The following is a 57,671-nucleotide window of genomic DNA, read 5'->3' on the forward strand; positions in this document are numbered from 1 at the left end:
ATAGAAATAAGACTCGTTTTGCCGGAACCAGACCTGCCAACTACCGCGTATGTTTCACCTTGATTAAGTAACATAGAGGCAGAGTTAACAGTGGTAAGCCATTCGCCATTGCCTAGTTTTACACGCGCTGACACGTCTTGTAGTTCAACTAGTGGAACAGGATTGTTCTCCATAATCATTGCACTCCTGGAATGAGATCAGGAGAAACACCTGCTACGACATCACCCTCATGCAAGCCAGACGTAATTTCAATATTAGCGCCGTCACTGATTCCAAGACCAACTTCTTTACTCTCCCAATTATCACCTTTTTTGTATGAGACTAAGCCTTTTTGAACTCTTCCAGCAACCGCACTAACGGGCAGTGTTAGAACCGATCGTTTATGCTTGCCATTAAAAACAAGCGTCGCATTTTGACCTGATTCTACTTCTGCGCTTTTATCTATTAAACACGTTAAAACTTTTGACGATACACTAGGTGCACTTTGCGCGCTCGACTCATCTGTTTGAGTCGAATCAGCATTATCATTCTTGCTACTATCCGAAGCTGCAACATCGGTAGAAGTTCCACCGCTTTGTACTATTTGCAAACAATTGGTTGGTCCAACACCGTCTTCAACTTGGAAGCGACCTTTAACATCTGTAATATCCGCAGAACGAAGTAAAGCTTTTGCGTTAAGGCTTATTGAAAAACCTTCATATTTAAGAGTGAATAGCGGGAAAGATTTAGGCACGTCCGCAGATGATTCAGCTACTGACACAACTTTAGCGTCTACGGGAGCAATAATTTTGTTACCAGCATTGTAGCCTAGAACACTTCCAGCTTTTACAACACTTCCTGCTTTTACCGATGGAGAAAAATTCCCTCTACTTACAGCAGTGATAACAAAGGTAGACGATTGTTCTATTGTTGCTTTACCCGACACAACTTGTGTTAAAGGCTGTTTTTTGACTGAAACAAGTGGAACTGAATCATGTGATGCCTGCTGCTGACTATTATCAACTGCTCTACCAGAGCACGCAGTAAGCAAACACACTGGCAGAGCAGCGAACAAGAATACTTTCGTAAACTTACGCATAACACAAAGCTCCTTACTCTCCAAACTCGTAAACTCATAGGATGCGTCGAAACAAGCCTCTCAAACTGATCCAAAATAAATAAAGGGCTCGGTAATGCTGCAATTAACGCTTTTATGATTACCACTTTATTTAGAATTTCAGCTTTTGGCTAATAGCTTATAATCGCCGTAAAGAGTTTGCATCACACTAAATGATGATTTTATTTATGATTTTTGGAGCTTGCATAATACCAGAGAATGATTTATTTTGCATAGAGTTTATACACTACCGAGCGACTTACTTGCGCATAGCCTCAACCATATTGCATTAAGTTACTAAGCTTTAAGCGAACTTATTCGCTGCGGAGTAACCCCCGTAAGCTCCAATCAACTACCTTTATACAATCTGCTTTGTAAAGGTTTTCCTAGACAAGATATTCATCATACAAATTCAAGTATTATTATTACTTAAATAATGCTTTTCTAAAGGAGCAGTATGATAGCAAAGCGTATTACTGTTGGCATTGTTGATGATGATTGTTTTTGTCTACACGGCCTAAAAACATATATTGAACAGGTTGTTCCGTCCTGCAATATTTGCTGGTTATCCGCGCACGCCGATCAAGCAATTCAATTTTGTCAAAATCAATGCCCAGACGTGCTGCTAATTGACATGTATATGTCTGGGGTTTCGGGAATTAAAATATTATACGAATTGCGAAGAAGATACTCACTCCCAATAATAATTGCTATAACTTCATTCCCTATCAACGATTATGCTTTAAAAGCATCAACAGCAGGCGCGCAAGGCATTGTTGGAAAGAACCACCCAGAAACTATTTGCGCCATGCTTAGCAGTATTGCCCATGGCACGTTCAAGCCACAAATAATAGGCGATTTTCATTTTGACGACACGACGACAGCATTTCAACGTTTGCAAAATAAGCCAAAAAATGGACGCCTTGCTTTAACGGATCATGAGACTGAAATTGTAAAGTTGTGCAGTAAAGGAATGACTAATGCGCAAATCGCTAAACGTTTATTTGTTGAAACTTGTACTGTGGAAACTATCCTTCGTCGCGTGTTCAAAAAATTGAATGTGACAAATCGTTCACAACTTATTACCACATGGCTGCATGATGAATATTTAGGAAATGATACACAATGATTATTTTCTTAATGCGTCGTTTGCGAGAAAAGATTATTGACAATAAAATATTTTTACTATTGGGATGTTTGTCGAGCGCAATGGATGCATATATTTACTCAAATAGCGACAATAGCACAATACAACTTGTCATAGTTTACATGATTCTTGCTGCTATAAATTTGTTTCTTTGCTTGCTCCCGCATTTTATGAGCATGTGCTATATTTTTGTACACCTCAGCATTCTTGTTATTCCTAGTCTGAATCTTCCACCAGTAACTTTCGGGCTCATCATATCATTTGTTTTTATTTCGTATTTATATCCGATTCAATTTACACTACCTTTATTCTTAGTAATAGATGCATTACACTACGTTGCATACCGATACTTATCAACTTTGTCTTTCAAGTATCTTATTGCTTACCTTTTAATAAATATATTTTGCGTTTGCACTGGTATTATTTTGCGCATTTCTCACCAAAAAATGGTTCTTTATGAAAAAGATAAGCAAACAATTAATAATCTTCATCTGGCTGTGCGAATGCACGATAGATTAACTAATAAGATTGCAGATATTGCACTACAAAGTAAAATAGCATTACTTGACAAGTCTATTTCTAAAAAACAGCGAAGTGCTATTGAGGCAATAAATGATTTGGCAGATCAGGCTTTTGAAGAAGGTCATAATATTATCGACATTCTACGTGGAAATACTGCTAAGCAAGATGCTCGAAGCGAGTTTATTCAGCACATTGAAGATACACTACAAATGAACGACTCAATCAATACATCTTGTGGATTAAAAGGAAGATCCATATGCAATATATCTAGTAACGATATTCCTGAAAATATTAACGATGAAATCATCTGTGAAGTTATTGAATTAATCGAAGAACTATATTTGAACATGCGAAAATATGCTTCTTTAGTTTATTACATCAGAATTTCGATACGTAAAAAACAAATTGTTATAAAACAGTTCAATGTTCGATTTTTGGACAGGAAAAGTAAAGATGCAATTCGTTCAGTATCTCAAAAAGGACTTCTGCTTCATCGCGATACCATAAAGCATTTAGGCGGTTCACTCTATTTTCGAGCCTTTGGTAAGTATTGGGAATGTAATGCAGTTATACCTTTAAAAAATAAACATAACTATATAGATAGTATGCCTTACTGATTAAGTTTAAAAGATTAATGAATCTTAAGCAGTTTTAGATAGTAATTATTTGTAAAGGTTTTCATATACAAGATATTGTTTACCTTTTAGCACGCCATTAATTTATAAATTGTCAAGGTTTGATATACGCAATTATTTTCTTGTATTAGAAGGAGAAGAATATGAGTAATTTAGAAGATACAAAAGCACAAATTCCGTCCGTATTTTGGACAATAGCCAATGGCGTATTTCTTGCTAGCGGAATTGCGCTGATTGTAATGCGTAATGATTATCTATGGGGAGTGCCTCAAATTATCGCTGGATTATTTGGACTTGCAACCATGTTTCTCATTAAAAAACCGTGGTGCGCGCAGCTATATTTTATCGTATCTTCACTAGCTGTAATAGCAAATGGGCTTATGGAAATATTCGGCATAATCCACGGATCTGGATACGGTTATGTTCCGCTGATTATTGGCATAATTGTGCTTCTATTTATAGGCCTTGACAAGGATGAAAGTTCAAAAGCTCTTGGCATAGCCAAAAATAAGTAAAAGCATTAGACTGCGAATTTTAATATAAAAACATATCACAGTTTTCAAAGGCCAAGCTGTAGCCATGCATCCTACGACTTGGCCTTTGATTATTTATCTGTTAATGGTTTATTTTACATAGAGTTTATACGTTACTGAACAATTTATTTGCTTATAGCCTCAACCACATTGCGATTAAATCACTAAGCTTTAAGCGAACTTATTCGCTGCGGAGTAACCCCCGTAAGCTCTGCAACATCACGAACCGTCAAGCCCTGATTCCTTAGTATGCGAACCGTTTCCCGCATAAGCATAGATGCCTTTTGCTGAGTTTTTATAGCTGCAGATTTTGCATCTAACATACGTTGAAGCATAAGCTCATCTTGCTCACTAAGTTTCGGAGTTACTTTCACGCCATTGACTTTAACATTTAAAGTTGCAGCAGCATCTTTTACCATTGCTGCAACCTGATCAAGCCTACGTACTTGAGTAAATAATCCTGGTATTTCCGGCACTTCTATAGCCCACCAGTCATCACATCTGCGAGCTATAGCGGTCACCATTTGCAAACAATTTGTTGCATTATCATGCTCAGTAACACTCATTGGTTAAGTTTTTTCTCCAACTCTTTTCGCTTCACGCATATAAGTATGTGCCTATTTAACAATTAAGTAAATAGGCATTGCATAAAAAATCATCTCAGTGAGGTTATAAAGCGCACATGGCACTTCTTAACTCAATCATCTCCAAACCTCGATCAAATTGCATTAAATCACCGCTTAAGGCTATCCTCATTAAGCAAAAAATCAAATAGGTCCATGGTGACTACCCCACGATTATCTCTTGTAGCATGCAATCCATTTTTCGTAACTACTATCTTTTTGAAAGAATTATCAATATAGTAAAGCGAGCGCTTTTCTTGCAATGATTTTTCTTCTGTTGGCATAGCGAGCGCAGATTGTATATAATATTTTTCGCTTCCCAAAGTAGCAATAAAATCTATTTCCAAAGATTTTTGCGCATAAATATCATGGTTATTTTTATCTTTTCGACCAGTATTTTCAGCAATATTCATTTCGCCAATATCCACGTTATAACCGCGATATCTTAACTCGTTGTATATAGCATTTTCCATAATATGCGACTCTTCGATTTGCCTAAAATTAAGCAAAGCGTTGCGCACCCCAATGTCTTCAAAGTAAATCTTAAACAAGGAATCAATGTATTTTTTGCCCCTAATATTATACTTTTGAGCTTTACTTACAAGAAAAGCATCACTGTAGTAGTCTATGAAACGACTAACAGTTGCTGAAGTAATTTCCCCATATCCGTGGCTAATAAACGTGTTAGAAAGTTTCCTTGGATTAACAGGAGCGCCTATTGATGAAGCTATTACTTGCAACGTTTCAAAAAGAGCCTGCTCTTTTCGCACACTGTTCCTCTGAATCACATCTTTCAAATAAGTTTCTTTAATAAGATTTTCAAGGTAGTTTATTTGTTCCTCAACATTTTGCATTCTAGCTACAAGCGGTATTCCACCAGTAACAATGTAATCTGCCCAAGATTCTGAAACCGTTTTGCTAGAACTTTCCACGTATTCGGCAAAAGTAAGAGGTTGAACGTGGACTTCTGTGCTCCTCCCCTTAAATTCAGTAACAATGTCTGATGAAAGAAAACGGGAGTTAGATCCAGTAACATATATGTCTAAATTTGCATGCCTTAAGTAACTGTTAAGTGTGCCAACAAAATTATCAAGCAATTGCACTTCGTCGAGGAAAATGTAAAACTTGTCGCTATCATTTATCTGCGATGCAATATAGCGACGAAACACTTTAGCGTTGATAATAATCCCAAGTTTTTTATCTGCGATTTTTACTGGCTCACCATTTGCAAATGGCTCAAGACGATCAATATCTTCGTCTGAATCAAAAGCAAACCGAATGATATTATTCTGCAAAACACCTTGAGAAATAAGAGAATTATAAAGCAGCTCGTTAAGAATGAACGATTTCCCCGCGCGGCGCACACCAGTAATAATTTTAACCAAACCATTCCAACTAAGTTTGTTAAGTTTCTTTATATACCTTTGACGATTGAAAATCATTCGCATTCCTTTTCTTTACGCTTCTATCTTCAATTTAGCAAAGTACTTTGGGCTTTGCAAGATAGAATCAGTAAAAATAGCGCATATTTGGCATTTCTATCTGTTATTTAGCAAAGTACTTTGTGTTTTGCAAGATAGGTTGGTTTATGCGAAGTTACTTTTCCTGCGCAAGTTCGATTGGCGGATGCTCTGCGCGAAAAGCATTTACGTGCGCCTCAGACGCATACCCTAGCGCAAAACCAGTAATAAGCGCATACTCCGGCGGAATATCAAACACTTCGTCAAGCGGTGAACGCCACGTGGCAAGAACGCCAAGCGGGCATGAGTCTACGCCTTGATCTTTAGCTGCCAACAGTAACGTTTGCAGCATAATTCCAGCATCCATCGCAGCAAACGGCAGAAAATCACGGCGCACAAGCACAAATCCCATAACTGGCGCACCGAACGCCTGGAAGTTGCGCAAAGTGTGAGCATTTCGAGCAGGAAAATCTTTGCGATCAATATTTAACTGTTTATACAACGCCAATCCTAAACGAGCGCTACGCTCTTTAAGTGATTGTGGATACGGAGCCATTACAGGAAAATCTCCATCCGGCTGGCTCATTTTCTGGGCTATAAGGCGCTCTTCTTCGCTAAGATTTGCGTCTTTAGTTTGAAACATTGCTTTGCATTTTTGCGTATATGCGTCAATCAGCTGCTGTTTTAGTTCCCCTTGAGCAATAGCGAGCATGTAGCCACGAGTGTTGGACCAGCTCGGCGATTGTGCAGCTGTTTGCAAAATAGTTTCAAGTATTTTAGAATCGACTGGTTTGTTTAGAAAATCACGTGCAGAAAATCGCGACTTTGCGAGTACTTCAAAAGTTTGTGTAGTCATGCTTTTAGTATATCGCACCAAATACGCACGCAGTATTTTCTCGAGTTTGCGCTACGGCCTGCCGAAGCGCTGCGATTTAGCGCGCGCTGGCCATTCTTCGGACACTGGTGCAGTACGGTTTCTGTGATATGTACCCCTTTTTCTGGACACATATCCCTTTTTACTTAATCATATTGCCTGAGTAGATGCTTTCCTGTATTCAACAGGAGGCACCCACCCAGTCTTCTTCTGTATTCTCTCGTTATTGTAGTAATAAATATATTCTTTCACTGCTAGAGCAAACTGCTTAAACGAAGCATACTCATGCTCGTGCCCGTAATACAACTCGTTTTTAAGCCTACCAAAAAACGATTCCATAATACCATTGTCATAACAGTTCGCTTTACGGCTCATAGACTGAATAATCCCGTGTTTTTTCAAAACACTCCTAAAATAATCCTGCCTATACTGCCAACCCTGATCAGAATGGAATATAAGCCCTTCAACCATTCGGAAACGTTTAAAAGCCTTATCTAACATGCGTTTTACCTGCTTTAAATCAGGGTGTAATGATAAATCGTAAGCAATAATCTCATTCGTATGCATATCAAGTATTGGTGAAAAATAACACTTACCCCACGAGAAATTAAACTGTGAAACATCAGTAGTCCACTTCTGTAAAGGAGCAGTAGTAGTAAAATCACGGTTAATAACATTATCCGCGACTTTACCAACCGCACCCACGTACGAGTTGTACTTCTCTTTTGGGCGTTTCCCAACTAACTGCATGACATGCATTAAACGTTGAACCCGCTTGTGATTAACCTTAAACCCACGGTTTAATAGCTCGTTATAGACTCTTCTAACACCATACCTGCCTTTATGGTGAGTAAATATTTCTTGAATAATACTCATTAACGTTTTATTCCGTAGTTCTACTACGTTTATTTTGCTTAACTCAAAATAGTAAGTAGACTTCGACATTCGTATAGCGTGAAGAAGATGTTTCAGCTTATATCCTTGCTCAACGAGTTGTTTTACTGATTCTGCTTTTTCGCCTTGAGTAGAGCAACTTTCTTCGCTTTGCTCAAGGCATCCAGTTTTTTTAGTATTGCATTTTCCGCTTTAAGATACTCGATTTCTTCACGAAGAAACTTAAGTTCTTCACGCTCGCTCAACGTTAAAGGATCAACATTTTTCATGTTTTTACGGTTCATACAAGGCTCTTCTACTGGTTTTTTACGAGTATGTTTTACTAAACCACTATAACCTTCCGTTTTATATGTTTGCACCCAGTCTGCTACTTGACCTTTCAGTAAACCATTCTCAACTGCTGCCTGGTTAATAGTTTTCCCAGCAAGAATTTTGTTAACAATACGAAGTTTTCCCACTGGATCCCAATGTTTATAGCCGGTGCGTGGTTTAAGCACATCGAACCCGTTAGCGTTTACTAAACGCGTCCAGTACGCGACAGTATTACGAAAATTATTCCTACTAATAGTGTTATGCGTCGGTAATTCCAGGTTTTGACGATATAGTTCAACACACTTCTTTTTAAACTCGTAACTATATTTACATTTTGACATGCTCTACTCCTTTTACTAGCAGTCCAGAAAAAGGGGTACATATCACAGTACGGTTTCTGCGCGCGTGTCTCTGTTGTCTGTTTTGACGTTATTTTGGAACATTCTCCGTAGTTTTTCTCCGGAGTTTGTTGTCGTTTTGGCGTTACATGGAAACATTTGCCGTAAGTTTTCCTCATGTTTGGAGGGTTTAATATCAGTATTCGCTCCAAATGTGAGATGATTCTCTCGCGTTTGGAGTGCTACACAGCCTCAAACCCTCCAAATGTGAGGATACTAGCGCGTGTTTGGAGGATTACAAAAAACAGTAGTATGGGAATAAAAAAGCGGGGAACAATCAAGTTCCCCGCTAGAAGATTAATGCGGCAGCGTGCTAGTCTCCCACACCCTATCGAGTGCAGTACCCTCGCCGTGTCAGGCCTTAGCTTCCGGGTTCGGAATGGGACCGGGCGTCTCACCTGAGCCATGACCACCGCAAAACTATATTATACACTCACCAACAGTGAGTGGCAACGTGGCGGTTTGGGAACCGGACATGAACGCGAGCAATAAAAGCTTTTACTAACCAATCGTTAAGCGAATCGTTTAATACTCCATGATGCTAGAAAATAATACTCAAGTTTCAAACTAGCCCCTCCCAAAAAAGCAGAAGGGAAGAATGTCACCATCGCCCGTTAGTACTGGTCAGCTCCACCCCTTACAGGGCTTCCACGTCCAGCCTATCAACCACGTGTTCTACATGGGGGCTCACACACTAAAGTGCAAGGAATGCTTATCTTGGAGCAGGCTTCCCGCTTAGATGCTTTCAGCGGTTATCCCTTCCGAACGTAGCTAACCGGCAGCGCCACTGGCGTGACGACCGGCATACCAGAGGTTCGTCCACCCAGGTCCTCTCGTACTATGGGCAGGTCTCCTCAACATTCCAACGAGCGCAGAGGATAGAGACCAAACTGTCTCACGACGTTCTGAACCCAGCTCGCGTGCCGCTTTAATCGGCGAACAGCCGAACCCTTGGGACCTGCTCCAGCCCCAGGATGCGACGAGCCGACATCGAGGTGCCAAACCATCCCGTCGATATGGACTCTTGGGAATGATCAGCCTGTTATCCCCGGGGTACCTTTTATCCGTTGAGCGATGCCACGTCCGTACGCCGGCACCGGATCACTATCTCCGACTTTCGTCCCTGCTCGACCCGTCAGTCTCACAGTCAAGCCCGCTTGTGCGATTACACTCAACACCCGATTGCCAACCGGGCTGAGCGGACCATTGAGCGCCTCCGTTACTCTTTAGGAGGCAACCGCCCCAGTTAAACTACCCGCCAGGCACTGTCCCTAACACGGATAACGTGCTGAGGTTAGACGCCAGATATGGAAAGAGCGGTATTTCACCTGTCGACTCCACGCAAGCTAGCGCCCACGCTTCACAGCCTCCCGCCTATGCTACACGATCCACACCTAACGACAATACCAAGGTATAGTAAAGGTCCCGGGGTCTTTTCGTCCTTCTGCGCTTAACGAGCATCTTTACTCGTACTGCAATTTCGCCGGGCTCCTGGCCGAGACAGTGGGGAAGTCGTTACGCCATTCGTGCAGGTCGGAACTTACCCGACAAGGAATTTCGCTACCTTAGGATGGTTATAGTTACCACCGCCGTTTACCGGGGCTTAAATTCACCGCTTCACCGAAGTTAACGGATCCTCTTAACCTTCCGGCACCGGGCAGGCGTCAGAGCGTATACAGCGGCTTACGCCTTCGCACGCTCCTGTGTTTTTGGTAAACAGTCGCTACCCCCTAGCTTGTGCCACCCCCAACAGCTCAACAGTGTGAAACCATATCACCATCAGGGGTCTCCCTTATGCCGAAGGCACGGGAGTAATTTGCCGAGTTCCTTGGCCAGGATTCGCCCGATCGCTTCGGTATACTCTACCAGACCACCAGTGTCGGTTTAGGGTACGAGCGGAATCACACCTCACGTTGAAGCTTTTCTTGGCAAGCAGGATCACCGGAATCAGCCTTACAGCCTACCCATCACGCCTCAGCTTTAACATCCCCCGGATTTACCTAGAGGACAGCCCACACGCTTAGCCACGGAAAACCACCTCCGCAGCCGGCTACCTACCCGCGTCACTCCCACGCTAACCTACTACCGATACGCTCCCAACACAAACAAGCCAACAACCCCGAAAGGAAGCCAGCTTGCAAATGAAGGTTAGTACTCTCAGATTCAGTTCGAACGGTGTAACACCGGTACGGGAATATCAACCCGTTCATCCATTCGACTACGCCTGTCGGCCTCGCCTTAGGACTCGACTCACCCGGGGACGACGAACGTGGCCCCGGAACCCTTAGTCATCCAGCGGACGGGATTCACACCCGTCTCTCGCTACTCATGTCTGCATTCTCACTCCTGTAAAGTCCACGACACGTTCACACGGCCGCTTCACCCCTTACAGGACGCTCTCCTACCCCGCATGAAATAAATCATGCAGCCGCGTCTTCGGTGGCGTGCTTAAGCCCCGCTACATTGTCGGCGCGGAACCACTAGACCAGTGAGCTGTTACGCACTCTTTCAAGGATGGCTGCTTCTGAGCCAACCTCCTGGCTGTCTATGCGACTCCACATCCTTTCCCACTTAGCACGCGCTTCGGGACCTTAGACGACGATCAGGGCTGTTTCCCTTTTGACGACGGAGCTTATCCCCCGCCGACTCACTGCCGTGATAAACCTAACAGGTATTCGGAGTTTGGCTGCTATTGGTACCCGGTATGGGCCCGCAAGCATCCAGTAGCTCTACCCCCTGTAAGCAATAACACGACGCTGCACCTAAATGCATTTCGGAGAGAACCAGCTATCACGGAATTTGATTGGCCTTTCACCCCTAACCCCAAGTCATCCCCCCAGTTTTCAACCTAGGTGGGTTCGGTCCTCCACACGGTCTTACCCGCGCTTCAACCTGCTCAGGGCTAGATCATCCCGCTTCGGGTCCAGGACATGCGACTAAAACGCCTTTTAAAACTCGCTTTCGCTACGGCTCCCCCACCCGGGTTAGCCTCGCCACATACCACTGACTCGCAGACTCATTTTTCGATAGGCACGCCGTCACCCCACAAGAAGGCTCCGACGGATTGTAAGCGCACGGTTTCAGGAACTATTTCACTCCCCTCCCGGGGTGCTTTTCACCTTTCCCTCACGGTACTAGTACACTATCGGTCAGACAGGAATACTTAGGCTTACCCAACGGTCTGGGCAGATTCACGCGGGATTCCACGAGGCCCGCGCTACTTGGGAATAAGCATAAAGAGACATCGCACGACAAGCTACGGGGCCATCACCCTCTACGGCTGGGAATTCAATCCCATTCACCTAGCACGACATTTTATCACTCTTCTCAACCCCGTCAGAGGCTGAACAACCAATCCCACGACCCCGAATGCGCAACACCTGACGGTTATCACACGCACCCGGTTTAGCCTGATCCGCTTTCGCTCGCCACTACTCACGGAGTATCCTTTCCTGCAGGTACTGAGATGTTTCACTTCCCTGCGTACCCCCCACAAAAACTGTGGTGACCACCCATAACAGTGGCCGGGTCTCCCCATTCGGAAATCCTCGGATCAAAGCCCACTCGGCAGCTCCCCGAGGCATATCGCAGCCCGTCACGTCCTTCATCGGTCCTGTCTACCAAGGCATCCACCATACGCCCTTACCAGTGACACACACCAGTAAGAAACCTAACAGCAAAATTCTCTAGACAACAAATCATCACACTAAACGATCACAAAACGATCAAGACGACTCCACCAAAATGGAGCCGGTCGAAAATCAGTAAAAGCAAAAACATGAAACCCTAAAAAGAATCTCACATAATCACTCGCGTCCACTATCCAGTTCTCAAACCACCACAACACCAAGAACCCAAGCCAAACACTCAAAAAGCATCAACCTGAAATCCAAGGATCGCAAAGGACCGCAACCCCAAAACAAGGGGGGTGGCAATCCGGGAACCCAAAAGCATGCCCAAACATACTCATTCAAAAAACGTTAACTATTGTTTTCCACACCAGTAACCACACTCAATCCGAGCGTGCACAAAAACTCCGTAGAAAGGAGGTGATCCAGCCGCACCTTCCGGTACGGCTACCTTGTTACGACTTAGTCCCAATCACGAGCCTCACCTTAGACGGCTCCATCCCAAAAGGGTTAGGCCACCGGCTTCGGGTGCTGCCCACTTTCATGACTTGACGGGCGGTGTGTACAAGGCCCGGGAACGCATTCACCGCGACGTTGCTGATTCGCGATTACTAGCGACTCCGCCTTCACGTAGTCGAGTTGCAGACTACGATCCGAACTGAGACCGGTTTTAAGGGATCCGCTCCATGTCACCATGTCGCATCCCGTTGTACCGGCCATTGTAGCATGCGTGAAGCCCTGGACGTAAGGGGCATGATGATCTGACGTCATCCCCACCTTCCTCCGAGTTAACCCCGGCGGTCCCCCGTGAGTTCCCGGCATAACCCGCTGGCAACACAGGGCGAGGGTTGCGCTCGTTGCGGGACTTAACCCAACATCTCACGACACGAGCTGACGACGACCATGCACCACCTGTGAACCTGCCCCGAAGGGAAACCACATCTCTGCAGCTGTCAGGCACATGTCAAGCCCAGGTAAGGTTCTTCGCGTTGCATCGAATTAATCCGCATGCTCCGCCGCTTGTGCGGGCCCCCGTCAATTTCTTTGAGTTTTAGCCTTGCGGCCGTACTCCCCAGGCGGGACGCTTAACGCGTTAGCTCCGACACGGAACCCGTGGAATGGGCCCCACATCCAGCGTCCACCGTTTACGGCGTGGACTACCAGGGTATCTAATCCTGTTCGCTCCCCACGCTTTCGCTTCTCAGCGTCAGTAACAGCCCAGAGACCTGCCTTCGCCATTGGTGTTCTTCCCGATATCTACACATTCCACCGTTACACCGGGAATTCCAGTCTCCCCTACTGCACTCTAGCCCGCCCGTACCCGGCGCAGACCCACCGTTAAGCGATGGGCTTTCACACCAGACGCGACGAACCGCCTACAAGCTCTTTACGCCCAATAATTCCGGATAACGCTTGCGCCCTACGTATTACCGCGGCTGCTGGCACGTAGTTAGCCGGCGCTTATTCGAAAGGTACACTCACCCGAAGGCTTGCTCCCAATCAAAAGCGGTTTACAACCCGAAGGCCTTCATCCCGCACGCGGCGTCGCTGCGTCAGGGTTTCCCCCATTGCGCAATATTCCCCACTGCTGCCTCCCGTAGGAGTCTGGGCCGTATCTCAGTCCCAATGTGGCCGTCCGCCCTCTCAGGCCGGCTACCCGTCGAAGCCTAGGTGGGCCATTACCCCGCCTACAAGCTGATAGGACGCGACCCCATCCCATGCCACTAAACACTTTCCCAACAAGACATGCGTCAAGTTGGAGCATCCAGCATTACCACCCGTTTCCAAGAGCTATTCTGGAGCATGGGGCAGGTTGGTCACGCATTACTCACCCGTTCGCCACTCTCACCAACCAGCAAGCTGGTCAGATCCCGTTCGACTTGCATGTGTTAAGCACGCCGCCAGCGTTCATCCTGAGCCAGAATCGAACCCTCCACGAAAAAATTCAATGAAGAGCCAACAAAAGGCTCCAATATAAAAGAAAAAGACGAGACATTCTTTAAGGAAAGAACATCCCAACAAAAACCTCACCACCATTTAACCATCTCTCAGGCACCCCACAATCTGTGAGGCAGGCAATGAACTGGCAATAATTAACTAATAAGTAGTACAGACACGCTCTTGAGTTCTCAAACCACCACCACACCAGCCGGCTCAATCAACCCCAAAGAGAAGAACCAGCCGCGCTGAGCAGCAAGAGATAAACTTACACCAAACCCAGCCAAAACGCAAACCCACCCCACAAACCAACCACAAAAACACTGAAAACACTAGCATCCACCGGAGTGTCGAAAACAACGAAAAAGAACCCAAGAACCAACACAAAACCAGAAACAATAATCAAAACCAACAAAAAATAACCAAAAATAACCCCAAAAACCTCAAAACCGGGAGTGTCGCAACCCCCAGCTTTAAACAAAACAACGACAAAAACACAATCAATACAAAATCAACGCCCAAAATACACAAAAAGCAGAAAAGTATGAGATATACGATTAAACATAAACAAAAAGATATATGAATGCGATATATGGAATAAGAAATACATATATAAATGGATACTTATTAAATAAACATTTATTAAAGAATATGAAGCACATAAAAACATAAAAGCGTAAAGAGCATAAAGAAGAAGAAAAATAAGAATAGGATATTAACAGATATTAATAAAAGGAGAAGAAGAATGAACAACAAGCAATCAAACAGCAAAAGACATATCGTTGTGCTAACAGGCGCGGGAATATCTACGAGCGCGGGCATTCCAGATTTTCGCGGACCAGACGGCGTATGGACCAAGCACCCAGAACAAATGAGTGTTTACGATATAGACGCATTTTTAAGCAGTAAAGAGGAACGCATATATTCTTGGCGATGGCAAAAAGAGTCGCCAGTTTGGAACGCACAGCCTGGAACAGCTCACAAGGCACTTGTAAAACTCGAGCAGGCAGGAATGCTCGACCTTATAGCCACACAAAACTTTGACGCACTTCACGAAAAAGCTGGCAATGACCCAGACATCATAGTGAATTTGCACGGAAGTATTGGAACATCGCACTGCATGAGCTGCCACGCGAGCTATAAAACTGCCGATATTATGGCAGATTTAGACGAGCATCCAGATCCGCATTGCAGGCGCGCCCTGCCATACCGCGGAAATATGCCTTGCAATGGTCTGATTAAAACAGACGTTGTATATTTTGGAGAAGCACTTCCCGAAGGCGCTATGGAAAGAAGCGCGCAAGCAATAGTTAAAGCGGACGAGCTGTGGGTTATTGGCTCCACGCTAGAAGTATTTCCAGCTGCAAGCCTTGTGCCGTTAGCTGCTCGCGCAGGAGTGCCAATTACGATAATGAACCTGGGAGCTACGCAATACGATTATTTGGCAGAGCGTATTATTCGCGAAGATATTGCGAAAGCTCTGCCAAAATTAGTAGACGAAACTATTGCAAAGTAGTTATTGCGAAACAATTATCACAAATTAACTATTGCAAAGTAACAGCTATACCTTCCCAAGGCGAAAGCGTACCATTTTTAAGCGATGTAAGCGCATGATTTACGTCGTAGGTTGTAACCATTACGTTATGCTCCGTAAAGCTGCTAGAAAGGCGATTTTGCAGCGTTTTCGCACTTTCTGCAGGAATAGGAACAGTTGATTCTGTCATATTAACCATTACGAGCATGCGTTCTGTAGATTCTGCATTAGATTCCGCAGAATCTTCCTTAGTTCCGCAATCGGATTTAAGCTCACGCACAAAAGCGTACACACACTCGTCGTCTGCATCAACCAAATTCCAAGAGCCTGTGGAAACAATCGGCTCAGAATGGCGCAAAGCAATCAAATACTTGTAAAAAGCATAAACAGAATCCGAATCTTCCATCTGCTCAGCTGCATTAATGTCTACGTAGTTAGGATTCACACTAATCCACGGCTCCGCATTGTTTAGCGACGGAACATTAAAAGGCATGAATCCCGCGTATTTAGAAGCATTCCACTGCATTGGAGTTCGAGAATTATCGCGACCGCGCTTTGCGAGCGCATCCATCATAGACTCCGCCGACTGAATATGCGCTTCTTCTACGCGCTGCTTAAACATGTTCAACGCTTCCAAATCACGATACTGCTCAAGACGAGTAAAGTGCGCGTTAGTCATACCAATTTCTTCACCTTGATACACGTACGGAGTGCCGCGATGCATGTGAAGAAGCATTGCAATTGCCTTAGCGGATCGCACGCGCATCTCATCGCTAGATTCACTTCCCCAGCGAGAAAGCGCACGCGGCTGATCGTGATTATTAAAGAACAGGCTCGCCCAACCAGCATCCGCTACAGCTTGCTGCTGCTCAGCCATTACGCGCTTTAAATCAGTCAACTTTAGCGGCACAGGATTCCACTTCGTGCCGTTTTCGCAATCAATATCTACGTGATTGAACAGGAACAACATGTCGAGTTCGCTGTGAGCAGGATCCGTAATATATGTGTTGCGGTGCGGAGAAATTCCTGGAGCCTCACCAACAGTAAGATAACCTTCGCGCCCTTCGAAAACTTCTGCACGCATCTCGCGCAAGAACTCGTCTAAACGAGGTCCGTCCGAGCAGAATGGGAATGGCGATGAATAGCCGTCGGCTCCAGCCGGAAAATCTTCAATTTGGCAGCCATCTTCACCAGGCAAGCGATCTTCAGAATCAACATGCTTTGAAATCTGCGTAATAACGTCCATGCGGAAGCCGTCAATTCCGCGATCCATCCACCAATTCATCATCTTGTACACTGCAGCGCGAACCGCAGGATTTTCCCAATTTAAATCTGGCTGCTTTGGAGAATACTGGTGAAGATAGTATTCACCTCGCTTTGGATCGTAAGTCCACGCAGAACCGCCGAAATACGAGCCCCACTTATTTGGCTCCGCGCCAGGCTCTCCTGGCACATGGCCTTCACGAGCCGGCCTCCACCAATACCAATCCGCGTAGTCGCTAGAAGCATCTCTTGAAGCTTGGAACCAGGCGTGCTCGTCGGAAGTATGATTTACTACTAAATCCATCACAACTTTAAGCCCACGCTCGTGAGCTCCAGCCAAAAGTTCGTCCATATCTTCCAAAGTTCCAAAAAGTGGATCAATATCTTGATAGTCGGAAATATCGTAACCATTATCGTCTTGCGGAGACTTGTATACAGGGCTGAGCCAGAGCACGTCAACGCCTAAATCAGCCAAATAATCAAGGCGCGAAGTTATTCCCTTCAAATCACCAATACCGTCGCCGTTGGTATCTTGGAAGCTTCGCGGATAAATCTGATACACAACTGCATTCGCCCACCAAGGGTTTGGCGTAGCGCCGTTTGTGCGCACGGATTCTGGTAAGTTTACTCGGTCAAAAGTAGTCATACATTCCCCACTAATTTACGTAAGTAAGTATTTTATTGCGTATTTTCTATTACGAATAATTTTATGTTTAATAGTATTTATAATTTTAGACTCTAAATTCTAGCAGAATACTATATATTTGCGCATATAATAAAAGCGGCCCGCAGTAAAAACCGTGAGCCGCACCTCCTTCTCATTCGTGGCACGAATTAGAATGCTCTCCAAATCACTGCTGATGATGCAGTTTGAACGCAAGCTCCGCCAAGTGCACGCCGTGAGTTAAGAATTCGTGCGTGCGGCAAACGTAATCGTTTTCGCGACCAAGTTTCGCAATATAACCGTTGATATAGTCGACTTCCGTTTCGCGACCGCGGCTCATATCTTGGTACATAGAAGGATAGTGCAAAGGATTTGCCACGCGACTTACGTAATCGATAGCTTCCATCTCCTTCTGGCGCGTATTTACCATACGAATTCCGGCGCGATCGCACGCGTCGTAAGCTTCGTTAATAAGTTGACGAGCCATATCCATAGCACCTGGGTACGAAATAAACTGGCCCATTTGAATCTGGTACATAGTGCACAAAGTGTTGATTACGGAATTAAAAATCACCTTCGCCATGCAAGTACCCTTGAAATCTTCCGTAATAGTAGGGTTCAAACCTGCAGCTTTAAAGTCGTCTCGCATAGCAAGCTCAACATCACTCACCTGCTCGTTCAACGCGCACATATTCATTGTGCCAACGCCAACTTTACCAATAAAATCAACGTCACCCGGACCATTCAAAACGGTTGCAATCATTGCCGTACCGCCGTAAATACGATCATCTGAGAAATACTGCTGAAGCTTTTCAAAATGACCCCAACCGTTCATTGCAGCAAACACAACCTGATGCTCTTTGAACAAATGCTTGCAACGCTCCAACATTTGAGCAAGCTGCATTTGCTTCATAAACACAATCCACACGTCTGGATCACCGTCGTAATCTTCAGGCGTATACATATTAATAGGCACCAAATGACGGTTTTCATGGTCTCGGCTAACCATTACTCCGCCTTGCGCGCGAACCTTATTCACATTTTCATCCCAGGCATCAATGAAATCAACATGAATACCGGCCGTTTCCTGCAACAAAACGCCATAGCGATATCCCATAGCTCCCGAACCGATCATTGCATATTTCATGCCACTCATAGTGACACCTCCTTTTAGGTAAAAATGTGCTTAGGCGAGATTCATGCGTTTTACAGGAATTACGTCGAAGCGACTACAAATATTGCAAAAGCAAAAGTAAAAACGATTTGCTTTTTGTTTTTATAGCATATTACTCAATTCGCGGAGATTGTCAAAAATTTTTCTAATTGCGTTTCTTATGGCGTTTCTAATTAAAAAATTATTCAGTTTTAACGGTGATTTTCAAAAAAGTTTCGCAAAACTTGTGCACACTCAGATTCACAAACCGAACCAATAACTTCCGGATAAGATCCCACGTGTGGGTCTCGCAAAATATCCCATACAGATCCGCACGCGCCCAACTTTGCATCCCAAGCACCAAAAATTACGCGGCGAAGTCTAGTTTGTAAGATTGCTCCAGCGCACATAGGGCAAGGTTCAAGAGTTACTACCAAAGTGCAGTCAGATAAATTCCAAGATTTTCGCGAAGAAGCAGCAGATTTCATAGCAAGAACTTCCGCATGGGCTAAAGGATCGTGCATTCCCTCACGTAAATTTGCTCCGCGGCCAATAATATTTCCGTCACCATCAAGCACAACTGCACCAACTGGAACTTCTCCAGCCTTAGCCGCTTCGACCGCCAACCGCAACGCTTCATTCATTGCGTAAGTAACGGAATCATCATTTTTATTCATAAAATCGGCTCACACAATCAACTGCACAATCAACTCACACAATCAACTCACAAATCGCAACTGCTACAGAAGTCCCGACGTAATATCGTGCAACATGAACCACTTTCGAATATCACCAAGTTCTTCCATATGCACAGCATGATCAAGACCTTTGTACCGCTTTTCCTCAAGCCACGTGTGCTCCTCAAGCCAAGCGGCCGCTGCAGAAAATTCGTAAGGCGGAATCACATCATCTTCTAAACCGTATCCGAAAAATACAGGCGTATTGTGCTCAGCTAAATCGTCATCTTTTAAAGCAATTTCGTCTGCAGAGGCAGGAACGCTAGGAGCTATAAATCCGGAAAGCGCAACGGATGCGCGATAACGAGCAGGATTTAATCGCAACACATGAACGGCTAAAGCAGCGCCTTGCGAAAATCCGAACGGCACAATATCACGATTTTCTGGAATATTTTCACGCACCCACTCGTCTATTGCGGCTGCAGCAGCATACATGTCGTAATCTAAATCTTCTCGCTGCGGCACAGCATCATGAAACCAACTGTACGCACCTTGCGCAAGTTTAAGCGGAGCACGTAATGAAATCGCATCATTATACGGAGCTACTATTCGCAATAAATCTAGTAAATCTTCTTCGTTAGAACCCCATCCGTGCAAGAACAGCAGCAACGGATGCGTTGGGTGCGCAACAGCATTACCTTGTGAATATTGTGAGTGCGTTACTTTCAGCGGCTCTCCAAAACGACCCGGCACTACGTGAGATTCGCGGCCAATATGCGGTTCGTAAGAATTGATTTGCGCATTATTGCGATTTGGTTCATCGTTAGTAGACATAGTAGTCATTGCCTCACCGCCGTTTGTATAAATTGTTACGTTACAAATCTTTATTTTAATAAATATTTTGTATCAAATCATTATGATTTTCTCATTTACAGCATACACATATAAAAAATTAATTAATAAAAATTAATTAATAGAAATTTAAAGAATGAATATTTTGATTTTAGTAACTTTCGAATTAAAAAGCAGAGTATCGCAAATTCAGTACGATTTGATAATTTATCAGACGTCTGACGAATTGTAACGTGCTTACTGTAACATACAAAGAAAGCCAATTCAGCCGCGATTTCAAGGAGGATATCATGCTGAAAACTGAATTCGTTGTAGGCGCGTACGCGTCACTGCCAAAATCACGCGAAGAACAACAACAATACTACGATTTACTCGGAAGTCAAAACTGGGTTGCCGGAACAGAAATCCCATACCCGGGCGATTTAGCAGATTCGCAAACCCGAGAATGGCTAGCAAACGCAATACCATCAAACTGGCACAAAAACACAATAACCGCAATTCCCGGAACAATGCGGCATATAAATTTTGATCCCGATCCAGAATTTGGCTTAGCAAGCCCGAGCGAAGAAGGGCGACTTCGCGCAATCGACTTCTTCAAAAATATTCGTAACGCAATAGCTGATTTTGCAAACCTTCGAAACAGCTGCGATATTTCGCATATTGAAATACACACGGCACCAACTCGAATAGCGCGCGCGGACGCAATGAAAAAGTCACTAGACGAGCTCGCGCAATTAGATTGGCTTGGAACAAAGCTCGTAATGGAACATTGCGACAGGTATATTGAAGGGCAAAATCCAGAAAAAGGCTTCCTTCCGCTCGAAGACGAAATTCAAATTGCAAAAGATGCAGGAATTGGAATCACAATTAATTGGGGTCGTAGCGTTGTTGAAGAACGCAATGCTAAAGCCGCTATAAATCACGTACGCGAAGCAAGAAAAGCTGGAGTGCTTAAGGGAGTAATGTTCTCGGGAGCAGGCCCAGAAGCTACGCAATACGGGTACGAATGGATTGATGGACACTTGCCTATGGCTCCAGACGAGCCAACGTCCTTAATGACTCTTGCGGAAATTCAGGAAACTGCGCGCGAAGCTTTAAAAGACGATTATTTAATCGACTATTTGGGTGCAAAAGTATGCGTACCGCAAGATTCCAGCGTTCCAGAACGCTTGAACTATTTAAAGCATATTTACGAAGCTGTAAACGCAACACAAATTGCGTGAATTAAAAACTCAATCAATCAGCAAATAAAATATATTTCTACGGATGTGACTTATGAACGAAATAAAAGATTCTAGCTCTACATATCTTGCTTTTGACATAGGCGGAACAAAAATAGCTTACGGATTGGTTACATTACCGGAGTCGGCATGCAGCAAAAATATTGCAGATGCGGCTGATACAGCAACGGCAAATATTGCAGATGCTGCAGGTTGCGTTATTCCGTCCGTGCAAGAATACGGTTCAATACCAACCGAAGCGTCAAAAGGCGGCGAAAGCATAAAAAATCGTTTAGTAGAACTAGCGAAACAAATCCTGGAAAAAGCGCAAAAAAATGGCAAAACCATTAGCGGAATCGGAATCGCAGCCGCAGGAGTGCCGAATAGTAAAACTGGCGAAATAGTTGCAGCAACAGACATTCTTCCCGGTTGGCGCGGACAGCGAATTTACGACGCGTTTAAAAGCATAACTGATTTGCCAGTTTATATGATTGGAGACGTTGGCGGACACGGACTAGGGGAAGCTATTTACGGAGCTGGGCGCGGAAAATCAATCGTACTTTCCGTTGGAATAGGAACCGGCGTCGGCGGCGCAATTATTATAAACGGCAAACTTTTTACTGGAGCACACTCAGTTGCCGGTCACGCCGGTCACGTTGTTAGCGATTTGGGAGTTGGATTCGAATGCTCTTGCGGAACGCACGCTGGGCATATTGAGCCAGTTGCGTCCGGAACTGGTCTTGCAACTTTATACAACCATAATTTGCCTGCAGGTGTTCAAAAAGCGGAAAACGGGTACGAAGTATGCGTTTACGCAAACGAAGGTCAACCACACGCTAAAGAAACGCTTGCTAAAAGCGCAAAAGCATTGGGAGAATGCATAGCTGGAATGGCGAATCTTATAGACCCGGATGTTATTGTGCTTTCGGGGTCTGTTGTAGAAGCAGGAAATATTTGGTGGGATTCAATGCGAGCTGGATTTGAAGATTCTGCTTTAGATTTGGTTAAAAGCACGCCGATTTTTAAGGGAAAGCTTGGTGGCACAGCTCCGCTTATTGGTGCTGCTTTCGCCGCTTTTACAGCTTCTCAAATTTGAAATATTTTTAAAAAGGAGAAAAACTATGAATCCTGTAGTTGAAAAAATTAAGGGCGGCTTAATTGTTAGCTGCCAAGCTTACCCTGGGGAGCCGCTTAGGCACCCGGAAACAATGGCACAAATGGCAATGGCTGCCGTAGAAGGCGGCGCTATTGGAATTAGATGCCAAGGATTGTCGGATATTTCCGCGATTAAAGGTCAAGTTGACGTTCCTGTAATCGGCATTTGGAAAGATGGCCACGATGGAGTTTATATAACACCTACTTTGCGTCATGCGCGCTGCTGTGCGGCGGCTGGAGCAGATATTATTGCGATTGACGCAACTGATAGGCCGCGTCCAGACGGGCTTACTTACGAGCAGACTGTTAGCGCTTTGCACAATGAGGGCATAGTAGTTATGGCTGATTGCGGAAACTTCGATGACGCTAAACGCGCTGCGGATTGTGGAACGGATATTATATCTACTACTTTGGCTGGTACTTCTCCAGGAAGACCGAAAACAGACGGGCCTGATTTTGAACTTTTAGGCCAGATTTTGCAAGCTTTCCCAAATTACCCTATTATTTGTGAGGGGCGTATTCACACCCCTGAGCAATTGCATGAGGTTATACAAATGGGCGCGTGGGCTGCAGTTGTTGGGACGGCAATTACGCATCCAACGTCAATTACGCGTTGGTTTGCAGCAAAGCTTTAAAAAGAATAAATGAATTTTCACAATCTCGACACACGCACAACTTGACATCAGACATCAGACCTCTTATGTTTAAAGTAACGTGAAAATCACACGAGCGCATAATTGAAAACTATTCACATTCAAAGATGAAATGTGAATCAACAAACTCAACGGTGAGGAGAAAACATGAAACGGATTAGCTCAAAGCTAACCACTGCAATAGCTGCAGGCCTAGCCGCATTAGTTATGCTATCTGGCTGCGGTGGAGCAAAAAATAAGTCAGCAAAAGCACATACTGCTGTAAAAGATACGATTACAGCTCAAGTTGCGTACGCAAGCCGCGATTTCGCACCATCTACAACCTCTGGCGCGTTGCCAATGGCAGCAAACTGGCATGTTACGGAGCCACTTTACGCTCTTGACTACAGCAACTTTAAAGTTTTCAACGCACTTGCAAAAGGAGAACCAAAGAAGATTTCCGACACCGAGTACGAAGTAACCATTCGCGATGCCGCTAAGTTCTCGGACGGAACAGAAGTAACCGCAAACGACGTAGTATCCTCATTCAAGCGCACAACCGCGCAAGGAAGCCTCTACATATCAATGCTCGACTTCATTGATTCCGTAGAAGCAAAAGACAATCGTCACGTAATCTTTAAGCTAAAGAAAGCCTTCCCACTGTTCAAGCAGCGTCTCGCTTTGATTCAAATTGTTCCAACCGCAAAGTCGGATGCAGACTTAAAGAATCAGCCAATCGGATCCGGCCCATGGAAGTACGTATCAATCACCGATAACCAAGTAAAGTTTGAGCGCAACGATTTGTACAACGGCAAGTACAAGGCACAAACCAAGAACATGGTTTGGAACATAACCGTTGACGATACCGCTCGCGTAACTGCTATGCAAGGCGGCAAAACAGACGTAATGGAAATGGTTCCAGCACAAGCCTTCAATACTTTGAAGTCCTCCGGTTCTGAACTTAAAACCGCTCAGGGCTTCACTCTCCCATTCGTTATGTTCAACACGAAGCAGAAGCCATTCGACGACAAGCGCGTGCGCCAAGCTGTACTCTACGCAATCGACGTAAACAAGCTCATAGCAAACCAAATGAGCGGTCAAGGCGATCCTGCAACAAGCTTCTTGCCGAAGAATTACGCAAACTACCATAAGGCAAAGAACGTATACACCAAGAACATCGACAAAGCAAAGAGCTTACTCAAGGAAGCCGGCGTAAAAGGACCTATCAAGTTCACCCTTTACACAACCGACCACACTTGGATCACCCAGCTCGCTCCGCAAATCAAGAACGATCTCGCTGAAATAGGTATGGACGTAGACATTCAGTCTATGAAGTCTTCCGCACTTTACCCATCAATCACCGATCGCGACGACGCAAACTACTCGATGGTTTTGGCACCAGGCGACCCATCCGTATTCGGAAACGACCCAGATTTGTTGATGAGCTGGTGGTACGGAGACAACGCTTGGACCCGTCAGCGCACATTCTGGAAGACTTCCGAAGGATACGCAAAACTTCACAATCTTATGGACAAGGCTTTGGCAGCTAGCACACCAGCCGAGCGCCAAAAGTATTGGAACCAGTGCTTCGACTTGATTAGCGACGAAGTTCCTCTGTACCCACTCTTCCACCGCAAGACTACGACTGCCGTAAAGAAAGGCTCTTTGGCAGAGTGGAATGCAATCGGCTCTACCGGCATCAACCTTGTAAAAGCAAAGCTTACAAAGTAGGTGCAGAACCAGAAGTATTAAATAAACGTCAATCCCCTAACCTCTAACCGCAAAACCGGCCCAACTGTTTACCTTTCTCGCTTCTGTGCAGACGGGCCGGTTTTGTTATAAAAATAACAATTTCTTCAATGGATGTGTGGATGTCTTATGAGTAATTTTCTTAGACTTTTAGGTAGGCGACTAATTGCCCTGCCGTTCATGGCATTCGGCGTTACGTTCCTCGTATTCTTCCTTATGTCATTTTCAAAATATGATCCAGCAGTTGCAGCTTTAGGCGAAAACTCGTCTCCGGCAGCGCTTGCAGCTTTCCGCCACGAAATGGGCTACGACCGCCCGTGGTGGGAACAGTTCGGATCCTACATTCTTGGTCTCTTCCAAGGAAACATGGGTGTTTACGGCGTAAACAAAGACTCCGTAGCAGAACGCGTTGCAGAAGCATTCCCAATCACTCTGCAGCTAACTTTCATCGGCTTATTAATTGCAATAATTTTTGCAGTAGTGTTTGGCGTTTTTGCAGCACTTTACCGCGATACTTGGGTTGACCAAACAGTTCGAATTCTTTCGATTATTGCAATTGCAACCCCATCCTTCTGGCTTGGTGTTCTTTTGATTTACGTTCTTCAAATTAAGCTAGCTTGGCTCCCAGGTTCCGGCGATTTTGTGCCGTTCTTTGAAGATCCAGAAGCTTATATTGCAAGAATGGCAATGCCTTGCTTCGCACTAGGACTTCCTGTAGCCGGCCAACTTACGCGAATCATACGAACCTCAATGGTAGAAGAATTGGATAAAGATTACGTACGAACCGCAATCGGCGCAGGAATTCCAAAAAGCTTAGTAGTTGCTAGAAACGTATTCCGCAACGCCTTAATCACCCCAATTACAACTTTGGGCATGAAGATTGGTTACCTTATGGGTGGCGCAATCGTTATTGAGGTTATTTTTGCTCTGCCAGGAATGGGCACGGCAATGTTCGATGGTATTAACGGCAACCAGCCAATGCTTGTGCAAGGCGTTGTACTTGTTGTTGCAATCGCATTCATCTTCATAAACATCATTGTTGATTTGCTCTACGTATTAATCAACCCAAGGATTAGGACGGTGTGACATGCTATTTGGAAAGAATCAGGTAGTAGATGCCGCATCAAAGCCAGGCATCAAGTTTAATAGATTTAACAAAATGAGCTTAGGCTCCAGAATTGCGTTCATTGTGATTGCGCTTCTAGCATTTTGCGCTATTTTCGCGCGATTTATAGCTCCGTGCGATCCAGTAAAGATTACGCAAAACTATCAAGCTCCAACAGGTGCGCATTGGTTTGGCACCGATAACCTTGGCCGTGACGTGTTCTCTAGGGTTATGTACGGCGCACGTTATTCGCTTGTAATTGGCTTGTCATCTGTGCTTTTCGCACTGGTTGTGGGAGCTATCATCGGCTCAATCGCAGCAGTAAGCCGCACCTGGATTGCTGAGCTTATAATGCGATTGATTGATATTGTAATGTCCATTCCAGGAATCGCATTAGCGGCCGTATGCCTTGCAATTCTTGGACAATCCATGATTGGCATCATCATTTCTATCGGCGTGCTTTACGTTCCACAAATCGCAAGAATTGTGCGAGCAAATATTATAAGCGAATATGGAAAAGACTACGTACGAGCAGTAATCGTTTCTGGCGCTCGAGCACCATGGATTTTACTCAAGCATGTAACCCGAAATATTGCAGCTCCAGTTATGGTGTTCACGACGCTTTGTGTTGCAGACGCAATCGTTTTCGAAGCCTCGCTTAGCTTCATTAACGCAGGTATTCCAGAGCCAACTCCAACTTGGGGCAACATTTTGTCTTCCGCAAAAGCGGGCGTTATCTTTGGATACTGGTGGCAGGCATTGTTCCCAGGCCTTGCGATTATGATTACCGTTCTGTGCTTGAACATTCTTTCTGAAGGAATTACTGACGCAATGGTTGCGGCACCAACCGCTCCAGTTTCTAAGACTGCAGCCGACGCTGATGCAGCTCGTAAGGAAGACAGGATTCTTACTGACCCAGTTGCAGCATACAAAGAGCAGCACGCAGCTTTGGTTGAATCTCTTGCGAAACTTCGCGAAGCTGAACTAAAGCGCACGGATCGCTTGCAACCAATGTCTACAGAAGCTCCAGCTATTGAGGTTAAGGACTTGTGCATTCAGTTCCCTCGTTACGGAAACGTAAACGTTGTAGACCACTTGAGCTTCGCGGTTCGCCCAGGCGAAACAATGGGCTTGGTTGGAGAATCCGGATGCGGAAAGTCGATTACTTCGCTCGCAATTATGGGATTGCTTGATCCAAAAGCAAAAATTAGCGGACAAATCCTATTTAATGGCAAGGATCTTGTAAAACTTAGCCCAAAGGAGCATAACGCTCTTCGCGGTCACGAAATTGCAATGGTTTATCAAGACGCATTGTCTTCCTTAAACCCATCCATGCTGATTAAAACTCAAATGAAGCAGCTGACATCTCGCGGAGGAACTCGTAGCGCCGAAGAACTGTTGGAGCTTGTGGGCTTGGATCCAAAGCGCACGCTTGAATCATATCCACACGAGCTTTCTGGCGGCCAACGTCAGCGCGTGTTAATCGCAATGGCACTTACGCGCGATCCAAAACTTATAATCGCAGATGAGCCAACAACCGCTTTGGACGTTACTGTTCAAAAGCAGGTAATTGACCTTCTTAATGAGCTTCGCGAAAAGCTTGGATTTGCAATGGTATTCGTAAGTCACGATTTGGCTCTTGTTGCTAAGGTTGCGCACTCCATTACCGTAATGTACGCAGGACAGGTTGTTGAGCAGGGTGCAACTAAAGAAATACTTACAGATCCTCACCACGAGTACACGCGCGGTTTGCTCGGTTCTGTAACTTCTATCGAAGCTGGAGCTCCAAGATTGCACCAGGTTCCAGGAACAGTTCCAAGCCCATCCGACTTCCCTAAGGGAGACCGATTCGCTCCGCGCTCCTCGCATCCAGATCAAGGACTTGATGTGCGCCCAATAATGAAGCGCATTCCAGGAACATGGCACTTCTACGCCGCACCTCCAGAGTCTGAAACTGATGCACCTTCCGCAATTTTGACCGCATCTGATCAAGGAGATGTGCGATGAACATGAATACTAGCGAAACAAATAAAGCACAGAACGAAAATGGCAATGTTCCAATTATTGAGCTTGTAGACGCAGAAGTGGTGTTTACTACTCGAGCTGGATCTGGCTTGTTCCATAAGAACCAGATTACTGCAGTAAACAAAGTAAACCTTAAGCTGATGCCTGGCAAAACAATTGGTATTGTTGGTGAATCCGGATGCGGAAAGTCAACAACCGCAAATATTATGTGCGGCCTTCAGCAGGTTACTAGCGGAAAGGTTCTGTTTAAAGGGCAAGACGTTACGCATCGCACTGCAAAAGAGCGTATGGATATTGGTCGCGTTGTTTCTGTTGTGTTCCAGGATCCTGCAACAGCTTTGAATGCAAGAATGAGCGTTGTTGATCAGCTGATTGATCCTCTTGTTGTGCACAAAATTGGCAACAAGGAAGCGCGCGACGCAAGGGCGAAGGAGCTAATACGAATGGTTGGTTTGCCTTCTTCTGTTCTTGGCGCTTTGCCAGGCCAGCTTTCTGGCGGTCAACGTCAGCGCGTTGCAATCGCTCGAGCACTTTCCCTTAATCCGGATGCAATCATCGCAGATGAGCCAACTTCCGCTTTGGATGTTTCGGTTCGTGCGCAGATTTTGAATCTTCTTTCCGATTTAAAGAAGAAGCTGAATCTTTCGATGGTATTTATTAGCCACGATATTCAAACAATCCGCTACATATCCGACGAAGTCGTTGTTATGAATCACGGAACGATTGTTGAGCGAGGCGAAACGCATCAGGTTATTAACAATCCTCAAAATGATTACACGAAGATTCTGATGGGAGCGGCACCGTCGCTGTTGCACCCAACGGAAGAAGAGTGCAAGTAAGGTGCGTTAAATAAATCCACACAAAATCTTGGGCGGTTCACTATCCCTCACAACAAAATTCAAGCGAGCCGCCCATCTCACTCAACTAAATTACGAAAACAGAAATTTTAAATTCGAAATTTAATATCGAAACTTTAAGCACGAAAGAAGTGTAATTATGACTGAAAAATTCCACGGCGTTATTCCTCCAGTTGTTACGCCATTAACTGCAAACGGCGAAGTAGACGTTGTTAGCTTTGAGCGCTCACTTAATCGCATGATTGATGCTGGAGTAGACGGCCTGTTTACACTTGGCTCTTCTGGCGAAGTGGCATTTAGCACAGATAAGCGCCGCCGTGAAATCATTGAAAACGTAATGCGCATTGTAGACGGCCGTGTGCCAGTTTTGGTTGGCTGCATTGACACGGAAACAAACCGCGTAATTGAGCACGCAAAGGAAGCCAAGGAGCTTGGGGCTTCTGCAATCGTTGCAACAGCGCCATTCTACGCACTCGGCGGCATGGCAGAAGTTGAGCGCCACTTCCGTCTTATTCACGAAGCTGTTCCAGATTTGCCATTATTTGCTTACGACATTCCAGTTTGCGTGCACACGAAACTTCCTGGCAATTTGCTTGTAAAGCTTGGAAAAGATGGCGTGCTTGCTGGCGTTAAGGATTCTTCCAACGACGACGTGTCGTTTAGGTTCCTTGTAGACGACAACAACAAGGCTGGCCACCCATTGACTTTGCTTACGGGCCAAGAGGTTGTTGTTGATGGAGCATACATGGCTGGCGCAGACGGATCTGTTCCAGGCCTTGCAAACGTTGAAGCAACTGGTTACGTGCGAATGTGGAAGGCTGCTCAGGCTGGCGATTGGGCAACGGTTAAGAAGGAGCAGGATTGGCTTGCTGCTTTGATGCGAATTGTTACCGTACCTAGCGGCGTGGCAGGCTTCGGCGCTGGCGTTGGAGCATTTAAGACCGCAATGGCATTGCTTGGCGTGTTTGACACAAATCAGATGCCAGATCCAGTTTGCCCACTTAAGGGAGAAAATGTTGAAGCCGTGGCTGGCGTTCTTAAGGAAGTTGGCTTGACTTTGGCAAAGAATCCGCAAGAAGTGAGCGATTCCACTAAGTAGCGGCTTAAGTGCGTATCTTAAGTAAAAATCATAAATAATCATAAATAATCTAATAAAGCCTTTTATTTATGGTGCATAGTAAGTAAATAGTGTTGCGGTGTGCGTTAATTCGCATGCCGCAATGCTAATAATTGCTTAAAGCTTTAAAGGAGAAGCAAAGATGGCAGAAGTTATTATTGTAAAAGATCAGGATGAAGCTGGCGAGCTCTACGCAAAAGCAGTTGTAGATTTGATTAGTCGCAAGCCAGACGCAGTACTTGGCCTGGCTACAGGGTCTAGCCCATTAAAAGCCTACGAGCATCTTGCAAAGCTTGTTAAAGAAAATAATGTTGACGTTAGTCGCGTGCGCGGATTTGCGCTTGACGAGTACATTGGATTGCCATTAGAGCACGAGCAGTCCTACCACAGCACAATCCGCAGAACCGTAACCGACTTAATCGACCTAAACCCAGATTTAGTGCACGTTCCAGGAGATGTTCTTAACGGAGCGCCATTAAGCGAAGGCAGCAAGATTGCGCACGCTGGAGCTGACTACGACGCTGCTATTGCTGCTGCTGGTGGAATCGACGTGCAAATCTTGGGAATTGGCTCCGACGGCCACGTTGGATTCAACGAGCCGGGATCTTCGCTTGCGTCTGGAACGCGCGTAAAAACCTTAACTGAGCAGACTCGTGTAGATAACCGCCGATTCTTCGACGGAGATATTAACCAGGTTCCAACTCACTGCATAACCCAAGGAATTGGAACGATTTTGCGCGCTAAGCATCTTGTTCTTCTTGCGTTCGGCTCAAATAAGGCAGATGCTGTAGCTGCAACGCTAGAAGGCGGAGTAAGCTCGCTATGCCCAGCTTCCGCGCTTCAAATGCATCCACACGCAACCGTGATTATAGACGAAGCGGCAGCAAGCAAGCTTAAGTTGGCAGACTACTATCGTTGGGTGTACACAAATAAGCCATCTTGGCAGGGAATCTGATAGATCCGATACCTCTGATAGATAAGTCTAAAATTAAGTAACGTATTCAAAAGCACAAACGCAGGTGGGTTAAATGTCAAAAAATGCATACTTAGATGCCGTAAATAAGATTGATGATTCACTAAAATCAAACGAGGGGCGCAGTTTTGTAGTGCGAAACGTTAGCGTTGTAGACGCGCGCGGAATTGTTCCTAACGCTTGGATTTTGGTTAAAGATGGCGTGATTTTAGAAACGGGCATTTTAGACGAAGACCTTGCGCTGGCGATTAATGCTTGCGGCTTGCGCGCATCTGACTTAAATGTTGTAGACGGCGGTGGCTATTTTGCTGCGCCAGGCTATATTGATTTGCACGCTCATGGAGCCTGGGAGCATTCGTTTGACGACGGTGCCGAAGGGATTGCCATTGCGCGCGCGTATCACATGCTTCACGGAACAACTAGGCAAGTTCTTAGCTTGATTACAAATCCTCTTGACGTAATGCAAGAGAATTTGCGCACTGTTAAGCGCGTTATGCAAACGCGACCAGATGTGCTTGGATCTCACTTAGAGGGGCCGTTCTTGGCGCTTTCTAGAAAAGGCGCGCACGACCCTAATTGCCTAGTGGACCCTACTCCCGAGCGTGTTGAGGCGCTGCTTGAGGCGGCGGATGGCACTTTGCGCCAGATTACTATTGCTCCTGAGCGTGAACATGGCATGGAGGCTATTAAACGTTTTGTTGACGCTGGCGTAATCCCAGCCGTTGGCCATTGCGATGCGGATTATCAAACTGCTCGCACAGCTTTTAACGCAGGTTCCACGCTTATGACACACATGTTTAACGCTATGAACGGCATTCATCACCGTAAGCCAGGTCCAATTCCTGCAGCCTTGGAGGATTCGCGCGTCACGATTGAGCTTATTAACGACGGCTTCCACGTTGAAAATCCCGTTTTGCAAATGGCGTTTAATGCCGCTCCTAATCGTATTGCGTTTGTAACAGACGCTATGGCCGCCACCGGTTGCGCGGATGGCTCTTATAAGCTTGGAGCACTTGACGTTCAGGTTACAGACGGTCATGCAAGGCTTGTTTCCAATGGCGCTATAGCGGGGTCTACTTTAACGTTGGACGTTGCGATTAAGCGCGCTGTTAAAGAGCTTGGCATTGGCTTGCCGGCGGCAATTGCGGCTGCAACTCTCGTTCCAGCCCGCGCTCTTGGGGTAGATAAGCAGAATGGTATAACTAACGCGCCTTTGGGCTTGGTTGAAAAGGGTTACGCAGCCGACTTACTTTTGCTTAATTCTGGGACTTTGGCCGTCGAGCACGTTTGGCTAGAAGGCCATAAAATTTCGTAACGGAAATCGTGTCGTTGCGATTAATCGTGATGCTGTAGTATTCAGGCATCACCATTGAAGATGGAAGAACCGCTCTCTAAACTAGAGCGGTTCTTCCATTTTATAGAATGTATGTGCTTCAGCGCTTTTGCAGTCTATTAAGCAAAATCGACTGAATTGGCTCGTAATGGCTATTTACAGCCTGCCTATATCCGTCTACGTCTCCCGCAATAGCAGTTTTAAGCATAAGTTCATGCGCTCTAGCGGTTTTTTCAAGCTCGTCCGAAACTTCCAGCCCCAATTGTGGCAAAACAGCCATATGCACAAGCCACAAGCATCGCACAAATTGCTCTGCAATCGTATTGTTTACCGCGCGCAAAATGCCCGTGTGGAAAGCAATGTCTTGTTCCAAGAACGTTTTTCCAGCATGCGCCTCTTTTGTCATTGTTTCCGAAAGCGCTTCCAGCTCTGGATGCTGCGTTCCCTTAAGCGACTCAACAACTTTATCCGCGCATCCAAGGTCTAGGAATTTGCGCATTTCTACAACGTTACTCAAGTCTTCAAAATTCTTATTAATGGAGATTAAGGAGCGAAAAGCGAGTGTTTCCACCATCGGGTCCAAAGATAGCGAGCCAACAAACATGCCTTTCCCTTGCTTAACTTCCACAATGTTAAGTGCTTCCAGCTTGCGAATCGCCTCGCGCACCGATGACCTTGATGCGCCAATCAAATTGCATAGCATTGGCTCAGTTGGCAGCATGTCTTTTGGTTGCAAGCGTTCTCTTAAAATAAGCGATCTGATTGCATCCATCGTTTCGTCGCAACGTTTTCTTGCAACAATCGGAGCGGAGTTAGAGCTTGCTTGCAATAACGATAAGCGGTCTAGTGTTGTCATCTCATCGTCTTCGCAGCTGCTAAATGTCTCTTCCATTTTGGCTCCTTTCAGTTCGCATGAGTCTTCTCTCTTTTATTTCTTCCATTTTTTCGTTTTTGTGTACTTTGTTTTTGAAACCTGTTTGCAAACTATCTTGCCGACAAAGCGAGGAATCTATTGCTGTTATATAAATTCCAGTAGTCTCTTTTTCCCACAGTAGTTGCAAATTGTGTTTATTGCTAGAGGTAAGGCATTGATAAACGTGGTGGAATGGGTTTACGCACACATTTTTTTGCCACGTTTTGCCGCCGTCGAAGCTAAATCGCACAACTCCGCGGCCGCGGTACGGCATCATTTGGCTTGCGTTTGCAAATGCTATGCAGTCTGCGTTTTGCGCGTTTTCGTCGCTGAAGCAGGTTGCGCTCGGCTGGCTGAATATCTCGGGCAAGCTTTGGTCAAAAATCAGCTCGCTCCACGTTTCGCCGCAATCGTGACTAATGGCCTTGCCTACGCAGCCCGAGCGATTTTGATTGCGGAAGAACGCCAGAATATCGCCATTTTTGCGCTCTACAAACACGGTTTCGGAGCTTGTTGCATCGTCGTCTTGCATTGTTGCGGGATCTACGATTTTGCCGCCCATTAATCGCCCTTCGTTAATCATTTTGCCTCGGCGCCACGTTTCGCCGTCGTCGTCCGAAATAAGCGCTCCCGAAGAATAGTGCGATTTGCTTTGGCCGCTGCAATAAAATGGCACGAGTATTCTGCCGTAATGTTTTTCGCTATGCCTAATAATAATTCCGTTCCCTGGGCATACTCCAGCGAAGCTCATCCACGGTTCTTTAACCATGTGGTCAATTAAGCGTGGTGCGCTCCACGTTTCGCCGTCGTCGTCCGAGTAGATTTGCGCTATGTAGCAAGTTTTTTCGGCGAATAATGGCTGACTTTCGCTTGCAATTTCTGGCGATTTCCATATGTCCCACGTGGAACTGTCGCAAGTTTGATTATTGTGCAATCCGCTGCTCAGGTCTCCGCTCAAATCGCCATTTTTTATGCTTCCATCTGGGTAAATTAGCCAGTTTGTTGCGCATTCTTTTTCGCTAGAATTGCATGGCAATTTTACGGCTGCGCTTGCGTCCATTGCCGCCGCGTAGTGGCCACCTAAGCGGTCTATAAGCTTGATTCTTCCGCATGCGTCTACGCCTACAGCTGTTTTGCAATTTGTTAGCCCAATTCCGCCAGGATTAATGTCAATTAATACGTTGATTCTTTCGCTTTTGCCTTCTGGGTCTAAAACAGGGCAGGAGTCGATTGCGCTGGCGCCCAGTTTTCCAAGGTTTTTGCCAGGCATGTTGATTACAGTTTGCAAAGGCCCCCACGTTTTGCCGCCGTCCGCAGACCTGCGAATCACAAAGTTTATGTGATTTGGAGCGTCGTTCGAAACGCTTGTTCGCTGGTCTGCTCCCGCGATTAGCGTTCCCATGCGCGTTTTTACAAGCGACGGTATTCTGTAGCTGCGAGAGCCTGCGTAGCCTGTGTCGAATAATGCAGTTGTTACAAGCGGTTTTACTCTTGATATTCTTTGGATTTGGCCTTCGCTTAGCGCACTAAAGTAGATTCCGCCCGTTCTAGCTTCGCCCATTAATCGCACTCCGCGCAGGTTTTCGCCAATGCTTACGGCGTTTAATCCCGTTATGTTTGCAAACCAGAATTGTCCTATGTTGTGCGACTGGCTGTATCCGTCTACGTAAATGTCGATTGCTCCGCGATTTGCGCGAATAATCAAGTCGTGCCATTCGCCGTCGTCAACGCTTGCGGCTGCTTCGATTACGCTTTTTACGCACGTTTCGCTGTCGATTAGCGTGATTTTTATGCCTTCTGGCCCTGCATACACGCTTATTTTTTCGCTAGATTCTAGATTAGTTTTCGTTCCAACAGTTCCGGCTGCAAAAAGCACTCCGTGTTGGCCTGGCCCGCGCAGCCTAAATTGAATGTGCAGCGTTCCGCTGGACTTGCAAGATACGCGTTTTATGTCTCTTGCGCAAATCGTAGGTCCTGCAAACCATATGTCTGGCTGTGCTTGAGTGGCCGAATTTGCGATTTCTTCTGGATTTGGCAAGTGGTTTGAGTAGTAAAAGTCGTAGATTTGCGAAGATTCTGCCTGTACTGCACACACTTCGGCCGCTTTTTCGCTCACTCTTTGCGGTCCAAGATTCGTTGCGCTCGCAAAGCACTGGTATCCGTCTAAATAAAATCGGCTCCCAAAACTTCCGTACGTTATTGCAAAATCGTGTTCGCGCCCATCGCATGCGCCTAGCGCATCTTCCATGTGCAGTGCAATTTCTTTTGCACCGTTTGCGTCGGCGTTATCTTCTAAAAGATTTTGCGCACTAAGCAGGGGAGCATCTTCTTTAATACTTATTTTTATTATTGGAGTTGCGTGCTCTTGATGCGTGGAAGCTTGCGATTTTTGCGCGGGCTTAATATTTAATAAATCGCAATCCGCATTTGCTACAAATTTGAACCTTATTATTCCTTCGTTTTGATTCCCGCGATTCCCGCTATTTTCGCTAGCTGACGTAATTTTTATTGTGGCATGATTGAATCGCGTGTGTGCCGAACCCCCGATATTGGCAATTTCTTCACCCAGGTTCGTCGTCTTCGTTGAACGACGTTCCATTTTAGTCCTCCCTGACCGTAAAAATTAAAACACCAATGTTTTAGCACATCTGACGTCTTACGACGTTCACTATTCAGTCTATCACACATTTTTAAGCAAATGCACAATTGTTACACATGATGTTGCAGCCGTTGCCACAAAATAAAAAAGAACGTTGAAAAATCAACGTTCTTAAAGAGTGCGAACGGCGGGACTTGAACCCGCACGAGCATACGCTCACTGCCACCTGAAGACAGCGCGTCTACCATTCCGCCACGTTCGCATACAAAGTGCAAGGCTATCATATTTGATATAAATTCGCAATGTTTAGCCTAGCATTTTGTGGTAAAAACTACTCTCACCCTTTTGAACCGTTTTCGTAATAATGAGCAAGAGTCTCATCACGGAACTCTTCAAAATAGCCACCGTCGATAGAAGCTCGAATATCGTCAAGTAATTTCACGAAGAAACGCTCGTTATGAATTGTTGCAAGCGTAAATCCGTTCATTTCACTAGCGCGCAGCAAATGATCCACATACATTCTGGAATAATGCGTGCAAGTGTAGCAATCGCAGCCTTCTTCAAGCGGACGCTGATCATGCTTAAACTCAGCGCGTTTAACGTTATAACGCCCATGGCGAGTAAAAATTGCTCCGTTTCTTCCACATCGAGCCGGAGCAACACAGTCGAAAGTATCTCCTCCGTTTTCAACGCAAGCAAAAATATCATCCACGGCTGCAATACCAAGCACGTGACGTGGGCGATTTTCCGGCATAGCATCACAAATCCAAGCGCAAGTATCACCAATAATTCGCTTTTCAATAGCGCCACCAATGCCAACGCCATCAAAATCTAAAGAAGCAATCTGCTCGGCCGCATGCCTACGCAGATCCTCATAATTCGCGCCCTGCACAACGCCATATAACGCTTGATACGGCTTACCGACTCGCTCCTCGGTTAAACGCTTATGCTCTGCAACACAACGCTTTGCCCAGCGGAAAGTGCGCTCTACTGACTCCTCCTGGTAGCGACGCGTATTCATCAAAGTTGTAAGCTCATCGAAAGCAAACATGATATCCGCGCCAAGCTTGTGCTGTATTCCCATAGAGATTTCTGCACTAAAACGGTGCTTGGCTCCGTTAAGAGGAGACTTAAAAGTTACGCCGTCCTCGTCAACAAAAGCCATACGCTCCTTACCGGCTGCAATAACATCGTCTGACTTCATGCCAGTAACGTCCATTGCAAGCGTCTTCTTAAAACCAGCGCCTAAAGAAAGAACCTGAAAACCGCCAGAATCCGTAAAGGTTGGCTTATCCCAGTTCATAAACTTTCCTAAACCGCCAGCCTCATCAAGAACATCCGCACCCGGACGTTCGTACAAGTGAAAAGCGTTTGAAAGCATGCATTGCGCACCTAAATCTTTAATACTTTCCGGCAATACTGCCTTCATTGCAGCTTGAGTTGCAACAGGGACAAAGGCTGGGGTGTGAATATCTCCGTGAGGCGTGTGAATTACGCCGGTGCGCCCGTAGCGAGCGCCGTCACGACCTTTGCCTTCAGCAGTATTGGAAAGTCGCGTTTTGTTGGTAAACGAAAATTCTTTGCGGTCACCAGGCTTCCCAGGCTCAGCTCCGCGTGGATGTTCAAGAAGACTTGTCATAACCTTTACTTTATTAGAAGGCATGACGATAGCATTAAATAAATTTAGTAGTGCATAAATAAGAAGATGGTTTATGATGGTGTATCAAGAGTATTTTTTTAAGGAGGATGAATGGCTGACGATTTGTATGGTACCAATCAGCAGGAATCCAATAACAATGTAAATACTGAGTCTATTGCGCAGCAGCAAGGCCCACAAATCCCGCAAAATCAGCAGGATCAGCAAGGCACGCAAGCTCAGCAGGATCCGCAAAACCCACAGCCGCAACAAAACTCACAGCTGCAACAAAACTCACAGCCGAAGGCTGCTAAAAATGTTCAAGCTTATAGTCCTGCACCAGAGTTCGGCGCATACGGACCTGTGAATAATAGTGGAACAGCAAGTCAGCCTAACGTGAGTCAGCCTAGCGCAAACCAGCCTAACGCTAATACGGCGCCTGCCTCATATGTTGGGCCGCAAAATCCTTATGCACCTTCAGCAAATACTTCTAATGCGTTCGGAAATCCATACGAATCTAACGAAAATATTAACCACACAAATGGCGATTATGCTAATCAAAACGCGCAACAAAATCTTCCTCCAGTGTTTAATAGCACAAATGAAGTAAATGACAGCAAAACAAGCGCAGTAAATAAGGGAGAAAAGTTTGCCAATCTTCAGGCAAATAACAATACTCCGCCTGTTATGATTGCTATTTTATCGGCAGTAATTTCAGCAATAGTTTGTGTTGTTGTAATGACTTTCGTAGTTTCGCAAGGACTTATTGCAATACCGCAAGGAAGCTCCTTAGAAAGCGTCGGTTCAAAAGCATCTGGTCCTGGAACCGCAATAGTTAAAGGCGCACAATCTCCTGATTGGCGTGGAGTAGCTCGTCAAGTTTCTGGCTCTGTAATTTCTATTCAAACGCGCTTAGCCAAGGGAATGGGCAAAGGTTCAGGCGTAATAATTGATTCTAAAGGATACGCAGTTACTAATAATCACGTAATTGCAGACGCAAAACAAATTCAAGTTACTCTTTCTAATGGCCAAATATATTCTGCAACTTTAGTTGGAGCAGATAAAACAACAGATTTGGCTGTTCTTAAGATTGATAATCCGCCAAAAAATTTGAAAACTGCACAATTTGCAAATTCAGATTTGCTGGCGGTTGGTGAAGCAGTTATGGCTATTGGCAACCCGCTAGGTTACGACGATACTGCTACAACAGGTATTGTTTCAGCATTAAATCGTCCTGTATCTGTTATGGACGATCAAAGCCGTTCAGAAATCGTAACTAATGCTGTGCAAATTGATGCCGCTATTAATCCAGGAAATTCTGGCGGCCCAACTTTTAATGCAGCAGGCCAAATTATTGGCATAAACTCTTCTATTGCAGCCACCTCTACTCAAGGCGGAACAGCAGGCTCGATTGGTATTGGTTTTGCAATACCGGCAAACTTGGTGAAGCGAGTAGTTTCAGAAATTATTAAAAATGGTTCTGTTAAGCACGTTGCTTTGGGAATTATGATTAAAAGTGTTGCCGTGGAATCAAATGGTATTACTCGCGGCGGCGCTCAAATTGTTTCTGTAAATCAAGGAACTCCGGCAGCTAAAGCAGGCCTTAAAGCTGGAGACACCATTGTGGCGTTTGACGATAAACCTGTTGCTAATAATTACGCTCTACTTGGGTACGTTCGCGCAACAGCGTTTAACAATAAAGCTACACTTACTGTAGTTCGCGGAGGAAATACTCTTAAATTGACTGTTACGTTCGACCAAGAAGAAGCTGCTGTTAGCGGAATTAATCGTAAAGAAAAGACGCTGAAGAAAGATAAAAAGAACTCTCGAAATCGTGGTAAAAAGTCCAATGACGATGACGACGACGATTTACAGCAGCGTGACGATAGTGATGGAGATGACGGCGGTATCTTTGATCCGTTCGGATTCTGGTAAATTAAATAACGCCTGCAAGTATTTAAGGCCATAATAAATACGCCCCAACAGTAAGATGCATCTTGAGATTGTCCTGCAATTGGGGCGTATTTGTTTATTTCTTCACGCTACTTTTGCGCTCGTATACAGTTACTGTTCCTTCGGAAATATTCGATTTGAAAGAGGATTTAGTTTTAGCAATAACATGCGCCGTGTAATGCTCAATATTGTAGTTCAACGCAACAAAGTAGTACCACGGTTCGCTTGATTCAGTTACAAAAAATTGAGGTTCTTTTTTAGCTTTGCAAGATGATATTTCATCCCACGCTTGAGACTCAGAAGGACGTTCGTTAGTAATAAACGAACTGTTTTTATAACTGCAATCAATAAGATTCTTCGCAAAATAAGGGTTTGCTGTAATAAGCTGCCAAGAATACTGGTGTACATCCTCGAATTCTGGAGAAATAACTTTACCAGATTTGTCAGTTTTTTCATCTTGATGCAGCCAAGAAGTTACGAAACGCTTATTTTCTGCGTGATTTCGCTGAATAAATTGAGCAAGTGCACGAGAACCTGAGTAGTCGAATCGAATATCATTAACACAAGCAAATATGTTCCAAATCAAACTTGGCGCTAGCAAAATAACAATAATAGAGTACGTTAATACGCGCTTATCACGTAATTTATTGCTGATATTGTTTAGCTTATTATCTAACTTATTGTTCAACTTATTTGCAAACGTAATATCAAAATTAAGTGGCTTCTTAGCAATACACATCCACAGTTGCGCAATAAAGAATACGAATACGATTCCTGCGTGATGCAAAGTGAAATATTGCGTTGCAACTGCTGCAAAAGTCAAGTAAGGAAGTATCAAAGAAACAAGCATTCCCCTTCGATAAGCGATTTTTACAGAGAAAGCCCATATTAAAATCGAAATAAGAACGCAAATAATAGTTGGTACAATTCCTAAAGACATTCTTCTTAAAGAAACGTCTCCGACGAATGCTGTAAACATGCTTTCTGACGGAACTACGAAAATAAAATACAAAAACTGAACAAGATGAGAATTTCCGCTAAAAGTTGCGCGAGAACCAAATGCGTTAACGGCTGGCAAAATGCAGGCAACGCTTGCAAAACCAACAAAAGCAAGCAAAATCCATCCAAGCAAACGATTTATGTTAGACAATATTTCGCAAAAAGCATTCTTAATTCCAGCTATCTGCACGCTTCGCACAACCCAAGCCAAGGCAAAACCTGCAGCTATAGCAATTCCATAAGCGCTGATTGCACACATTAATACAAGACTTAGCACAAGTTTCCAAGTATTAGATGACTTAGAATCCGCATATTTCCAGTAATACGCAACCATTAGCAAAGAAACGCATAACAATGCGTAAGGTCGCGCAGTAACGCCGTATTGGAAGCAAATAAAATAAGTAAATGGCAGAAGAGCAATAGTAAGGCGATTGAAAGGAGCGCGGAAAATCAGCCATCCTCCTAGAAGAGCAGTACACAAAAGCTGCACGCCTTTAAGACCGATTTCGTACGGAACACCTGTTTTTGCAGGGATTGAAAGAAGAAGTGTCCAAAGTGGCGGATGCCCCTCGTAATGAGGACGAAGAGTTAACAAATCAGCAAATGAAGAATCACGCGCAATAAGCCAACTCTGCGCCTCATCAAACCACGGCTCGTGAAAACACATAACAATAACAACAATCACAAGGTATGCTAAGAGCGTAAGCGCGCGAAAGTGCCTAGCGAGCCATGTGGTTTTAGACGATTGATTTGAAGTCTTATTATTGTTCATAACTTCCTTCATTTTGCAAACAAAATCACGCCCGCATTTTGGCGAGCGTGACTTAACAGAATAATTTATAAATATTGCTGAATCTAAATAGAATCTATTTTGCTGAATCTAATTTTAATTTTGTTTTGCAGCAGCCAAACGACGAGCGTTAGCCACAGCGTACAAGCTGATTCCAGCCGCAACCGAAGCGTTAAGCGACTCAACTGCGTTAGAAATTGGGATTCCAGCAATAGCATCACAAACTTCACGAGTTAGCCTGCTCATGCCCTTACCTTCAGAGCCGAGCACAACAACTAACGGATCGGTTTCAAAGCCAGTTTCACCAACAAGCTTATCGCCGCCGCCATCAAGACCAATTGCGTACCACCCGCGTTCGCGCAAACCTTGAATAGCTTTATTTAAATTCACAACTCTAGCAACTGGCAAATGAGCTGCAGCACCGGCAGAAACTTTCCAAGCAGCAGCAGTTACGGAAGCACTTCTACGCTCAGGCAAAATCACGCCGTTAGCTCCGAATGCTGCAGCAGAACGAATAACAGCACCCAAATTTTGAGGATCCGTCACACCATCTAAAGCAATAAACAATGGTCGAGCATTAATTCGAGCAGCAGCAGAATCAGCAGCTTCCATTGCACGAGACTTCTTTTCCGCACGCTCAACCAACTCTTGCAAAGAGTGATACTGGTAAGGCTGAACTTTCAAAATAATGCCCTGATGATTCGTGCTATGCGCAATGCGATCCATTTCAAGGCGATCTGCTTCAAGCAAACGCAAACCCTGCATGCCTGCTAATTTCACGATTTCGCGCGTGCGATCGTCATGCTCAATGCGATTAGCCACATACAATTGCGTGCTTGGAACTCCAACTCTTAAAGCCTCTAAAGCAGCATTGCGACCAATTACCAACTCATCTGAATCGCTACCAAGCTTATCTACTCGGCGGCGCGCAGCCAAACGCGGATCTGCAAAAGTACGCTTAATAGCAGCTTTCTTAGCAAAATAAGCTTTGTGATACACGCGATCTTCAGCCTTTGGAGTAGGGCCTTTTCCGCGCAAAGCATTGCGATGTTTTCCACCCGACCCCTTGGTCGGTCCTTTTTTCGTAGTCATACTCCTATTCTCACATGCCCCCAAGGCATTGATATTAATAACTTTCTGAAGCCAGCAAAGTCTGCTGATTCTAAGCTCGGCGCGTTGTATGGCATAATAGAACGGTACTTAATTGTTGCAAACTATTGCAATATTCCACAACCGCGCAATAGTTACAATACGAAGCGCTAAAAATAGCGTTAGCATTGCGATTATTGACTACTCCGCGGCACTCCCAAGGGGGAAGATATGGTTGATCACGCTCTTGATCAATCCAATAAAACAGCTGACGCTTCAGCTAATAGCAAAGATCCATCATTGTGTGATGTTCAACAAGTAGCTAAATCGCTTAACGTAGATATTTCATGCGGTTTAAGCTCTGAGGAAGCTGCAAAAAGACTTGCTCAATTCGGTCCAAATGCGCTTGCTGCAGCTCCTAAAATTCCAGCATGGAAACGATTCCTTGAGCAATTCAAAGATCCACTCGTTTACTTGCTTATTGCAGCAACTATTATTTCTGCAATTGCATGGTTTGTTGAGCGCGCACAACATAAAGGGAACAGCGGTGGAGAAATTCTACCGTTTGATTCAATCGTAATTATCATTATTTTGATTGCAAACGCAGTGCTTGGCTACATTCAAGAGTCGCGAGCAGAAGAAGCAGTCGAAGCTTTAGCTAGGATGAGCGCTCCGCAAACTTCAGTTTTGCGAGATGGGCGCGTAATACGAATTGATACTAATGAAGTTGTGCCAGGCGATATTTTAGTGCTTGGAGAAGGCGATGCCGTGTCTGCAGATGGTCGACTTATAGCAGCAGCTTCATTACGCGTAGCTGAGGCAAGTCTTACAGGCGAATCCGTGGCAGTAAGCAAACGTCCAAATACGCTTTCGTCTGCAAAAGCTTTAGGCGATCGTACAAATATGGTTTTCAACGGAACCGCTGTTACACAAGGAACCGGTCGCGCTGTAGTCACCTCTACAGGCATGCACACGCAAGTTGGCAAAATTGCGGATATGCTTTCAAAATCAGACGACGAAGCAACACCTCTTGAGAAAGAAATGGTACGCGTTTCTAAAGTTCTTGGAATTGCTGTATGCATTATTGCGGCAGTTGTTCTTGCCTCAATGTGGCTGCTAGAAGGCTTCCATAGTATTCAGGATATTATTGATTCGCTTCTTCTTTCTGTTTCTCTTGCTGTTGCTGCAGTCCCAGAAGGCTTAGCTGCTATTTTGACTGTTGTACTCGCTCTTGGCGTGCAGCGAATGGTTAAGCATCATGCGGTTGTAAAAAAGCTTTCATCCGTGGAAACGCTCGGTTCTGCTTCTGTTATTTGCTCCGATAAAACAGGCACATTAACTCGCAATGAAATGACCGTTGAACGCATAATTACTCCTAGCGGCGAAGTTCAGCTTACAGGCAGCGGCTATAAGCCGGAAGGTCGAATGGTGCTGCTTGATTCTGCAGATGCAGATCTCGCTGTCCCTCAAAATCTTGCTACAGAAGTATTGGGAGCTTTGGGCTCCGGCTATTTGGCTAACGATGGTGATCTTCATTACGACGAATCTACTAAAAGTTGGCAGCCAGTTGGAGACCCTACAGAAGTTTCTATTGTTGCTGCAGCACGTAAAACAAAAGCAGATAAGCGCTACTCTCACTTAACTCGCGTTGCTGAGGTTCCGTTTACTTCTGAGCGAAAACGTATGTCTGTTGTTGTTAAAGATGGTTCAGATTCTGGAAATCTTATTGTTTGCGCTAAAGGCGCTCCAGATGTGCTTCTTTCTTATTGCACACGAATTGCAGTTGCTGGTGCTGTACGTCCGCTTACTGACGGCGATCGTGAAGATATTTTAGCTACTGTTGAGCGTCTTTCGGGGGAAGCTTACCGAACTCTTGGCATGGCGTACCGTCCGCTTGGTGTTGATAGTTTGGCGAAAGTTGACGGCATGACTTCTAATGCTGCCGGCCAGATTGCTGACGTTGCTGAGCAAAGTGACGTTTTGGAATCTGATTTAATTTGGAACGGCATGGTTGGAATTATTGATCCTCCGCGAATTGAAGTTCGAGATAGCGTTGCTCAAGCTCATCGTGCTGGGATTCGCACTGTTATGATTACTGGCGACCATCCTCTTACTGCTACGCGTATTGCTATAGATCTTGGCATTGTTGACAAAGATGAGCGCGCACTCACTGGAGACGATCTTGACGAGCTTCTTTCTCTAGACGACGACAATATTGCTTTTGATGAAGCAATAAGTAAAACTAGCGTGTACGCGCGAGTAGCTCCTGAGCACAAACTTGCTATTGTTTCTTCATTGCAACGTCAAGGAAATATTGTTGCTATGACAGGCGACGGCGTAAACGACGCTCCAGCCGTAAAATCTGCCGATATTGGCGTCGCAATGGGCATTACTGGTACAGAAGTAACTAAAGAGTCCGCCAAGATGATTTTGGCTGACGATAATTTCTCTACAATTGTTGCAGCAGTGCGCGAAGGCCGTGGAATTTTCGACAATATTCGTAAATTCTTGCGATACTTGCTCAGTTCTAACGTTGGTGAAGTTTGCACCGTTTTCGGTGGCGTAGTTTTTGCTGGAGCTCTTGGAATTACGCAACCTCACTCTGTTGGCGTTACTTTGCCTTTGCTCGCAACTCAGCTTTTGTGGATTAATTTGCTTACGGACGCGGCTCCTGCTCTCGCTATGGGAGTTGATCCTCAAACTGACGACGTAATGGATAGGAAGCCTCGAAAGCTCACCGATAGCGTTATTGACCGACGAATGTGGGGAGATATTGTATTTATCGGCATAATTATGGCTGCTATTACGTTAATTGGAATGGATATGCATTTGGCAGGAGGCTTATTTACTGACCGTTCTGTTGGCATTATGAGCCACGCTGCACAAATGACTCACGCTCGCACAATGGGATTCACAATTCTTGTGTTTGCGCAAATGCTTAACGCGCTAGCTTCTCGTTCCGATTCGCAAAGCGTATTTGTAGGTTTGTTTGCGAACCGTTGGCTTTGGGGCGCTATTGCAGTTTCTGTGCTTCTGCAGCTGGCTGTAATTTACATACCGTTCTTAAATGAGCCATTTGGCACTGTTCCTTTGAGCGTAACTGAATGGTTTGAGTGCCTTGGTCTTTCAATGGTCGTGTTAATTGCTTCCGAGCTTAGAAAGTGCGTGTTACGTTTCCTTGCTAAGCGTAAAGCTGCAAACGCCTTAACTATTGCAGCTTAATAAATAAATTATTAAGCTGCCTTGCAAATACGCGGTACAGTACGTAGTTTTCTTACATCAGCTACGTTTCTGTGCCGCGTTTTGTGTTTTTATTTTCTATAAAATTTTTTGCAGTCAACCACAGACCGCGGCACGCGCTACAATTATCAGTATTGTAATTTTCGCGCAAAATAGCAGTAAATATTTCGTGCGAACAATGAAGTTGCTGATGTATAGGCTTTATTGCAAGGAGATTTGACGTCATGCTGTTGTCTGATCACGACATTCTCAAAGCTCATGATGAGGGTCATATTGATTTGACCCCATGGACCCCGGAAATGGTACAGCCTGCGTCGATTGACGTGCGCCTCGACCGTTTTTTCCGCTTATTTAACAACCATGCTTACACGTATGTTGATCCTGCAGAAAATCAGGGTGAGCTTACAGAACAGTTCGAAGTAGATCCTAATGAGCCTTGGATTTTGCATCCTGGTGAGTTTGCTCTAGGAGCTACTTGGGAATATGTAAAGCTTGACGCAACTATTGCTGCGCGTTTGGAAGGCAAGAGCTCGCTTGGTCGCCTTGGTATTTTGACGCATTCCACGGCTGGCTTTATTGATCCAGGTTTTGAAGGGCATATTACTTTGGAACTTTCAAACGTTAGCACTCTGCCGGTTAAGCTTTGGCCGGGTATGAAGATTGGCCAGATGTGCTTCTTCCAGTTAAGCTCACCATGCGAAAATCCGTATGGTTCAGCTGTTAACGGCTCGCACTATCAGGGTCAGCGCGGTCCAACTCCGTCGCGTTCGTATGAGCATTTCTACCGTGCTGATTTAAGCTAGCAATGCTTTTATGGCATGGTTTTTTGCAAAAATCGTAAAAATTCAGAAGAAAAGTATAATATTCACAGAGAATTTTCAGGTTGTATTACTGTACTGCCCAGAATAGTGTGGTTTTATAATAGTGTCGAACAAAACGACAGGTGCAAGGCACCTAGAATTTATTCTTTTCTTCTCTCCTTTATTTCCCCGACGCAAAAGCGTCGGGGTTAAATTTTTTTCGCACGAAACGCCGAATTAACACTAAAAGGTTGACATTGTCACAGCTACGGCTAAACTTGTGCAACAAGATTGGAGGTTGATGATGAGCATGAATACTCGTTTCTGGCGCAGCTGGCGTAGTTAAAAGCGAGTTCACATATCGGTGTGGGCTTGCTGATTTTAAACAATCAACGGGGCTATGCCGGATTCATCATCAACATTATTTGAGCTGAATGGCATATAAGCTGCCATCCAGCTTTTTTGTTATCTGAGCACATGCCCTTCAAAATTTACAAAATAATCAACACAAAAAATAACAAATAACAAACCTAATGCCGATTTTCTCGGCACGCACAAGAAGGGCAAAATTATGGTAAACGCAGTTGAACAAAACATGTATTACGGCGAATTTGGCGGACAGTACGTCCCAGATATGATTCGTCCAGCACTCGACGCAGTAGCAGCAGCTTACTTACAGTACAAAGACGATCCAGAGTTCCGCAATGAATTAGCTGGATTATTAAAGGATTACGACGGACGCGAAACACCTTTATACTATGCTGAATCTTTCACAAAATATTTAGGAGGCGCAAAAGTTTATTTAAAGCGCGAAGATTTAAACCATCTCGGCGCTCACAAAATGAATAATGTTCTCGGACAAATTTTACTCGCTCAACGCATGGGTAAAAAGCGCATTATCGCTGAAACCGGAGCCGGTCAACATGGTGTTGCCACTGCTGCTGCAGCAGCACGATTCGGCATGGAATGTGAAATTTTTATGGGTGCACTTGATTGCGAACGCCAAAAACTTAACGTTTTTAGAATGACTTTGCTTGGAGCAAAAGTTCATGCTGTTCAAGAAGGCACAAAAACTTTAAAAGATGCTGTAACTGCAGCATTTATGGATTATGCGCAGCACTTGGATGATACCTTCTATATCGTTGGTTCCGCAGTGGGACCTTACCCTTATCCACAAATGGTTCGCGATTTTCAAAGCGTTATTAGCAAAGAGTCAAGAAGGCAGATCCTAGAAAAGGAAGGCAGATTGCCGAATGCTGTAATTGCTTGCATTGGTGGTGGTTCTAATGCAATTGGTTCTTTTGCAGCATATATTGATGATTCTTCTGTACGATTGATTGGTGCTGAAGGCGCAGGCAAAGGCGCTAATACTCCTCAAAATGCTGCAACTATGACGAATGGAAAAATTGGTATTACAGATGGCATGAAAACTTATGTTCTTATGGATGATGACGGTAACGAGCTTCCAGCCTACTCTATTTCTGCAGGATTGGATTACCCTGGAGTCGGTCCAGAACACTCATATTTAAAGGATTCTGGTCGCGCAGAATACTACGCAATCACTGATGATGAAGCAGTTCAAGCTTTTCGCGCACTTTCTAAAGTTGAAGGAATAATCCCAGCTTTGGAAAGCTCACATGCAATAGCACAAGCTATGAAGATGGTTCCAAAGATGAGTAAAGATGACATTGTTTTAGTAACAGTTTCCGGCCGTGGAGATAAGGATGTGAATCAAGTAGCACGCTATCTTGGAATCGAATTATAAATAATTAATTTAGCAACAAATAAAACACAGCAAATAAAACAAGGCGAATAATTCTCAAAATAAAGTGAGAATAAAAAGTAAGAGAAGAAGAACATGGCACTTCTGTAGCTAACTTAGCATACAGAAGTGCCTATTTTTAAGCAGAATATCCCACTTATTTTTTATGCAAATCAAAGCATGCTGAACTAATTATTTTGCACAATCCTTCCATAATCGTGTCAACCGAAGAAGCCAATCTCCAATTCAAATACAACGATCTATAAGGTTTAGGATTCTTAAACTCACGCAAGATCAAACCAGCTGGCTGCACAATCGGAGGTACAGTTACAAAACGTGACATATCTTCCTGAATAGGTTTAGCGTAATAAACCACTTCTCTCCCAGCAGGAGTTAAGATCTGTTTTGCGGATTGCGAATAATGTAGTCAAATGCAGACAACGCAGCATTTGCGCCAGATCCGTACGCTGTAACAATCTGCTTATACGGCTCATCCGAGCAATCTCCTGCAGCAAAAATACCCGTAGCTTCTGTGCATCCTGCTCTATCCGTAATAATTTCTCCTCTATTATTTAGAGGAATCTGATTTGCAAGCCAGCGAGTGTTTGGAGCTAAACCAATTTGCACAAATACGCCGTCCGCTTCAATAACATGCTCTTTAGATTCGGAATTATTCGCGCTGTTTCGATCTAAGTAATGCACTGCCGTAACTTTATTGCCATTGCCTTCAACGTTACTTACAGCAGCACTAGTAATAACTTCAGTATTTGGCAAATTATGCAAAGTATCTAGTAATACTTGATCCGCTTTAAGGGTATCCATAAATTCTACTACAGTAACGTGCTTTGCAATACCAGCTAAATCAATCGCTGCTTCAACACCAGAATTTCCGCCACCAACAACGACAACATTCTTGTCTTTGAAAAGCGGACCGTCGCAATGAGGGCAGAATGACACTCCTTTATTGCGGTACTCGTCTTCTCCAGGAACGCCTAATGTACGCCAAGTTGCGCCAGTTGCAATAATCACTGCACGCGCTTTCAAAGCACCGCCTGAACGCGCATGAATTGTATGCAAACCGTATGCTTCTTTAGCTAAATCAAGCGAATCTGCCCAATCAGGAGTAAATACGTCAATATTGTATTGCGAAATATGTTTAGTTAGATCTGCTGCTAGTTGAGCGCCAGTAGTATGCGTTTGCGAAATATGATTTTCAATACTCTCAGTTTCTACAACTTGCCCGCCGCGATGATCCATAATCATAGCCGTACGCAAGCCTTTGCGAGCAGTGTAAATTGCAGCAGCAGAAGCAGCAGGACCGCCGCCCACAAGAACAATATCGTACGGGTCTTGCGCATTCATTTTTTCTGCGAGCGCAGCGTTTGCCGCAGAAATGCTATTATCATTATCGCCATTCTCATTCTGATCAACAGATTTTTCGTTAGACGCAAGTATTGCAACCAGTTCGTCTATCCCTGCTCGTCCGGAGGAAATAAGTTTGCCATCTTCAAATACTGCCGGCACACTCATTATGCCAAGGCGCTCCACTTCTTCTCTAAAAGCGCTACCTTCTACTGCAGTATGCTGAATTTTAGGGTTGATTATGGAAATTGTGTTTAGTGATTGCACAACTTCTGGGCAGTTTAAGCAAGTTACCGACATGTAAGTTGTTACATTGTGTGGACCAAGTTTAAGTATTGCTTCGCGCTGCTCATCACTAATTTTTGGCGCATAGCCACTTACTTGTAGAAGCGCTAATACTAAAGAACTAAATTCGTGTCCTAAAGGCAAGCCTGCAAAACTAACCGATACGGTAGATTCTCCATTTACTGGATTGTCTAGTTTTCTGCGCAATTCAAAGCTTGGTTTGCGCTTTGAATTGTTGATTTCATTATTATCGCCTTCAACAACACTGATTTTGTTGCTTTGTTGAGATACTTCTTCTAACAATGCTCTAACTTTTTGAGATGTTTCAGAATTGTCAGCATAAGAAACGATTTCTATTTTAGATACCATCTTTTTTAGTAATTCTGAAAGTTGAGCAGTTAATGATGCATTCAACAAAGACATAATATACTTCCTTCGGTAACTTTAGCCACAAGCAAAAATAAGTTAAATGCGTAGGAAACTATGAACGTAGCCCCCTACGCATTGCGAAAATTCTTTAAAAAGATTCTTTAATATTTAATTGCAAAAATCAGATTTTGCCGACCAAATCAATAGAAGGCTCGAGTGTTTCTTCACCCTGCTCCCATTTTGCTGGGCAAACTTCACCTGGGTGCGCTGCAATATACTGTGCTGCTTTAACTTTGCGAAGCAGCTCGTCGGCGTTGCGGCCAATTCCGTCTGCGGTCATTTCGAAGAACTGAATCATGCCTTGTGGATCAACTAGGAAAGTTGCGCGGTGAGCTAAACCTGATTCTTGATTCCAAGCATCAAAATTACGCGAAAGAGCTCCGGAAGGATCACCCAACATAGTGTACTTTACTTTTGCAATTGCTTCAGAATCGTCATGCCATGCCTTATGCACGAAGTGAGTGTCAGTAGAAACGGAATATACTTCTACGCCAAGTTTTTGCAATTCTTCGTAATGGTTTGCTAAATCTTCCAACTCAGTTGGGCAAACAAAGGAGAAATCTGCTGGGTAGAAGAAGAAAACAGCCCACTTGCCGAGTACGTCAGCATCGCTTACTTCAACAAATTCACCATTCTTGTATCCATTTACTTTGAACGGAAGAATATGCGTGTTCATTAAACTCATACTATGCTCCTCAATATGTTTAATTGTGCTTTCTAAGCGAAACTATCAATACTGATTATAGGCAATAAATAGTGTTGCTTCCATAGTTAAAATGTATTCTATATCACTAATTAGGGTATTTGACAGCATTGTTTAACAGAATATATAGTAGACAGTCTTGTTTTTAGTTGCATAAGACTATAAGCATGCATATTGATTTATTAAGCAAGATACGCGTATACCGTATAATGTACTTGGAATAACGCACTAAAACAGATAAAGGATTAGCGCAAATATGAAAAGCAACGCTAGCATTTTCAAAACCATAAGCGGCATAATAGTGGCTTTCGGCTTACTTTCTACAAGTTTTATTGGTTTACCATTAGCTACAACTACAGCTGCATTAGCAACTGAAAATAGCACTACTGCTAGCGAACCAGTGCATACTCCTTTGACTGCACAAACCGCTCACGACATTTCTACTGGCAAAATTCGCCTAGAAAATGGCCAAATTGACCAATTGTTGTATGGAAAGCCAGCTCTAGATCCAGATCAAGACAGCGATGGAGACGGGCTTAAAAACAGCGAAGAGCTTTACACGTACGTAAAAAATGGACGAACCTACTACGGATACAAGTCACATCCTTTGATTAAAGACACCGATGGCGACGGATTAAACGACAATAACGATACAAATCCTCGCAGGTGGGATATTAGTCCTCGCGATATGGCGCTGTTTATGGAACTTGTGTATAGGGATGATAATTACGTAAATAAAGTGCTTGACGATAAGCATGAGCTTACAGATGTTTACAAAGATCGCAACGAATACAAGCTTATGCATAATGAGCTTGCGCCATATTGGAAAGTAAAGAAAACATACCACGAGTCCGATGGCTTTGATGCAGTACTTTTTGAAAATGTTAACCCAGAATACCCGTTTATTGAGCAAAACGGCGTGCAAGTTCTTGGAATCCGCGGAACCCAAGGCGCGAAAGATGCGGGACTGGATCTCAAACTATTCTTTGGCGGAGAAATTAGCCAAGCAATTACTGCAGAAAAACTTATGGATGAATTAAACAAAAATCATCTAGTAAGCAATCTGTACGTTACTGGCCATTCTTTGGGTGGATATTTAACAGAACGTGCTCTTGTTTATGCTAAGCGGCAAAATTACGGTTGGTTTACTAAAGCTTATACATTTAATGCTCCAAAAATTAAGGGAAGCGTTATTAGGCCAGCAATGAAGAAACGAGCCGAAGAACTAAACGAACTTACCCAAAAAGGTTACGCTGAACATTATGCAACAAAGAAAGATACGCTAATAAGCCTTATTGGCCATGTTGACGGTGCAAAAATTATAGACACTGGAAACAATGGGCACAGTTCACGCAACTTCCTTGATAAAAAAATGGACAATCAGCCAGGATTTACCGTTGGAAACAGAAAACAGATTGACGGCACTGGAACAGTAAACCCAGGCGTTACAAAAGTTAAGAAAACTCCAAAGCCTGCAGAAGTAAAACCTTACGAAGAAACTTACAAGCCAGAAGCTAAAGAGATTCTTCTTGCAAATAACGAGCCTTTACCAAACGATTTTAAGGATGCTTTAGTAAACGCTAAGGATCTTCCTCAAGGAGCAACTTTTGAAGATGTTACAAATCGCAATTTAATTAACATCTCGAAAATCGGAGATTATACAGGCAAGCTGAAAATAACAATAAATAACACTAAAACGATTGAAAAAGAATTTACTATACGCGTATTAGATACGCCAAAAGTCATCGCTAAAAGCGATGCAAACCTTCGTTTTGAGCTAAATTCTACATTCCCTAACGATTTTGACGCTAAGAGATATCTTGATGACGTACCTAATGACGCTAAAATTTCTTTGCTAAATAAACCAAACATGAGCACTAAGGGCGTACAAGATGTTAGCGTAAAAGTAAGCTTTAATAATGGCACTACGAGAACGGTAAAGATTCCAGTAAAAATCTACGAAGCAACACCGTGGGCACCACTAACGCCAGCAAAGAAAGCAACTCCAGGTAAAACTATTACGCCAATACCAAACGTTACAGCAGTAGAAGGTAAGAAAGTAGAAGTCAAAAAAGATACTACGATTCCTGCTGATTTCGACTTTAAGCCGTATTTGCAAGGTTTACCAGAAAATAGCACTATTAAAATTATTACACAGCCAAACACTACAAAAATTGGCGATACTACGCTTGTTGTAGAAATAACCTTTGCAAACAACGCAAAAAGAAAAATAACACTCAAAGCTCACGTTGTAGAAACGATTCCTGCAACGCCAGCGACACCAGTGACACCAACACCAGCACCGCATCCAGAGCCACAACCTCAGCCACATCCAACTCCTCAGCCACAGCCACAACCAGAGCAGCCACAGCCTGAGCATCCAGAGCCACAACCGCAGCCACAACCTGAGCATCCGCAGCCACAACCAGAGCCTGAGCACCCTACAAACCCGACTCTAAATCCACAGCATAATGAAAACAATCATCCTGCTGAACCTGAAAATACTACAAATAATAACAATACTGATCAGAGTGCAGGAACTACAACAATACCGTCAGCTCCAGCAAATATAACTGAGCTTAAAGCCGCACTTGCAAACACTCTAAAAGCCGGCGAACATAACATTGTGTACGCAGGCAAAAACAATAAAATTTCTGTACAATTGAACGCTACAAATGAATTTATGCAGCGCTTGATGAGTGAGAAAACTGTAAATGCATACGCATACATTTATTCAAGCCCTAAGCTTCTTTATAGCGTAAATGGAACAAAGTATGTAACAGTTCGCATTAACGAACAAGGCAAGGCAATATTTGATGCGATTATTCCACAAGAATATAGCGGCAATCACACTATTGTTCTTATCGACGAAAATGGCGATCAAGTTGCATGGACTAATGTGTTAGTAAAGAAGGATGAGACTTCACAGAATTCTTCCACAAATGAAACTAGCATTCCACAAACACAAAACACACAAAATGTGCAGAATACTAGCGAAAACAAATTAACTGCAAACGCAAGCGCGGAAACAACTGTCAGCGCGAACAAGAACGTAATCACGCAGCCAGAAGCGAACAAAAAGCCAAGTACAAGCAGCAGTTCTCTTGCGAATACTGGAACCCAAACAATTCCAGCACTTATTAGCATCGCTGTAATGCTGTTTGTTTGCACAATCATTACAGCTGCAAGAAAATCACATCTAACTAAATAGCTAATGCAAAAAACTAGATACTAAATACTAGATAGCCCACCAGCTTGCAAACAACCAAGATGGTGGGCTATAGGCTAAAAGTGTGTAAAAATCACGCCTCCAACATTTTCTTTCTTTTTTGCAATGCAGGTAAAATAGTAAAAAATACAAGAGAAAAGACAAATAGAGCTAGAAATATTAAAGTTAATATCCATGGGTTTTGTAATCCAAATCCCACCATAATAGACCCTGAACTTGTTTCATGCGCATCAAAGAACACACTACCAAAAAGGCCTAGATGACGACCCATCTCCCTACCTTTTGTAAACATAAGTATGATTACTGTTGCAGCTGTTAGAACTGCAGTCAAAATGAACGATAGAGTTATTGCACTAATAATTCGCTTAAACATATTCATAATACTTCTTCTCCTTTGCGCTGAATTTATACCATTATTGAATAAAATGCACACCGCGTCAATAGATATCCATAATAAAACTGTTGATGTTCTTAGAATACGCCCTCATATTCCACTTATACATCACAGTGGAGCGGATGACGGGAGTCGAACCCGCCTCTGAAGCTTGGGAAGCTTCCATTCTACCGATGAACTACATCCGCATGTTGCAAACAAAATTATTGTATGCAACTTTTTAAGACTAGCATGTGCTATTGAGTATGCAAATACTTATGCTTACTTAAGCTTACTTAAGCCAATAATTACATAAATAGGTCGCTAACTGATTGACGGCAGCAATCAGCTAGCGCAAACAACAACCGCAGATTAACAATCTAAGGCAATAGCTATAAGATACGCGGATGATACTACTTTCTTTCGAGCGCGTTGCTCTTTAGCACCAGCTTCACGCTCATACTCATCTACTCGTTTCCAGCCGGCGTAATCAATGGCTTTCACGCCTCGAGATTTAAGCAGCTCATCTATGGACTTTTCGTTACGATCTTCCGCAATCAGCCCGGATTTTGCTAAATCTTCGAGCATTCGATCAACAATAAGAAGCGCGTCAGATTTAGTAGAACCAATTAAACCAACAGGCCCTCTTTTAGCCCAGCCTGTAGCGTACAAGCGTTCGCGCACCTCACCATTTTCCGCAGAAGTTACGATTCTACCATCATTATTCGCGAGCAACGTGCGCTTTTCGTCGTAAGCAATGCCTGCAACCTCAGCAGGATGGTAGCCAATAGCATGATACACGGCTTGCACAGCGTAATCTTCAAATTCACCTGTGCGAGACATTGTGCCATCCGCGCTTGTTACAGTTCGCTCAACTCGTATTGCTTTCACACGCCCATCTTCGCCAAGAATTTCTACAGGAGCCGAGTTGAAATGAATAACGTAACGTCGGTTAGCAGGATTTCCTTCAAAATCAACGTTTCCGCCATCTTCCATGTCTTCTGCCATGTCTCGAATCGCAAAAAGTTCCTCAACCATTTGGCGCGTGAGCTTATCGTTACCAGCAACTTCTATCGTTTCATCGTCTAGCTCAAAATCGTCCTCGTTAATAACAATTTGCACTCCGGATAACTTTTCCATTTCACGCAATTCTTGCACGGAGAATTTCGCTTGAGCTACGCCTCGGCGAATAAATAAATGCAAGGTTTGAGTTTGATTTTTTTGCAATCCTTCGTACACGTCGTCTGGAATATCCGTATGCGCGCGCAAATAATCAGGATCTCGCAAAAGCTCACGAGCAACATCCATTGCCACATTTCCGCCGCCAATAACAGCTACTTCCTTGGCTTCAAGCGGCCACGTGCGCTTGCTAGTTGGGTACCCGTCGTACCATTCTACGAATTTTGCAGCTCCGTACACTCCGTCTAAATCAGCACCTGGAACCCGCAATGGCCTATCTTCCACAGCTCCTGTAGCAAACAGCACTGCATCGTAGCGCGCCAGCAAATCTTCTAAAGTAATATCTTTACCAAATTCAACATTCGCATAAAGATGAATATTTGGATTATCAAGAGTTTTTTCAAGCGCATTGGCAATAAATTTAATACTTGGATGATCCGGAGCCACTCCGTAACGCACTAAGCCGAAAGGCACAGGCAATTTTTCAAAGAGATCAATGCGAGCGCTTGTGCCGAGTCCTAATTCTTCGCCACGCTTAGCAAGTTGTCGCAAGAAAATATCGGAAGAATACACTCCAGCAGGTCCTGCACCAATTACTGCAATTCTAACTTCAGGAGCATGCACTTTAGAAATCTCAGAGGCCTGAGATGTTTCTGGTGCAACATTTTCTATTAAATTATTTTTCATTATTATCCCCATATTGAACTATACAATACGGCACTTTTGCCGTTTTTGCGCGCATTATGCGCGGACTTCAAGCACAGATTTCCTTCAAGTGCTTTCATAATTAGACTAGCGCATTGCTAAGTCTTACAAAATGCTTACCTTAAAAAGCTTAGATTAAAACGCTTTATTTAATCTTTTCACGCGAGCGCAAAGCAGTTAACGCCCAAGTAATTGAAATAACGTCAATAATTTCCTGCATCATTGCTCCAATAACAGCTGGAATGAAACCAAAAGCAGCTAAAATCATGCTTACAATAGCCAAACCTATTCCGAGCAAAACTGACTGCATCATAACTCGTTTTGTATGCTTCGCAACACTTACAGCATTAGCAACTGACGCAATGTTGTTGTTCATAATAACCACCTGAGCGCACTCCGATGCTGCAGTATCGGTACCATCCGTTACAGCCACACCAATGTCTGCAGCCGCAAGCACAGGAGCATCATTTACGCCATCTCCAACCATCATTGTTACAGTCGAATCTTTCTTATTTTTGATCGCATTGTAATTGTGCTTTTTTACATACGCTAGTTTATCTTGCGGAAGCAAATCTGCATGCACAGAATCAATACCAACGCTTGAAGCTATAGTTGTTGCAGCTTGTAAACCGTCACCAGTGAGCATTGCTATTGTTCTAACACCCAAAGCACGCAACAAAGCAATAGTTGATTTCGCATTATCTCGTGGCACGTCTTTTAACACAATACGACCAACCAGCACGCCATCAAAGGAAACGTAGGTTGCCATTTCGTCTGATGCAAGAGATTTATCTATAGTTGGATTCGTGTTTTGCTCTGTAACGTATTTGCACCTGCCCACACGCACTAAAATGCCATCTACAACGCCCTGAATGCCTTGACCGGCGGTTTCCTTAACGCTGTGAACTACAGGGTATTCTCGCACGCTAGGAAGCTGCGGAGCTGACGATGGGTGAGCGTTTTCCCACAAGCTTGCCCCAGCTTTAGCAATACCGCCTGCAAGTATGTGCTGAGAATAAGTTTCCAGAACGCCCGCAAGCATAACTATGCGATCAGCCTTCTGCATAGAATCAACTACGTCAACTCTTGCAACTTGCGGCTGTTTTACGGTTAACGTGCCGGTTTTGTCGAAGAAAACATCTGTTACTCGGCTTAACTGTTCTAAAACATCCTGACTTTTAACAACAATTCCAAGTTTTGCTAAACGCCCAGTACCAGCCATGCAAGCAACTGGAACTGCAATAAGCAGAGGACA

General features: G+C 44.3%; 42 protein-coding genes, 2 tRNA genes and 3 rRNA genes (2 of these 47 running past the window's edge). 19 read left to right on the forward strand and 28 right to left on the reverse strand.

Going from position 1 to position 57,671, the window contains the following annotated elements; all coding sequences use genetic code 11:
• Both HXT35_RS03145 and HXT35_RS03150 read right to left on the reverse strand, forming a co-directional pair.
• Positions 1-179, reverse strand: partial view of an ABC transporter ATP-binding protein gene (locus HXT35_RS03145; RefSeq protein ID WP_004129373.1) — the 5' portion only. 532 nt of this gene lie to the left of the window's left edge; only the first 179 of its 711 coding nucleotides appear in the window; the start codon lies at positions 177-179; its stop codon lies off the left edge, out of view.
• Positions 176-1,078, reverse strand: a complete 903-nt coding sequence (locus tag HXT35_RS03150) for an efflux RND transporter periplasmic adaptor subunit (RefSeq protein ID WP_004129376.1) — start codon at positions 1,076-1,078, stop codon at positions 176-178. Before HXT35_RS03150 ends, HXT35_RS03145 begins: the two co-directional genes overlap by 4 nt.
• A 475-nt stretch (positions 1,079-1,553) precedes the next feature.
• On the opposite strand from HXT35_RS03150, the gene HXT35_RS03155 reads away from it, so the two are divergent.
• From HXT35_RS03155 to HXT35_RS03165, 3 genes are all read left to right on the forward strand, one after another.
• Positions 1,554-2,225, forward strand: a complete 672-nt coding sequence (locus HXT35_RS03155) for a response regulator transcription factor (protein WP_004137067.1) — start codon at positions 1,554-1,556, stop codon at positions 2,223-2,225.
• Positions 2,222-3,382: a hypothetical protein gene (locus tag HXT35_RS03160; RefSeq protein WP_004129382.1), complete on the forward strand. Its 1,161-nt coding sequence runs from the start codon at positions 2,222-2,224 to the stop codon at positions 3,380-3,382. The genes HXT35_RS03155 and HXT35_RS03160 overlap by 4 nt, the downstream gene beginning before the upstream one ends.
• A 161-nt stretch (positions 3,383-3,543) precedes the next feature.
• A complete protein-coding gene (locus HXT35_RS03165; protein WP_004112863.1) occupies positions 3,544-3,915 on the forward strand; it encodes a hypothetical protein in 372 nt (123 codons plus the stop codon).
• Positions 3,916-4,097: 182 nt separating this feature from the next.
• On the opposite strand, the gene HXT35_RS03170 is transcribed toward HXT35_RS03165, so the two are convergent.
• From HXT35_RS03170 to HXT35_RS03205, 8 genes are all read right to left on the reverse strand, one after another.
• A complete protein-coding gene (locus HXT35_RS03170; RefSeq protein WP_004129386.1) occupies positions 4,098-4,499 on the reverse strand; it encodes a transcriptional regulator in 402 nt (133 codons plus the stop codon).
• Positions 4,500-4,666: 167 nt separating this feature from the next.
• A complete protein-coding gene (locus HXT35_RS03175; RefSeq protein ID WP_004129389.1) occupies positions 4,667-5,998 on the reverse strand; it encodes an ATP-binding protein in 1,332 nt (443 codons plus the stop codon).
• A gap of 154 nt (positions 5,999-6,152) precedes the next feature.
• Complete coding sequence (locus HXT35_RS03180) at positions 6,153-6,872, reverse strand: nitroreductase family protein (protein WP_004129391.1); 720 nt, start codon at positions 6,870-6,872, stop codon at positions 6,153-6,155.
• Between the two features lie 168 nt (positions 6,873-7,040).
• Positions 7,041-7,862, reverse strand: a complete 822-nt coding sequence (locus HXT35_RS03185; protein WP_421788378.1) for an IS3 family transposase — start codon at positions 7,860-7,862, stop codon at positions 7,041-7,043.
• A 26-nt stretch (positions 7,863-7,888) separates the two neighbouring features.
• Entirely contained in the window at positions 7,889-8,437 is a 549-nt protein-coding gene (locus tag HXT35_RS03190; RefSeq protein WP_421787809.1) for a helix-turn-helix domain-containing protein, read from the reverse strand.
• Between the two features lie 357 nt (positions 8,438-8,794).
• Positions 8,795-8,911 (reverse strand): 5S ribosomal RNA (rrf, locus tag HXT35_RS03195).
• A gap of 178 nt (positions 8,912-9,089) precedes the next feature.
• Positions 9,090-12,150, reverse strand: a 23S ribosomal RNA gene (locus tag HXT35_RS03200).
• Between the two features lie 386 nt (positions 12,151-12,536).
• A 16S ribosomal RNA gene (locus tag HXT35_RS03205) occupies positions 12,537-14,063 on the reverse strand.
• The 16S, 23S and 5S rRNA genes sit together here, the layout of an rRNA operon.
• Positions 14,064-14,806: 743 nt before the next feature.
• Between HXT35_RS03205 and HXT35_RS03210 the strand changes: the two genes are divergently transcribed.
• Positions 14,807-15,577: an SIR2 family NAD-dependent protein deacylase gene (locus HXT35_RS03210; RefSeq protein WP_421787811.1), complete on the forward strand. Its 771-nt coding sequence runs from the start codon at positions 14,807-14,809 to the stop codon at positions 15,575-15,577.
• A gap of 28 nt (positions 15,578-15,605) precedes the next feature.
• On the opposite strand, the gene HXT35_RS03215 is transcribed toward HXT35_RS03210, so the two are convergent.
• From HXT35_RS03215 to HXT35_RS03230, 4 genes are all read right to left on the reverse strand, one after another.
• Entirely contained in the window at positions 15,606-17,504 is a 1,899-nt protein-coding gene (locus tag HXT35_RS03215) for an alpha-glucosidase (protein ID WP_004126740.1), read from the reverse strand.
• 205 nt (positions 17,505-17,709) lie between these two features.
• Positions 17,710-18,678 carry a ketopantoate reductase family protein gene (locus tag HXT35_RS03220; protein WP_004126738.1) on the reverse strand — a complete coding sequence of 323 codons (969 nt, stop codon included), beginning with the start codon at positions 18,676-18,678 and terminating at the stop codon, positions 17,710-17,712.
• 209 nt (positions 18,679-18,887) lie between these two features.
• Entirely contained in the window at positions 18,888-19,352 is a 465-nt protein-coding gene (locus HXT35_RS03225) for a nucleoside deaminase (RefSeq protein WP_116794475.1), read from the reverse strand.
• A gap of 63 nt (positions 19,353-19,415) precedes the next feature.
• Complete coding sequence (locus tag HXT35_RS03230; protein WP_421788380.1) at positions 19,416-20,186, reverse strand: alpha/beta hydrolase; 771 nt, start codon at positions 20,184-20,186, stop codon at positions 19,416-19,418.
• 308 nt (positions 20,187-20,494) lie between these two features.
• On the opposite strand from HXT35_RS03230, the gene HXT35_RS03235 reads away from it, so the two are divergent.
• The 10 genes from HXT35_RS03235 to nagA all read left to right on the forward strand — a co-directional run bounded on the left by HXT35_RS03235 (position 20,495) and on the right by nagA (position 32,352).
• Positions 20,495-21,427: a DUF4862 family protein gene (locus HXT35_RS03235; protein WP_415699225.1), complete on the forward strand. Its 933-nt coding sequence runs from the start codon at positions 20,495-20,497 to the stop codon at positions 21,425-21,427.
• Positions 21,428-21,479: 52 nt separating this feature from the next.
• Entirely contained in the window at positions 21,480-22,520 is a 1,041-nt protein-coding gene (locus HXT35_RS03240; RefSeq protein ID WP_415699224.1) for an ROK family protein, read from the forward strand.
• A 25-nt stretch (positions 22,521-22,545) separates the two neighbouring features.
• Positions 22,546-23,214 (forward strand): N-acetylmannosamine-6-phosphate 2-epimerase, encoded by a 669-nt coding sequence (locus HXT35_RS03245; protein ID WP_421787815.1) that lies wholly within the window; start codon positions 22,546-22,548, stop codon positions 23,212-23,214.
• Positions 23,215-23,379: 165 nt separating this feature from the next.
• Positions 23,380-24,942: an ABC transporter substrate-binding protein gene (locus HXT35_RS03250; RefSeq protein WP_004136687.1), complete on the forward strand. Its 1,563-nt coding sequence runs from the start codon at positions 23,380-23,382 to the stop codon at positions 24,940-24,942.
• A gap of 198 nt (positions 24,943-25,140) precedes the next feature.
• Positions 25,141-26,046 (forward strand): ABC transporter permease, encoded by a 906-nt coding sequence (locus tag HXT35_RS03255; RefSeq protein ID WP_047923676.1) that lies wholly within the window; start codon positions 25,141-25,143, stop codon positions 26,044-26,046.
• A 1-nt stretch (position 26,047) separates the two neighbouring features.
• Positions 26,048-28,072 (forward strand): dipeptide/oligopeptide/nickel ABC transporter permease/ATP-binding protein, encoded by a 2,025-nt coding sequence (locus HXT35_RS03260; protein WP_421787817.1) that lies wholly within the window; start codon positions 26,048-26,050, stop codon positions 28,070-28,072.
• Positions 28,069-28,929: an ABC transporter ATP-binding protein gene (locus HXT35_RS03265; RefSeq protein ID WP_004136685.1), complete on the forward strand. Its 861-nt coding sequence runs from the start codon at positions 28,069-28,071 to the stop codon at positions 28,927-28,929. Before HXT35_RS03260 ends, HXT35_RS03265 begins: the two co-directional genes overlap by 4 nt.
• A 157-nt stretch (positions 28,930-29,086) precedes the next feature.
• A complete protein-coding gene (locus tag HXT35_RS03270; protein ID WP_119520974.1) occupies positions 29,087-30,046 on the forward strand; it encodes a dihydrodipicolinate synthase family protein in 960 nt (319 codons plus the stop codon).
• A 160-nt stretch (positions 30,047-30,206) separates the two neighbouring features.
• Positions 30,207-31,019, forward strand: coding sequence for a glucosamine-6-phosphate deaminase (gene nagB, locus HXT35_RS03275; protein ID WP_047923673.1), 813 nt, complete (start codon positions 30,207-30,209; stop codon positions 31,017-31,019).
• A gap of 73 nt (positions 31,020-31,092) precedes the next feature.
• Positions 31,093-32,352: an N-acetylglucosamine-6-phosphate deacetylase gene (nagA, locus tag HXT35_RS03280; protein WP_047923672.1), complete on the forward strand. Its 1,260-nt coding sequence runs from the start codon at positions 31,093-31,095 to the stop codon at positions 32,350-32,352.
• A gap of 118 nt (positions 32,353-32,470) precedes the next feature.
• On the opposite strand, the gene HXT35_RS03285 is transcribed toward nagA, so the two are convergent.
• The 4 genes from HXT35_RS03285 to tgt all read right to left on the reverse strand — a co-directional run bounded on the left by HXT35_RS03285 (position 32,471) and on the right by tgt (position 37,545).
• Complete coding sequence (locus HXT35_RS03285) at positions 32,471-33,262, reverse strand: FadR/GntR family transcriptional regulator (RefSeq protein WP_102695138.1); 792 nt, start codon at positions 33,260-33,262, stop codon at positions 32,471-32,473.
• Positions 33,246-35,882: an exo-alpha-sialidase gene (locus HXT35_RS03290; RefSeq protein WP_421787820.1), complete on the reverse strand. Its 2,637-nt coding sequence runs from the start codon at positions 35,880-35,882 to the stop codon at positions 33,246-33,248. Before HXT35_RS03290 ends, HXT35_RS03285 begins: the two co-directional genes overlap by 17 nt.
• A 179-nt stretch (positions 35,883-36,061) precedes the next feature.
• Positions 36,062-36,144: transfer RNA gene (locus tag HXT35_RS03295), tRNA-Leu, on the reverse strand.
• Positions 36,145-36,219: 75 nt separating this feature from the next.
• Entirely contained in the window at positions 36,220-37,545 is a 1,326-nt protein-coding gene (gene tgt, locus HXT35_RS03300; RefSeq protein ID WP_421777566.1) for a tRNA guanosine(34) transglycosylase Tgt, read from the reverse strand.
• Positions 37,546-37,632: 87 nt separating this feature from the next.
• Between tgt and HXT35_RS03305 the strand changes: the two genes are divergently transcribed.
• A complete protein-coding gene (locus tag HXT35_RS03305; RefSeq protein WP_421787822.1) occupies positions 37,633-39,453 on the forward strand; it encodes a S1C family serine protease in 1,821 nt (606 codons plus the stop codon).
• Positions 39,454-39,547: 94 nt separating this feature from the next.
• Here HXT35_RS03305 and HXT35_RS03310 read toward each other — a convergent pair whose 3' ends face one another.
• On the reverse strand, positions 39,548-41,242 hold the full coding sequence (locus HXT35_RS03310; RefSeq protein WP_421787824.1) for an ABC transporter ATP-binding protein: 1,695 nt from the start codon (positions 41,240-41,242) through the stop codon (positions 39,548-39,550).
• Positions 41,243-41,356: 114 nt separating this feature from the next.
• A complete protein-coding gene (rlmB, locus tag HXT35_RS03315; RefSeq protein WP_421777569.1) occupies positions 41,357-42,352 on the reverse strand; it encodes a 23S rRNA (guanosine(2251)-2'-O)-methyltransferase RlmB in 996 nt (331 codons plus the stop codon).
• A gap of 228 nt (positions 42,353-42,580) precedes the next feature.
• On the opposite strand from rlmB, the gene HXT35_RS03320 reads away from it, so the two are divergent.
• Positions 42,581-45,571: a cation-translocating P-type ATPase gene (locus HXT35_RS03320; protein ID WP_421787826.1), complete on the forward strand. Its 2,991-nt coding sequence runs from the start codon at positions 42,581-42,583 to the stop codon at positions 45,569-45,571.
• Positions 45,572-45,632: 61 nt separating this feature from the next.
• Here HXT35_RS03320 and HXT35_RS03325 read toward each other — a convergent pair whose 3' ends face one another.
• The gene (locus tag HXT35_RS03325; RefSeq protein WP_004126678.1) at positions 45,633-45,815 is read right to left on the reverse strand and encodes a zf-TFIIB domain-containing protein; all 183 of its coding nucleotides are present in this window, start codon (positions 45,813-45,815) and stop codon (positions 45,633-45,635) included.
• On the opposite strand from HXT35_RS03325, the gene dcd reads away from it, so the two are divergent.
• On the forward strand, positions 45,814-46,392 hold the full coding sequence (dcd, locus tag HXT35_RS03330) for a dCTP deaminase (protein ID WP_004126675.1): 579 nt from the start codon (positions 45,814-45,816) through the stop codon (positions 46,390-46,392). The two genes, HXT35_RS03325 and dcd, sit on opposite strands and share 2 nt — an antisense overlap.
• A 568-nt stretch (positions 46,393-46,960) precedes the next feature.
• Entirely contained in the window at positions 46,961-48,154 is a 1,194-nt protein-coding gene (trpB, locus tag HXT35_RS03335; protein ID WP_421777571.1) for a tryptophan synthase subunit beta, read from the forward strand.
• 154 nt (positions 48,155-48,308) lie between these two features.
• On the opposite strand, the gene HXT35_RS03340 is transcribed toward trpB, so the two are convergent.
• From HXT35_RS03340 to ahpC, 3 genes are all read right to left on the reverse strand, one after another.
• On the reverse strand, positions 48,309-48,527 hold the full coding sequence (locus HXT35_RS03340; protein ID WP_421788396.1) for a hypothetical protein: 219 nt from the start codon (positions 48,525-48,527) through the stop codon (positions 48,309-48,311).
• A gap of 17 nt (positions 48,528-48,544) precedes the next feature.
• Positions 48,545-50,221, reverse strand: a complete 1,677-nt coding sequence (gene ahpF / locus HXT35_RS03345; protein ID WP_421787828.1) for an alkyl hydroperoxide reductase subunit F — start codon at positions 50,219-50,221, stop codon at positions 48,545-48,547.
• 127 nt (positions 50,222-50,348) lie between these two features.
• On the reverse strand, positions 50,349-50,912 hold the full coding sequence (gene ahpC, locus HXT35_RS03350; RefSeq protein WP_421787830.1) for an alkyl hydroperoxide reductase subunit C: 564 nt from the start codon (positions 50,910-50,912) through the stop codon (positions 50,349-50,351).
• 274 nt (positions 50,913-51,186) lie between these two features.
• On the opposite strand from ahpC, the gene HXT35_RS03355 reads away from it, so the two are divergent.
• Entirely contained in the window at positions 51,187-54,141 is a 2,955-nt protein-coding gene (locus HXT35_RS03355) for a Rib/alpha-like domain-containing protein (RefSeq protein WP_421787832.1), read from the forward strand.
• Between the two features lie 91 nt (positions 54,142-54,232).
• Here the strand turns inward: HXT35_RS03355 and HXT35_RS03360 are convergent, their stop codons facing one another.
• From HXT35_RS03360 to HXT35_RS03375, 4 genes are all read right to left on the reverse strand, one after another.
• Positions 54,233-54,538: a hypothetical protein gene (locus HXT35_RS03360; protein WP_004126665.1), complete on the reverse strand. Its 306-nt coding sequence runs from the start codon at positions 54,536-54,538 to the stop codon at positions 54,233-54,235.
• A gap of 129 nt (positions 54,539-54,667) precedes the next feature.
• Positions 54,668-54,741 (reverse strand) — tRNA-Gly (locus HXT35_RS03365).
• Between the two features lie 163 nt (positions 54,742-54,904).
• Positions 54,905-56,401: an FAD-dependent oxidoreductase gene (locus HXT35_RS03370; RefSeq protein ID WP_421788383.1), complete on the reverse strand. Its 1,497-nt coding sequence runs from the start codon at positions 56,399-56,401 to the stop codon at positions 54,905-54,907.
• 160 nt (positions 56,402-56,561) lie between these two features.
• Positions 56,562-57,671, reverse strand: partial view of a heavy metal translocating P-type ATPase gene (locus tag HXT35_RS03375; protein WP_421787834.1) — the end only. It continues 1,167 nt past the right edge of the window; only the last 1,110 of its 2,277 coding nucleotides appear in the window; the start codon falls outside the window, past its right edge; it ends in the stop codon at positions 56,562-56,564.

Origin of the sequence: Gardnerella sp. DNF01141, from assembly GCF_049244255.1 — a bacterium.
GTDB lineage: Bacteria > Actinomycetota > Actinomycetes > Actinomycetales > Bifidobacteriaceae > Bifidobacterium > Bifidobacterium vaginale_E.

Coding starts and splice junctions, on each gene's coding strand:
- HXT35_RS03150 (WP_004129376.1), bottom strand. CDS start 1,078: ATGCGTAAGTTTACGAAAGTATTCTTGTTCGCTGCTCTGCCAGTGTGT.
- HXT35_RS03155 (WP_004137067.1), top strand. CDS start 1,554: ATGATAGCAAAGCGTATTACTGTTGGCATTGTTGATGATGATTGTTTT.
- HXT35_RS03160 (WP_004129382.1), top strand. CDS start 2,222: ATGATTATTTTCTTAATGCGTCGTTTGCGAGAAAAGATTATTGACAAT.
- HXT35_RS03165 (WP_004112863.1), top strand. CDS start 3,544: ATGAGTAATTTAGAAGATACAAAAGCACAAATTCCGTCCGTATTTTGG.
- HXT35_RS03170 (WP_004129386.1), bottom strand. CDS start 4,499: ATGAGTGTTACTGAGCATGATAATGCAACAAATTGTTTGCAAATGGTG.
- HXT35_RS03175 (WP_004129389.1), bottom strand. CDS start 5,998: ATGATTTTCAATCGTCAAAGGTATATAAAGAAACTTAACAAACTTAGT.
- HXT35_RS03180 (WP_004129391.1), bottom strand. CDS start 6,872: ATGACTACACAAACTTTTGAAGTACTCGCAAAGTCGCGATTTTCTGCA.
- HXT35_RS03190 (WP_421787809.1), bottom strand. CDS start 8,437: ATGTCAAAATGTAAATATAGTTACGAGTTTAAAAAGAAGTGTGTTGAA.
- HXT35_RS03210 (WP_421787811.1), top strand. CDS start 14,807: ATGAACAACAAGCAATCAAACAGCAAAAGACATATCGTTGTGCTAACA.
- HXT35_RS03215 (WP_004126740.1), bottom strand. CDS start 17,504: ATGACTACTTTTGACCGAGTAAACTTACCAGAATCCGTGCGCACAAAC.
- HXT35_RS03220 (WP_004126738.1), bottom strand. CDS start 18,678: ATGAGTGGCATGAAATATGCAATGATCGGTTCGGGAGCTATGGGATAT.
- HXT35_RS03225 (WP_116794475.1), bottom strand. CDS start 19,352: ATGAATAAAAATGATGATTCCGTTACTTACGCAATGAATGAAGCGTTG.
- HXT35_RS03230 (WP_421788380.1), bottom strand. CDS start 20,186: ATGTCTACTAACGATGAACCAAATCGCAATAATGCGCAAATCAATTCT.
- HXT35_RS03235 (WP_415699225.1), top strand. CDS start 20,495: ATGCTGAAAACTGAATTCGTTGTAGGCGCGTACGCGTCACTGCCAAAA.
- HXT35_RS03240 (WP_415699224.1), top strand. CDS start 21,480: ATGAACGAAATAAAAGATTCTAGCTCTACATATCTTGCTTTTGACATA.
- HXT35_RS03245 (WP_421787815.1), top strand. CDS start 22,546: ATGAATCCTGTAGTTGAAAAAATTAAGGGCGGCTTAATTGTTAGCTGC.
- HXT35_RS03250 (WP_004136687.1), top strand. CDS start 23,380: ATGAAACGGATTAGCTCAAAGCTAACCACTGCAATAGCTGCAGGCCTA.
- HXT35_RS03255 (WP_047923676.1), top strand. CDS start 25,141: ATGGCATTCGGCGTTACGTTCCTCGTATTCTTCCTTATGTCATTTTCA.
- HXT35_RS03260 (WP_421787817.1), top strand. CDS start 26,048: ATGCTATTTGGAAAGAATCAGGTAGTAGATGCCGCATCAAAGCCAGGC.
- HXT35_RS03265 (WP_004136685.1), top strand. CDS start 28,069: ATGAACATGAATACTAGCGAAACAAATAAAGCACAGAACGAAAATGGC.
- HXT35_RS03270 (WP_119520974.1), top strand. CDS start 29,087: ATGACTGAAAAATTCCACGGCGTTATTCCTCCAGTTGTTACGCCATTA.
- nagB (WP_047923673.1), top strand. CDS start 30,207: ATGGCAGAAGTTATTATTGTAAAAGATCAGGATGAAGCTGGCGAGCTC.
- nagA (WP_047923672.1), top strand. CDS start 31,093: ATGTCAAAAAATGCATACTTAGATGCCGTAAATAAGATTGATGATTCA.
- HXT35_RS03285 (WP_102695138.1), bottom strand. CDS start 33,262: ATGGAAGAGACATTTAGCAGCTGCGAAGACGATGAGATGACAACACTA.
- HXT35_RS03290 (WP_421787820.1), bottom strand. CDS start 35,882: ATGGAACGTCGTTCAACGAAGACGACGAACCTGGGTGAAGAAATTGCC.
- tgt (WP_421777566.1), bottom strand. CDS start 37,545: ATGCCTTCTAATAAAGTAAAGGTTATGACAAGTCTTCTTGAACATCCA.
- HXT35_RS03305 (WP_421787822.1), top strand. CDS start 37,633: ATGGCTGACGATTTGTATGGTACCAATCAGCAGGAATCCAATAACAAT.
- HXT35_RS03310 (WP_421787824.1), bottom strand. CDS start 41,242: ATGAACAATAATAAGACTTCAAATCAATCGTCTAAAACCACATGGCTC.
- rlmB (WP_421777569.1), bottom strand. CDS start 42,352: ATGACTACGAAAAAAGGACCGACCAAGGGGTCGGGTGGAAAACATCGC.
- HXT35_RS03320 (WP_421787826.1), top strand. CDS start 42,581: ATGGTTGATCACGCTCTTGATCAATCCAATAAAACAGCTGACGCTTCA.
- dcd (WP_004126675.1), top strand. CDS start 45,814: ATGCTGTTGTCTGATCACGACATTCTCAAAGCTCATGATGAGGGTCAT.
- HXT35_RS03325 (WP_004126678.1), bottom strand. CDS start 45,815: ATGACGTCAAATCTCCTTGCAATAAAGCCTATACATCAGCAACTTCAT.
- trpB (WP_421777571.1), top strand. CDS start 46,961: ATGGTAAACGCAGTTGAACAAAACATGTATTACGGCGAATTTGGCGGA.
- ahpF (WP_421787828.1), bottom strand. CDS start 50,221: ATGTCTTTGTTGAATGCATCATTAACTGCTCAACTTTCAGAATTACTA.
- ahpC (WP_421787830.1), bottom strand. CDS start 50,912: ATGAGTTTAATGAACACGCATATTCTTCCGTTCAAAGTAAATGGATAC.
- HXT35_RS03355 (WP_421787832.1), top strand. CDS start 51,187: ATGAAAAGCAACGCTAGCATTTTCAAAACCATAAGCGGCATAATAGTG.
- HXT35_RS03360 (WP_004126665.1), bottom strand. CDS start 54,538: ATGAATATGTTTAAGCGAATTATTAGTGCAATAACTCTATCGTTCATT.